The following is a 52,485-nucleotide window of genomic DNA, read 5'->3' on the forward strand; positions in this document are numbered from 1 at the left end:
CCCCAGGTCGGGGATGACGTTCGCGTCCGCACGGGCCGCCACGACGTCGCCGTGATCGTCAACGTGCGCGGCGACGAGGTCCAGGTGCTCTACGCCGACGGCACCCGCCCGTGGGTGCCCGCCAGCGCCCTGGAGAAGGCCCACACCGCCGAACAGCCCGAGCAGATCCAGCCCGCTACCGCGACCGCCCCGGAGGCCAGCTGGGCGGTCGGGATGACCGTGGAATTCACGTATCCCCATCCCAACCCTGACTCCCGCGCCCAGGGCATCATCACGAAGATCTTCGACGACGGTAATCGCCGGTACGACAAGGACTGCCAGGTCAAATACGGCAACGCCTTCTACTACCGCAACTTCGACGACCTCACCCTCATCGAAGTTCAGGAGAGCGCCCCGGCCCCTGCGGAACCCGTCAAGGAACCCCAGCCCACGGCGCCGGCCACCGCCGCGCAGTTCGAAGTGCCGCAGTTCGAAGCGCCCACGCTGGGCCTGCAGGCCGTGCCCTGGAACCGGATCCTGAACAGCAGCCTCAACCCCCGCAAGCACTTCGACGCGGACAGCCTGCGGGAACTCGCGGTCAGCATCTACCGCAAGGGCCTCCAGCAGAACCTCGTCGCCCGCCCCCACCCCGACCGCCCCGGCCACTTCGAGATCGCCGCCGGGGAGCGCCGCTGGCGCGCCATCGGCCTGCTCACCCAGGGCTTCGAGGTGGACGGGCACGAGTGGCTGGAATGGCCGGCCAGCACCCCCGTGAACGTCCTGGTGCAGGACCTCACGGACCTGGAACTGCTGGAGGTCGCCACGGCCGAGAACGTCCAGCGGCGCCGCATGACCCCCATCGAGGAGGCCGACGCCTTCGCCGCCCTCGCGGATCACGGCAGCCCGGTCGAGGACATCGCCGCGAAGTTCGGGTACACCCGCCGGACCGTCATCCGCCGCATCCAGATCAGCCGCGCCCTGTCCCCGCTGCTGCGTGACGAGTTCAACACCGGCAACCTGACGCTCGCGCAGGTCGAAGTCCTCGTCACGGTCGCGCCGGAAGTGCAGGAGGCCGTCTGGAACGGGTACCTGCGCAGCAACCCGCGCCTGTACCCCCCGGAGCACATCCGCAAGCACCTACCGAACAACCTGTTCCTCGTCCGGCACCGGCAGTTCCCGCCCGCCTGGTACACCGGCGGGGTCGTCGAGGCGGACCTGTTCGACGACGTGGAACCGTACTTCCAGGACCCGGCGCAGGCCATGGAATGCCAGCTGCGGCACGCACGGGTCCTGGCGGATCAGGACGTGGCGGGCGGCGCGGCGTTCGCGGAAGTCGTGCTGAACGCCATGCGCCACCACTACGGCGAGAACGGCAACGGCGTTGTGTACAGCGTCAAGAACGGCGGCGAGATGGAACGCTGGGAGAACATCGGCGCCCGCCGCAGCTGGTCTCCCCTGCCCGACGGCGGGTACAGCGTCAAGAACCCCACCCCGGACAGCAGCGTCCCGTCCAGCAGCGGCACCCAGGGCGCGGCTACCCAGCCCGGTGCGGCCCAGACCAGTGCCGTTCAGGCAGACCGGCCCGCCGTGCCCAGATACCCGGCCCCGTGGTCCCTGGAGGACATCCGCATCGATGCGGCCCTGACCGGCCCTGACCGTCGCCGCCGCCTGCAGGCCGCGTACATCCTCGACAGCATGCTGGACCGCGAAGTCCCGCACATCACGCCCGAACTCACCAGCGCGGCCGATCGCCTGGAGCTGCTGTTCAGCACGCACCTGAAGCGCAACGGGGACGGCTGGACCCTGAGCGCCGAGCCCAAGGATGAGACGGCGGAACTCGCGGTCGCCACCGAGATCCTGCGCCTGCTGCTCACCCTGACCAGCGCGGACCTCGACACGCTGTTCTACGGGTACTTCCACCGCGAGTTGAGCTTCTCGAACACGGCCGCCCCGACCGCGCTGGGCAACCTGGACCCGTTCACGCTGACGGAAGGGTTCATGGGAGGCTGCGACACGCTCGCCCTTCAGGAGATCTGGGACGACGCGGGCCTGGGCGACCGGGCGAACACCACGGACGAGTACCTGCGGTCGATGCTGCTCGAAGAGGCCCCCACCCTGGCCGCGCGTGGCTTCCTGCCCCGGCCCCTGCGCCCCGAGGCCGCCGATGACTGAACCCGCCTTCACCCCGGCCGTGCACTTCGAACTGGAGTTCAAGTCCGACTACCGCCAGCTGCTGGGTCACCCTGGCCACCCGGCGCAGGTCATGTACGCCAGCGCCCTGCTGGCCGTGTTCGGGCTGCCCCTCAACACGCCCGTCCGCCTGAGCATCCGCTTCACGGACCGCAACCAGCTGATCGCCGTCAACGGCCCCGTGGCTCACGAGGCCTCTCCGGCGGAGGTCGGCGCGGCGCTGAACGCGGCGGGCGCCATCGTGGCCACCACCTTCGTCCTGCAGACGCACGTGATCACCGACCTGAACGGGGAGGTCAGTCATGCGTGACCTGAACCGCCTTCAGTTCATGGCCGCCCCCCAGGGCAACCAGACCGCCCGCGTGGCCGTCGCCGTGGTGGGCGGGGAGGTCGTCGCGCACGCCCGCACCCTCGCGGACGCCCTGACGCTCGAAGCGGGCTGGCACGCCTACATGCGCGGACGGCCCCGCGCTCACGGTGGGAACGCCCGCGAGCGGACGCACTGGTACCGCGGCTGGGACCGCGCGCAGGCCTGGGTCAAGCAGCGCAGCCGCGCCCGGCAGGTGGCGTGATGGACGTCCTCACCGCCCACAACGCACGCGGGTACCTGCACGCCGTCACCTGCGACAGCCCCGCCGGGTTTGGGGAACTGTTCGCCCGCACCATGCGCGCTCAGGGCTGCACCGTCACGCGCCGCAGCATGGCCGACCACCTCGCCCAGATCGCCGCCGGCCGGGCGGGTCACGTCCGCGCGGACTCGCCCGCGCAGGTGGCCGCGCCCGCCCTTCCGGAAGTCGGAAGCACTCTCACGGTCCCGCACCTGGGCGCCGGCGTCGTGATCACCGTCCTGACCTGGCCGGACGGCACGCAGGCCGCACTGGTCCGCGCCCGCGATGGCGAGAGCCTCGCCCGGCCGGGCCAGTGGACGCCCCTGGATGCACCTACTCAGGCCACGCAGGACGCCCCACCACCTGAATCACCCATGCCGCCACCCGAACCACCCATCCAGCTGCCCGAACCACCCATCGACCCGCCCATGCCCGCCGCGCCCGTCCTCTCCGCCCCCACGTGCATGCCGACGCTGTTCGGCGACTGGAGCCCCGCATGACCGATCCCGCCCCCACCTACGCCATCCTCGACACCGACCTGCCCGCTGGCGGCAGCCTCAGCGACCGCATGGCCGTTCTGGAAAGCCGCGCCGACCTGATCGAAGGCCTGCGCGTCGAGATCGACGAGCACGAAGCCACCATCCGCGACGCGAAGGTCCGCCGCGACGTCGCCGCCAGCCGCCTGAGCGTCGCCCTGCACGCCGCCGACCTGCTGCGCGACATCGAGCACTCCATCGCGCCGCTGCTCGGCACGGCCCGCCGCACCCACCTCCCGAGCGGCACCACGGCCGCCAGCCCTGCCCCGGACGGCCTGGCCAGCCTGATCGACACGCTCGAACCCGTCACCATCACGCCGGAACTGGAGCCCGCACCCGCCCAGGTGACCGAGTTGTCCGAACCGGACGTCCAGCCCAGCCCTGAACCCGTGGCCGTCACGAACACCCTGGACCTGGTGTTCCCCGCCGGGTTCGAACTCACCGCGCGGGCCGTGGTGTACCTCGACGTTCTCGCTCACCCCGGCGCGACCCTCCCCGAGATCACAGACCGCACGGCCCTGCTGAGCAAGACCGTCAATGGCGTGCTCAGCCGTGGGACGGCCTGCCTGGACTTCTCCCGCGTCGGCGCGCCCAGCCAGTACACCCTCACGGACAGTGGCGTCAGTTACCTGCGCCAGCTGCACGCCTACGCCGTGAGCCAGACGACCCAGGCGGAGGAAGACAGTCCCGAAGAGCCGGAAGAGGTTGACCCGGAACCCACTGTCGAAGCACTCGAGTCACCGGAAGTCCCTGCCGAGGAAGTCGCCGCCACGCAAGAACCTGCCGTGGAAACGCCGGTCGAGGAGAACCCTGCCCCCGCCCCGGATCCGGTCCGCGAGAAGGAGTCGATCAAGGCGGTCAAAGGGGCGCCAACCAAGCGGGCCAAACCGGCACCCGCCCAGCCGACTGAACCGACGGCTGGCAGCGCCCAGGCCCGCGCGCTGGACTTCCTGCGCGAACACGGCCCCGCCACCCCGCAGGGACTCGCCGCGCACCTCGGCATGCCCCGCCTGCCCACCGGCGCCGTGATCTCCCAGCTCGTGAAGCACGGGTACGCCACCCAGACGGACACCGACCCCAGGCTCATCCTGATTCCCGGCGACACCCGCCTCCCCGCGAAACCCGCGCAGCAGGCGGCGGCCGGGCCGTCGGTCACGCTGACCGCGCCCGCTGACGCTGGCTCGCCCAGCCAGGAGGAACTCAAGGCCCGCCTCCGCGAGAACGCCGAAGCGGTCCGCGCGGTCCTCGGCAAGAAACCCATGACGGAACTGGACCTCCGAGCCAAGCTCCCCGACATGAACCTCAGCCACCTGCGCGCCGCACTCGGGTACCTCGAAGAAGGCGGCACCGTGCGCCGCGTGCCCGGCCCCACGCCCGCCAGCCGCGCCGCGTACGCCCTGGACGAACTGGACCTGCCCGCCCCGACCCTGGACCACCTGACCGCCGAGGGCCGCATGGTCGAGGTGCACCTCGCGCAGGTCACGGACCGCAGCGAACGGGACACCGCGTCGAACATGGCCCTGAAACTCGGCCTGCCCCGCGAGCAGGTCGAGGAGGCCCTCGCGGTCCTGCACGCCCAGGGCCGCCTCCGCTGGAGCCGCACCGGGATGCTCGTCCACTACTCCCTCACGACCGCCGGCGAGGTGGCCGCGTGAACGCCCTCGGCAGCCGCTACCTGATCGCCCAGGCCGTGCAGGCCTCCCTGCGCGGCAAGGACCAGCGCCTCAAGTCGTACACCGTCGGCGAGCACGACCTCACGCTGCACCTCGACCGGGTGGAACTCACCGCCAGGAGTGAGCACGCCGCGCGGCGCATCGAGAACGTCATCCGCACCATGCCCGACGCGCAGCTCGGCCGGTACGTGCGCGACGCGGAACACCTCCTGAACCGCCTCCTGGCCCAGCAGACCGGGACGGCCTCCGCGCCCCTGATCCGCCTCGCGCTCAGCTGCGTGCAGTCGGGCGTGGCGGGCCTCATGCGCGGCGGCTCAAAGGTCGCCGTGAGCGACATCAACGCGCAGATCACGCAGTTCGACGAGCAGTTGTTCACCACCCTGAACAGCGAGCTGGAGTACGTCCGCGAGACTGCCCGTCTCCGCGTCGAACAGAAGGACGCGGACATCCAGCGCCTGATCGCGCAGGCGGATCAGGAGATGAAAGCCGACTACGCCCGCTGCGTGGCGGACCTCGAAACCCGCAAGGCGGAACTGGACGCCCGTGAGGCCACGCTGCGCGAGCAGGTGGAGGCGGACCTGCAGATGGCCCTGCGTGCCGCCGATCAGGCCCAGGCGGACGCCAGTGAGGCCCGCCGGCAGCTGGACGCCGCGAGCGCCCAGATCACCCGCGAACGCGCCGCGCACGAACAGGCCCTCGCGGAATTGAAGCGCACCCTGGCCGCCGAGCGGACCGCCACCATCAACCGCGACCGGGACACCCGCAACCAGATCCACCAGCTCGAACAGGACAAGCGAACCCTGTCGTCCACGGTCGGGCACCTCAACCAGGAGTGCGAACGCCTCGAGGCGGAACTCGCGACCGCCCGGACCGCCGCCCCCGAACCCGCCCCCGTTCCCGTCCCGGCTGCCCTGGAGGTCACCGCCATGCCCACCCCCACCCTGAACCCCCGACTGGCCGCCATGAGCTGCGCCGTGTACCTCACCGCGCACGGCATCCCCACCCGCGCCGACGGCGACCACCTCACCGGCGAGCAGACCGTCCAGCGCAGCGAACTGATCGTCGCGTGGTCCACCGAGTACCCGACCGACGAAGCCCGCCGCGCCCACCTGCGCGCCAGTATCCGCCCACTCCTCGCCCAGGACGCCGCGTGACCACCCCGCCCGTCCTCCTGGCGCTGAGCGTTCAGGAACCCTGGAGTACCGCCATCCTGGATCTCGGCAAGGACGTCGAGAACCGCGACTGGCACCGCAGCCCCGGCCTGCTCGCCCAGGCCCGCCGCCTCGTCGGCCGGCGACTGATGCTGCACGCCGGGAAGACCTTCGACGACAGCGGCGTCCCGTTTATCCGCACGCTGACCGGGCAGCGCGTCCTGAAGACGGACTGCACCCTCGGCGCGGTCCTGGGTGTCGTCACCCTGAAGGCCGTCACGGTTGACGGCAGGCCCACCAGCCGCTGGGCAGCCTGTGACGCCGTGCACCTGCACCTCGCCGACCCCATTCGCCTGACCGACCCCATCCGCTGCCGGGGCGCCCTGGGCTTCTTCTGCCCGGACGACACCGTGCAGGAACGGGTGCGCCGCCAGCTGGCCGCGCAGGGCGTGACGCTGTGACCACCCCGCTCAAGCCCGCCGCGCCGGAAACGGAAGGGCGCGGCCCCATGCTCCTGCGGGTCGCGCACGCCAACGCCGGCCGGTGGATCACCGTCACGCAACTGCGCGACCTGCTCGGCATGGAAGAAACCAGGCACTACGCCAAACGGGCCGCGTACCTGCACCGCACCGGCCGTCTCGACCGCCAGCACGCCGCCGACCACCGCCCCGACCGCCCCCGCTTCGAGTACCGGTTCCGCGCGTGGCCGCAGACCCCGGCCCTGCGCGCCACGACCGAACTCGAAGCCGGCACGGACGCCAGCGAGGCCGCCCGCACCGCCCGGTACCAGCAGACCGTCACCCGCCGCCGCGCCGCCATCACGGCCGCCGCCGCGCAGATCCTGACCGTCCTGCGCGCCGCGCCCGGCCCCGTTCCGGAACAGGACCTCCTGGCCGCCGTGTCGCACCTGAGCGTCACCACGGCCCGCGAGACGCTGACGTACCTCGTGCACGAGACGCAGGACGCCCTGATGATCACGGGCACCACCCGCCGCGCCCGCGCCACCACGTACGAGGCGGTCCGCAGCGGCCTGCCCCGCGTGGCTGTGCGGCCCCTCACGCCCGACGCGGAGGCCGTCCAGGGTCTGCTGCGCGCCGCCACGGACCGCGACGCCAGCCTCTCCCGGCAGGCACTGATGGAACAGACCCGCTGGCCCTGGCCACGCATCGAGAAGGCCCTGTCCCTCCTGGAAGCGCACGGCCTGCTGGCCCTGCGGCCCGTCGGCGCGTCCGTCCTGTTCCGCCACGCCCCCACCCCCGCCCCCGCACGCCAGAAGAAGGTCGCATGAACCACGTCCCCACCGTCCACCAACTCGCCACCCGCACCCGCCAGATCAACGCCAGCAACGACTGGGGCACCGACTTCACGCCCGCGCAGATCCCGCAGTTCCTCGCGCTGATCCACAGCGAGATCACCGAGGCGCACCACGAACGCGACCGAGCCAAGCGTGCCCGCGAACTGGGCGACGTGATCGTCCGTGCCCTTGACCTGTGCGAATTGATTCGCCCCGGCCTGATCGGGAGCCGCCTGACGACACTCGAGCACCACCGACCGGGCCTGCTCATGCGTTGGGCAACCCGCCGGCATCGCAGCGTGTACGAGTCGAGCCTGCACGCCCGGACCAGCGCCGCACTGGAAACGTTCCGGAAGGCGCCGGCGGACCAGATGCCCGGCCAGGTGGTCGTCGATCTGAGCCGCCTGATCTGCGCCGCGAACTTCGTGTTGCTGTGCGAGCAGCCGCGCGGCACGACGCCCACCGACCTGATCTCCGGAATCCTCGACGCGAACAGCGCACGGGGCAAACGCCATGGCGGTCGCCGATGCTGACCAGCCCCCGCGACGTGAACGGCAACCCCATCGCCACCACCGCCAGTCTGTGCTCCCTTGCCGACTGGGCACTCAGCGACGACACCGGCGCCAGCAGCCTCTGCATTGCCCGCATCCTGGCCGGCCGACCGGACCCGGGCAGCGCCCACAACTACCCGCACGACACCGGGGACCTGGGCCGCTGCCTGCGCCTCATCCGCGCCGTCCCGCAGGCCCGCGACGCCGTCCGCGCCCTCGCCGAACGCCCCGGACACCACGTCTGGGCGGAGTTGCATGCCATCTGGGACAACCTCACCGAGCAGGCCCAGCGGGACGGCGTCACCGACCACCGCAGTACCTTCGGGAACGGCCCCAGCACCACCGGTCTCATGCTCCGCGCCGCCATCGGCCTCGGCCGCGCCCGGAGCAACCAGTGACCGGCCCGCACCCCGGCGCGAGCGTGGCCAACCGGCGCCGCCTCATGGTCCTGGCCGACACCGGCGTCCGCAGCAGCGACCCCCTCACCGCCGCCGAAGCCCTGATCGAACTGCCGAAAGTTGCCGCCGGGATCCTGGAAGGCATCTCCGGGCAGCCCGTCATGGCCTTCATGGCAATCGGAGAGGAGGACGTGCAGGCCCTGCGGGAGTTCCTCCTCGCCCGGCAGGGACTCGCAGGCCTGGAACGTCACGTCGAGGCGCAGCCATGACCGCCCTCACCCCCCGACAGGAAGCGAACCTCGCGCGCCTATGTGATCAGTGCTGGAAGCCGCAGCGCGAGTGCCAGTGCGTGACGTTCGAAGGCGTGCACGGGCACAGCTACGCGGGCGGCGGTCCTGCCGAGTCGCAGGCGACCTGGGGCGATCACGCTCCGGACCACCGCACGTGGTGGGGCTGGGCACTCAAGAACGCGATGGACGAAGCGACCCGCCTGGCCGACGCCTTGCCGGGCAGTCCCGCCGCGCAGGCCTGGCTACTGCATGCCGTCGTTCTCCGGGAGGACCTGCACGCCCTGGGGTACGACTACCCGTTCGCGCCGGCGCCGCAGCACCCGCCCGAGTACGAGCAGATCTGGCTGTGGGCTGAGCGGGGGTACTACGTGCAGGTCCTGGCGGCCGACCCGGTCACGCTCACGGGTTTCATCGTCTTCCCTAACCCTGCCCCCGAAGAGATGAGCGGCGCCTGCAACTGGGAACGCGAACTCCTCACGTACGCCTACCCCGACGCCAAAGCGTTCATCGACGCCGTCGCCCTGAGCAATTGACAAGGACACCCCATGACCCAGCCCGTGAAACCCGTCTGCGCCCTGACCGAAGCCATCAAGCCCCTGCTGCCGCCCCTGCTCGTGCAGGTCGCCGACCACCGCGTTCTGGAAGGGTTCCTGAAGTACGGGCAGACGCTCAGTGACAACCACAAGCCACTGCGCAAGAAGGTCGTGCACCACATCCAGGAGCTGATCGACGCCCTGAACTACAACGAGTGGAAACTGATGGACCTGCGCCGCCACGAGAACCACTTCGAACTGGTGTTCCAGGCCCTGGAGCGGCGCCGCAGGTACATCCAACACCTGTCTGAGCTGCTTGACCTTGTGCCCGACCTGACCTTCGAGGAACTGACGTACAAGGAGGGTCACAGCGAGGCCGATCAGCTGCGCGCAGATCTCGCGGCGGCCCGGGCGGAGCGGGACGCGCTGCTGGGGGCACTGGGGAGCGTGCTCGACGAGGCGTACGACGGGCAGCACTCGTACCGTGTGGACCTCAGCACCCTCCAGGCAGCGCACGAAACCTTCACCGCCCTGGAGGGCGCGTGACCGGCGTGCCCCGGCCCCTGTGGGTGGCGTTCGACATCGACGGGACCCTCGCCTGCGCCCTGCCGGCCCTGCGCGTGGCCCTGGCCGCCCGCCTGGGCCTGCCCGTGGACGCCATCCGGGATGGCGGACCGTACGAGCAGTTCGGCTTCACGACCGGCTGCGGCCGCACCGACATCGCCCTGAGCGGCATGGCGCAGCGGGAATGGGAGCAGGTGGCCAGTCAGGCGCAGCCCCTGCCCGGCGCATTGGACGCCGTGACCCGCGTGGCGCAGGCCGGGCGACTCCTGGGGTACGTCACGCGGCGCCCGCTGCATATGTGGGACGTCACGTACACCTGGCTGTCCGCGCATGGCTTCCCGGTCGCCAATTACCTGCTGCGGCACATGCCGGACGAGCACGCCTGCAAGAGCGTCCAGGCGGTGGGCCTCGCCGTCAGCTGGGGCCACAGGGATGGCGGACCGAATCACCTCAGCAGCATCACCCTCGTCGAGGACAGCGGCCGCGAGGCCCTCAGCGCCGCCCGCAACGGCCTGCGCGTCCACCTGATCGACCAGCCGCACAACCAGGCCGCCCAGCACGAACGCATCACCCGCATTCCCGACCTCACGCACCTGAAGGCGGAACTCCATGACTGAACCGACCCCGCTCGCCCCCCAGCCCCAACCCGCGCCCCTGCCTGAGCGGGTGCAGGCCGCGCTGGCCGTGAAGGCCTGCCCGCCTGTGTACGTTGACATCGTGAACCCGAGCGGGCGCGTGTCCTACCGCCGCTGGTCGGACCACCCAGACGTACAAGAGGCGCTAGGTACGCAGGGCTACAGCGTGCGCCGCTCGGATTCCCAGTACGAGCTGGAGGGCGAACCTCACCCGCTCCGCGCTCTCCTCGCCGAGACGGCCGCTGCCCTGGCCTCCGCTGAGGCTGAGCGGGATGCGCTGCGGGAGGCTCTGGGGACGATCGGCGCAGGTGTCGAAATTGCCCGGCAGCAGGGCAACGGCAACGCTCACATGGACGCCATCTACAGGATCGCGTGTGAGGCGATGGGGGTCCAGTCGTGACCCGCTCCACTGCTGATCTCCTGCGCGACGTGGCGACCGCGCTCACCTGCTACGCCAGCACCAAGCACGCCCAGGCCAGCGTCCAGAAGATCCCCAGCGTCAAGACGGCCATGCTGGAGGAGGTGGCGCACATCGAGGCGCTGGAACGCGAGGTCCGCGAGGCCATGCGCGCCCAGGCCGAGGCCGGGAACTGGGATCTGGAGTACTCGTTCAACCCTTCCGAGTACGACATCCACCAGGACGTGCTGTACCAGCAGTACCGCGACCACGTGAACGGCCGGAAGGGCACGGGCGCCATCCGGAAGTACGAGGTTCACCGCCGGTTCGGGGAGCTGCTGGCGCGCGCGGACGCCCTGGGCGATCCCGTAGTTTCCGAGGGGTTGATCTGGCTGGCGTGGCACACGGTCAAGGACCGCGAGATGGCGCAGGGGACGAACGAGGTCCTGCGGTTCAGGCTGATCCGCCAGTCGGAGATCGAGAAGGTCAGTGTGGCCGTGCCGCGCGAGACCGTTGAGGGCCTGCTCGCCGGGTGGAATGAGGGACTGTGGGGGCCGTACACCCAGGATGCGGGCGTGCCGGACACGGTTCTCGCGCTGGTGGACGGTCTACGCGCCGCGCTCGTCCAGCGTGACGCCGGAGGCCAGTCGTGACCCGCCCGCCGACCGCGCTGGAGATCCTGGAGCTCCTGTCCACCCGGGCACGCTACCGGGAGTGGCTGACCGGCGGGCACCTGGAGGCGGACCACGGGATGATCACCGACAACCTCGCCCGCGTGACCGCGCAGATCGAGGCGCTCACGCACCGGCAGGTGGCGGAGGCCCTGGAACAGCTGCGCGCCCAGGCTGCGCCATGGACAGCCGCCGAACTGGAGGACCTGCGCCTTCTCGCCTGGGCACTCGGTCCGGAGAACGACGGGCAGCTCACCATCACGAGTGGCCGGGCACTGGCTGACACCCTGAGCATCGCCAAGATGGTGGACCCAGCTCCCGGCAGGGGCCGCCTGCTCCCCGAACTGGAAGCCCTGATGTCCGTCTCGGTGCGCGAATGGCTGCTGATCCACCGCGCCCTGAACGCCCTGCTCGGGCAGGCCCCGCAGGCATTGCCAGAACCGGAGGCGCCCGCCGCGGCCCCCACCGCAGGTGAGGAGCCGGAGACCCTGCTGGAACGCATCCTCGACACGCTGCCCAACTGCCGCGACTTCAAGCTGACCGCACCTGACCGGGACGGCGAGTGGACGGCGAGCTTCATGTACGACCACTGCGCCTTCGAAGGGCAGGGCAGCTCCCCCGAGGCAGCACTCATCGAGGCGTCAGTGGAGCGCACGATCGCCGATCACTACTACTACGCCGACGGGGCGCGGCTGAGCGAGGCGCAGATGACGGACCTGCTGAACACGGCCTACATGACCCACCTGGGGCACCTGCCCGGGCACGGGTACCGGGGCAGCTACCTGAAGGAGGATGTGGAGTGAGTACCCTCACGGAGGAATACGCCGCTCAGCAGGAGCAGCGTCGTCAGGAGATCGCCGCCCTCAGCCCAGGCCTGCGCCAGGATCTGGAGCTGCTGGCCGTGCTGGCCAGCGAGCCGGACGCCTGGCGCGGCGTCACGGAAAGCCGGGCGCGTGAGATCCTCGCCTGCACCGTTCCGGAATACAGGCAGCTGATCCGCCGCGTGGACACCGAATTCACGTGGCAGGCGGACCAGCCGTGACCTCGCTTCCGGAAGACCGCGAGGTTGCGGCCCTGCCGACCCTGCACGACCTTGTGACAGGTGACGCGCCTGCGTCGGGGGAGGCCTACAGTCAGGCCAGCGCGGCCTGGAAGGCGCGGCGGGTACTGGCCTTCCAGGCGCTGTCCCGAACCCTCAGCGCCGATCAGCAGGCGCTGCTGAAAACACTCGTCGAAGTTCACGCGCACGAGTCCGCCCTGCGGGGCGCGGCCGTGGGTGCCCAGGCGGCCCGCCGTGAGGCCCGGATCCGGAACGGCGAGCAGTCCCGCCAGCATGCCGAGGCGGCCGCGCAGGCCCGCCTGGAGAACCGGCAGATCAACGACCTCCTGAAGCGCGCCGCTGACGACAACGCCACCCTGCGGCGCCGCGCCGACACCGCCGAGAAGGAACTGGCCGCCCTGCGCGCCACGCTGCCCGGCATCGAGCGGGTCATCCGGCAGGACATCATCGCCGCCGCGCCCGCCGACCACCGGCCCCTCCCGCGCCTCGCCCCCCGCTCAGCCGTCACGTACCGGTACCTGTCGCACGGGTTCCACGTCCGGCGGATCGCGCGGCGCATCGAGGAGTTCCTGGCCGGCCCGGACTGTCGCGGGTACGCCAGACCCGAGAAGCTCGCGGAGTTCCTGCTGCCGGAGACGCCACGCCCGACGTTCCAGCAGGCCCTGACGCACCTGCTGCTGTCCCGCCGCGTGATCCAGTCACCCTCCGGTGCGTACCGGCTGCGCAACCCCAGCGGGGCGCCCAGGTGACGCCGCCTGCCCTGCTGACGGCCCTGCGGGAACTGGCGGTCCTGCTGCCCGGCGGACGGCTCCGGCTGCTGCGTCAGGCGGTCCCTGGCGCCGGGCAGACCGAAACGCTGGAATGTATCTACGACGGCCGCGCCCACCGGGTGTGCACGATCAGCCACGAACCCCTCGGGCGATTCGGCCTGCTGCACGTCCGCGCCAGCGTCGAGGAGGAGATCCAGGCGCGCGGGTGGGTCCTGAGCCAGGACTTCCGGCCGCACGCGCGGTTCGCATCGGCCCGCGCGACCATCTACACCCCGAACTTCCACTCCAAAGACGCTACTGCGCCCGACCATCCCGACATGGACGACCACCAGCTGCGCCTGCACGCCCTGCTCAGCTGCGCTGCGAAGGCCATCCGCAACCCGCACTACCTGGAGGACCGACCATCATGAAGCACCCCACGTTCGCCGAGCGCCTCCGCGCAGCCCTGCAGGCCTTCCGCGATCCGGAAGCAGTCTCCCCTCCCCTGCCGGAACTGGAGGTGGGCCTCCCGCCACAATTATGGGCCGCGCCGACTCTGAAAATATGACTCAACTACTGGAATTCTACCGCAAAAGCTGATTGGCCTTATAAAGGAAATACATTTGATTTTGCTCTGCCTTGGTGCGCTCTTGAAAGTACTCACCGGCAGCCACAGTGCCTAATCCTAAAATGCCCCCAACAATATTTGAGATATTTTTATCTATTTCGCTAGGCATCAAAAGATTAGACACCGCCAGAGTGAGTGTACCGGCAGTAGCCGTATTAATTACCGATTTTTGATAGATGTTTTGCACAACTCTATTTATACTGACAGCCTCTTCGATTTCCATAACGGCCGGTGCTATTTTTAGATTATACAGCTCGTCAGCCTCTATCGCGAAATCCCTTTCCCAAGTTGCGCTTTGGATAGTTTTGGAGTATTCAACCATTGCTGCCCGAAATTTTGACAGCGGTCGTACGAGCAGCTTACGTATATCCAATATCTCGTCAACGCCAGCCTGCTCAAAATGGGGAAGTCTTTGAATAAAATGAGCTGAAAGGCCAGTCTGAGCCGCTCTCTCCTTCCTCATGTTTGACAATTCCGGACGCTTCTCTTTAATGTATAAGTCTATTAGATTGGACATTTCCCTATCTAAAAGCGGAAAGCTATTTTGACTAGCAATAGTCTTGAAGACCCCTTCAGTGAACTTCTCAGCAAAACTGCCAGAGGCCATTTCGTGCTCATATTTCTCAAGATTGAGCAATCCTCGCCTAACCAGCTTATCGATGTCAAGGATACCTAGTGGGCCAAATATGCCATTCATTCCCACTCTCATCGAGGCAAATGCCTGCTCTCTTAGAGCCAAAAATTTCTTTTCTTGAACTCTTCTCTGGCTTCTTGGGAGACCTCTAAGACTCGTGATAGCATCGTCCAGCTGCTCTATCATATCGGCTACTTGGTAGAATTCCGCTCTTTGCTCCTGTCCAACAATTCCAGCCAACCTTTGAATATTGTGTTTAGTGGGTTGGTTGACCAATGCTTCCACTGCAATCAAAAGCATTTCTGATTTTGGACTATGAAGGCTTATGGTATCTCCGTAAAGTAAGCCGATCTTAATAAGTCTTAATTCGCTATGTATTGCCAGATTGCCGCCGCTGCCTATGCCGTGTCCTATTGAAATATTAAATTTACTGTTATCCACGCCTTACCCCCTGGCTTACTACACAATCAAAACCCATCTAACCGAAAAACAGCTGCCCAAGTACTCGAATTTATGCCATGCGCGTATTACAATACAGAAATTAGCATATATTTTAATTTGCGACAGCACGCTCGAATTAAGCCTTGCGCCCCGCAGACAAGAGAGAGGTCGATCGGGGTATGCTCCCCCTCGTGATCACAGCAACGGTGTTCAACCATGCCGGCGGCGCAGGCAAGACCAGCATCACCCGGGACGTCGGGTACGAGCTGTCCCGCGCGGGCCTGCGCGTCCTCCTGATCGACCTCGACCCGCAGGCGAACCTGACGTCCTGGCTGGGCGTCCGTGGCGTCACCCTGTCCGCCACGGTGTACGAGGTGGCCACCGAGGGCGAAGGGCTCCCCGAGCCGATCAAGGTGCACGGCATGCACCTGATTCCCAGTCAGGTGGACCTGGCGCTCGCCGAGACGGGCATGCTGGGCGCGCCCGGCTCGCAGCTGTTCCTCCGGCAGGCGCTGGAGCACGTGCGCGAGCAGTACGACGTGGTCCTGATCGACAGCCCACCCAGCGTCGGGCAACTGGCCATCCTGGGCGCCGCGGCCGCCGACCGGCTGATCGTGCCCATCCCCACCCGGCAGAAAGGCCTGGACGCCCTGCCAGGCCTCCAGAAGGCCACGAAGCTCTACCGGCGACTCCAGCCGGAACTGCGGGTGGCGCTGTACGTGCCGACCATGTACAACGACCGGCGCAGTCACGACCGCGAGGTGCTGGCCATGCTCCGCGACGGCCTCACGCCCCTCGGGGAGCCGGTACCGGAGCGTGCGGCCGTGTGGCTGGATTCCACGACGGATGGCAGCCCCGTGGGCGTCTACGCGCCCGGCAGCCCGGTGCATCAGGACGTGCTGCGCCTCACGGCGGACGTGGCACGCGCCCTGAACCTGAACGTGGCGGTAACGGCATGACCCGCAAGCGCCCCGCGCCCCGCACGGGCATCGAAGGCCTGCTGAACGGAGCCTCGGCACTGGCGGAAGCGCCCAGCGCCACCCTGCCTGTCACGGACCTGCGACCCTCAGCCTTCCAACCCCGGCGGCACTTTGACGAGACCAGCCTGACCGAACTGACCGACTCCATCCGCAAGAACGGCGTCCTGCAACCACTCCTGGCACGCCCGTCAGACAACGGGTACGAGATTGTCGCTGGGGAACGCCGCTGGCGCGCCGCGCAGCAGGCCGGCCTGACCGAGGTGCCCGTTCACATCCGCGACCTCACGGACGAACAGGCCGTCCGCGCGGCCCTGCTGGAGAACCTGCACCGCGAGGACCTCAACCAGTACGAGGAAGCGGCCGCCACCCTGCGCCTCGTCGCCCTGACCCTCGGCGTGGACGAGGACGTCGCGCGCGCCCGGATGTACGCCGCGGCGCGCGGCACGAACACCGAGGACCGCGAAGTACTCGAGGACCTGTTCGCCGCCGCGAGTCTCGGCAGCTGGCAGTCGTTCACGACGAACAAGCTCCGCATCCTCAGGTACCCGGACGCCATCGTCACGGCCATGCAGGGCGGACTGCACTACAGCATTGCCGCCGTCATCGCCGCCGCCCCCGACATCCATCAGGCGGAGCTGCTGGCCATGGCGCAGGGTGGCGCCGGGTACCGGGAAGTCAAGGCCCGCCGCGCCGCCCTGGAGGCCCGCGCAACCCCGCTGAAAGTGGACCCGGCACGCGTGACGGAAGTCGGTAAGCGCATCAGCAGCGTGAAGTGGCTCGGCACGCTCGACAACAAGGCGCAGAAGGAGCTGCAGGCCTGGCTGAACCGCATGCCCGACAGCGTCCGGAAGGCTATGAACCTGCCGGACTGACGTCAGTGCGGCAGGCGCACGCACCCCTCGGCAGCCGCATGCGCCCCAGCCTTCAAACCCTGATCCACCAGACCAGCGTGGACCTGCGCGTCCAGCTGGGCCGGCGCGTACTCCTGGAACGAGTACTCGAGGCGATCATGTAGGAGTATCGCGACGACCCGGACCTGCGGGCATGCGTGGCCCGGCGAGTTGGGGAAGAGTAGGCCACGTTCATCGCGTCCCCCGAACATGTCGCAATTCACGACGCATTCGGGGGACGTGTCGTCGATTCCGGGTTTACGGCGACACGTTGGGCTCTGCGGCGGGGGGCGCGTCCGGCGTGGGGAAAAGCCGGAGGAAGCTCTCGTGGAGGTTCCTGAGCAGCGGCAGGACGCTACCCATGCTCAGTGCCTTTTCTTGATTGGGGTGCTGTAGGAGGTTGCGGATATCCTTCCACGCGGTCCACAGATCGCGCTGCGGGTCAGTGAAGTGCCCGGCAGCATGAAGGGCGTCCACGAGCTTGGCCATGCTCTGGTGTCCCTTGCCGGCGGTGACGCCGTGCTGGGCGGCATAGGCGCGTACGGCGGCTTCGGCGGCCAGGGCCAGGCGGGAGGCGCCGACGGTCATCATGGAGTACCGGAAACCCGCGTACGCGATGCAGTCGCAGCCCTCGGCGAGGTAGTGGCGGACGTCTTCCGGGAAGTGGTCGGGAATGGGTCCGAGGACGGCCGCGGCGAGGTCGGCAGGACGCATGGGGCCGAGGCGGCCCTGGCCGTCCGAGGCGACCATGCCTGCGAGCGCCGGATCCGTGAAGGTCAGGTTGTCTGGGGTGAGCGGTCCGGTGCGGGTCAGGCCCTGCAGGGTGACTTCGGCGCCGAGGATGTCGAGGATGGTGTCGACGTGTTCGGGTGGGATGCGGTTGCCGCCGGCGATGAAGGCGGCGACGCTGGCGGTGCTGATGCCGAGGCGGCGGGCGAGTTCGGCCTGTGCGCCGCGTTTGGCGCGGATGGCGGCGCGCAGGTGGTCGTGAAGTTCGGTCTGGTTCATGGGTTCATCCTCCGTCAATACTAGACGCCAGACTAGCATTGACAGTCATTCTAGTGTATTATTTAGCCATGAACGGAAACGCAGTGAAGATTTACGCTCACAGCCTCCCCGAGATCGACAGCGACTTCGACACCATCGGCCTGCTGATCGCCCGCCCCCTCACGCACGAAGAGGCCCTGCGCGCCGCCGGAGCCCTCGGCTACGCCCTGGCCCGCATGAACGGCGAGAGCCTCGGGGACCCCGTGAGCCTGATCTTCACCCCGGCCAGCACGTACCTGACCTTCCACTTCGACAGCACCAAGTGCCGCCGCAGCAGCTACAGCTTCGAGGAGGCCTTCCGGGACGCCGCCGCGTACATCGAGACCGGCACGCCCGTCCGCAAGAGCGACCGCGCCGGGCGCGGCACGAAGGGCACCCGCCTGATCGACGGTATCGGCGCCGTCAGCCTGACCATCCTGCTGGACGTGGACGTGGACGCCGGCCCACAGCCCACCCCGCCCGCCCCGGCCGTCAGCGCCGCCCAGCGCGCCCTGGATGAAGCCCGCGACCGCCTGAACGCCGCGCAGCACGCCTACGCCCAGGCGGCCATCGCGTACGCCGGAGCGGGCCTGTGAGCACCCCCGTGGGCGATCAGATCCACCTGTGGCCCAGCCGGGACGAGGACGGCCGCTGGGAGGTGGACGCCACGTACCAGGGCCGCGTGGTCGGCATCGGCATCGCCTGGTTCCGTGAGGACGCCGAGGCGGACGCCCTGGCGCAGGCGCACCGCACCCTGAACCCCGCCCCGGACGTGGCCGCATGACCCGCATCCTCGTCATCCGCCCGGACGGGCAGACGCTCGCCATGGACATGGACTCCGCGGGCGGCGCGGCCGGGCATTTCTGCGGCGGGATGGTCATCCGCCTGCCCGAGGCCTTCCACGCCCTGCACCACTACGAGGTGTGGCACCTCGACGACTGGGCTGGGCAGCCTGTGAACCGCGCCGCCGGCAACATCATCGGCCTGCCCTTCGCATACGAGCCCCTGCGCGGCACCGTGGTCCTCACGCGCCTCCCGGACGGCCAGGACACCCGCGCCGAACGGGAGCACCAGCGCCAGTACTTCGGAATGCTCGACGCGGTGGACGCTGGATTCTGCACCGCCGACGAGGCCGGCATCGACTACCTGATCCGCGTGAATTCAGACGAGGGAGATCATGCTGCCTAGCGCCCCACAGGCAATCTAAACCGCTAACAACGGTTTGAGGGCACCCGTAAATACAATCAAAATTTCTGAATGGCTCACAGAAATTTTCACTTCAAGCAACCGGCGCAATCCATCAGGATACGCGCCGGTTCAGCTTTTTGGAAGGCAAATTTGGTCTGGAACTTTCCGTGAATGAACCGCATAGTGATGACATGACAAGACCCGCACCGGCTACCATCGACTACAGCACCATCATCACTGACGCGGCCCTGGAAGGCCGGAAACAAGCATCCGAAGCATTGCAGCCCGTCATCGAAATGTTTACGCGGTCGCTGATGGACGCCGGCTTCGTCACGCTGATGGGGGTGGCGCTGATCGTGGCGGTCATGCTGATCGTCGGGGCGTTGCGGTCGGGCCGCATTCACGTTGCGCTGCTGTGCCTGGGCATCCTGGGCGTGCTGGGAGTGGTCGCCGATCACCTGCTTTCCACCGTCACGTTCACCTGGGCCAGCGCCGGCCTGGGCTTCATGCTGATCGTGGCGGCTGTAGCCAGAGGCTGGCGGGGTCTGCTGAGCCTCGCGCGGATCCTCACGCCCTGAATCGAACCGGCCACTTCCGTCCAATTCCAGACTGACAGCAGCGGCGGGCAGCCCTGGCATTTGCCAGAATCGCCCGCCGCTGCACCTTGCGTTTGATGCCGAAATTTCTGCCGACCTGCATTCTGGTTGACAAATTCGGCCGAAATCTGCACTTCCAGCGCTTCTCACGAAGTGCAGAAAACCCAGCCTGAGATCACGCAATGCGTCGTATTGAATCTGCGTCAGCAGGTCGGGAGCTTCACTCCCACGCCTCGCTGTACGTCTCGCCCACGCCGTCGAGCAGGCCGCCGCGCTGGCGGTAGCGGAGCAGCTCGTCCGAGTCCATGCCCAGCGCCCGACCCACGTCGTCGAGCGCCACGCCCTGGGCCAGCAGCGCCTCCACGAGGTCCTGCGTGCCCTGCACCGAGTGCGACCCGCGCGCCTCGTTGTGCAGCACGGTCGCCTCGATACGGCTCGCCACGTCCTGCCGGTCCCCGCGCGCCGTCGTGACCGGCAGGTACCCGTGCGTGCTCGCGCGAACCTTCGGGCGTTCCAGGACCACGCGGGTCCGGTGGAACCCGTCGATGATCTCGCGGCGCTGCCCCTCCTCGCCCGGCCAGGTGGCGACCGGCATGGTGTACCCGCTGCGTTCGATGCTGCGGGTCAGGGCGCGCATCTCGGGCGGCGCGACGGTGTTGGGGTTGTAGGCGTTCGCCTGCACGTCGGTGGCCGGCACCCACTCCACGAGGTCCACAGGATGGTGGCGCAGGGGGCTGACGGCGTGCAGGGCGCGGCGGGCGGTGTTCAGGGCCTGCACCTGGGCGTCGGTGCTGGGCAGCGCGGCGATGGCCTCGGCCAGCTGCGCGGCGAGGGCGGCGATGTCGGGCGCGGCCGGGTCGATCAGGCGGGGCTGGGTCATGGCGTCATGGCCTCCGGGTCGGCGTGGATGCGTTCGAGGGCGCGGACGTGCAGGGGAGCGACCTGGAACTGGTAGTCGGGGGCGTACAGGGCGTCGTGGATCAGGTAGAGCCGGGTGGGTTCCGGGTCCGGGTCCGTTTCGGCGCGCGTGAAGTGCCCGCCGCGCCAGGCGTAGACGGGACCGCGTTCGCTGCGGCGGTCGCCGGTCACGGAGACGCTGAACCGGGCCGCGTGGGTCAGGGCGTGCCAGGAGTGGCGGTGCAGGTCCCGCACGAGCTGCAGGTCGGCCAGGGCGCGCGCCTCGGTCATGGTGGGGGGAAGCGGTCCGATGGTGTCGAGGGCGTGCTGCATGCGCAGGGCGTGCCGGATCATGGCGGGCAGTCCGCGCGGGCTGCCGGCGATCATGGTGATGACATCCTCGGTCAGCATGGCCTGGACGCGCTGCGTGCGCCCTTCCGGTCCGACGGGGCGGCCGGGCCCGGTCACAGGGCCTTCTCCAGGGCGATGAACCCGCCGCGCAGGGCGCCGCTTTCGAAGCCCAGGTCGCGGTAGAAGTCGGCGTTCTCCAGCTTGGCCAGGATCTTCACGCGGCTCAGGCGCTGGCCCTTGGCATCGTCGAGCGCCGCCTGCACGGCGAGGCGCTTGGCGTCCACGTTGCCGCCCTGGGCGTACACGGCGACGAACTCTGCCCCGCCGTTCTTCTGGGGCTTGATGCCCGCGAACGCGACGGTCTGCCCGGCGTCCTGCACGGCTGTCCAGCGGTAGGTGGGCTCGCTGGTCATGGCGCTGCCGGTCGCCTGCCGGACCTCGGCAGACACGAAGAACGGCCCGAAGGTGGGGTAGAAGCCGGGGTCGGTCTGGCTGAGCGTCTCGGTTCGCATGCCTCCATTTAATTACATACAAAATTAAATAGCAAGCGGGGGACGGGTCGCCCGCCCCCACCCATCCCATCCGCTAGGAACTCAACCGCAGGACCTCCAGCACGAACGGCAGCACCCGGTCCACCAGCGCCAGGAACGTCATCGACCCCAGCGCCCCCTGCGCCAGAGCCAGGACCGCGTCCCCCTGCGCCGGCGACCCGCGCCCCGACCAGAAGAAGACCAGCACGAACATCAGAACACCCGCTGTTTCCATTGAAACCTCCACTCAGGGCAGCGTGCCCTGGTGGAGAAATGATCGTGCAGGCCGGGATTTTCGTTTTACCAGATCTGGTACGGCCCCCAGAGGCCCAGATCCGCCCGTCGCCATACCCCGAGGGCCACTTCCCATGGCATTCCGCGCCGATCTCATGCCGTCCGGGCACGCGCCCATGCCCGGACCACCACCCTTCAATGCACGCTGCGCTCCGGCAGGTCGTCCAGATCCAGCCGACCGGCCAGCACCACGCCGTCCGCCTCCATGACCGTGTACCCGCCCCGTTGCCCCGTCCCGACGAACCCCAGGCGCACCAGGCGCGGGAAGCTGTGTGCGTTCGCCATCACCCGCACCCGCCGCGCCTGCGCCAGCACCGCCAACCCCAGCCGCGCGTCCACCAGCGCCCCATGCACGCCCTGCCCCCGGAAGGCCGGCAGCACGAACGCATGGTCGAGCAGTGCCACACTCCCCTCCACCCGGACGCTCGCGACGCCCTGCACCTGCCCGCCATCCACCGCGACCGCCCAGCTGGTCCGGTCATCGTCCGTGAACGGCCCGCCCAGCTCCCGCTGCGCGGCGCGGGACGCGAAGACCGGCCCCGCCCACTCCCAGAACTCGGCGGGCCGGTGCCCGGGCAGGAACGTCAGGACTTCGAGGGTGTCAGAGATCGGCATACTTTTCCTTTCGCGCGGCCGTCCTGGCCGCGTCTTTCTTCGTGACGCCGAAACTCAGTCTCTGGCACCAGTAGTCGTTCTTCAGGAGCGTGATGCACACGTTCCGCCAGCTGCCCGCCGTGCCCGCCCGCTCGTACCGCTCCTCGGACACGTCGTTCAGGTCCTCCCAGCCCCGGTTGACCTTGAACCAGTCCAGGAACACGCCGATCTTCCCCTCGTAGTGCGCGCGCAGCTCGGGCGGCAGGCTGGCCAGGATCGCCTGCGCGTACGCCCGCCACGTCGGGTACGTCGGCGGCAGCACGAACTGCCCCCGTGCGGCCAGCAGCTCGCTGTCCCCACGCCGCGCCCCGAAGTTCGCGCCCTGCACGCGCGCCACCAGCCGCGCCCACGTCTGCGGCTCCAGCCGGCGGATCAGCGCCAGGTTCTTCCTGGCTTCCGGCCCGAACGGCTCGTCGATCCGCATCTCCGCGAGACTCAGGCCCGCGAGGTGCATCATCTCGTACACTCGGTTCACCGGAATGCCCGCGTCCCGGTGGTACCGCCAGACGTCCTCGACCTCCCAGTCGTAGATGGGGTAGAAGTTCCACAGCTCGTGCGCCGGGTCGCGCTTGAGGGGCTTGACCACGCGGGTACTCCAGGCGCGGCCGCCGTAGCTTTCGCGGTCCCGGCTGCTCTTCCGGACCGTGGCGTACCGGTGCAGGCTCTCAGCGGCCCGCAGGCCCACCAGGAACGCCGCGCGGCCCCCTGCGACCTCCAGGCCGTACCAGCGGCTGAACGCCGGCAGGAACGACTCGAACGTCATGTCGGTCCGGTACCAGTCCCAGTGCGCCGGGTCCGACACGACCCCCGCCCCGGTCGGCAGGTCCCGCACCCACACGTCCCGCCGCGCCGGATCCCACGCCGTCCACAGCGGCTCGTACACACTGCTCGCGTTGTCGGTCGTCAGGGGCAGCGCCACCCAGATCGGGTTCACGCCCGGCCGGCCCAGCATGGCCTGCACGTGCGCGATGGTCCCGGCGTACTGCGCCTCCCAGTCGATGAACAGCACGTCCACGGTCCGGCCCCGGCTCACGGCTTCCAGGCGCGCGAGTTCCAGCAGCACCGTGCTGTCCTTCCCGCCGCTGAAACTCACGCACACCCGGTCGAACTCGTCGAACAGCCCCCGCACCCGCGCCCGCGCCGCGTCCAGCACGCTCAGGCCCAGCGGCGTCTTCTTCGCGGCCTTCACGCGACCCGCCGGACGAACAGATCCCCGAGGCGCGACCGGACGGCCTGCAGGTCATTCACGCGGCCCACCTCCCGCCGGAACTGCGCGCTCACGCTGCTCTTGCGGTCGTACGCCGCCGCGATGCGGTCCTCGATGCCGCAGACCGCCCGGACGTCCAGGTACGTCACGGCGCTCCGCTGCCCGATCCGGTGGTTGCGCAGCTCCGCCTGGTAGTTCTCGGTGTACGAGAACCCCCGCTGGTAGAACGCCGCGTACCGCGCCTCGTTCAGCGTCAACGCCCGCCCACCGGTCCCAGGAGTGCCCAGCAGGAACCGCGGCCCCGCCGGATCCCGCCACGCCGCCAGCGCCGCGTCCCGCGCCCGGACGGTCATCTGCCCGTGATGCAGCGCGGCGCCACCCAGTTCGTCGAGGAGTCCCTGCACCTCGCGGAGGCTGTGGTGGAACTTCACCCAGACGATCACCTTCTCCCCGGCCGGCACGCGGCCCAGCGCGTACCGCAGCGCCTCCAGGCGGCGGTGCCGGAACGTCAGGTGCTCCACCGCGCCCGTCTTCGAGTCGCGGCGGTTGTAGAACCCGCTCGCGATCTCCTGCAGCGCCGTGAACAGCCGGTAGATGTGCGCGCTGGTCAGCTCCTCGTCCGGCACGCCGTCCAGCAGGTCCCAGCGGGCCTGCCCGTACGCCTCGTCCTGCTCGCCCGTGAGGTCCAGGAACACCGGGTCCCACAGTTGCGCCGGCAGGTCCAGGCACTCCTCCCGCGTCACCTGGTACGTGTACGGCCCGATCCGGCTGGCCAGGACGTCCTGATCCCGGATCCGCTCGATCTGCCCCTTGAACTTCTCGCTCCAGTCCACGTGGTCGAGGCTGAACGCCGTCCAGCTCCGGTACCCGAGGATGCGGGAGTCGAGGAAGCGCATCTGCGCGAACAGGTTGTGCACCCCTTCCGGGACGGGCGTGCCGGTCAGGATCAGGCGGCCCCAGGCGGGCGCGGCGAGCATCGTGGCGCGCAGCGTGCGCCGGGCGTGCGGGGTGCGGAGCATGTCGCTCTCGTCCGCCACGACCAGCGTCGCGTCGTCGATCAGACCCGAGAGGGCCAGGGTCACGCGGTCGCTGCTGCTCAGGCTCTCCATGCCGACCACGTACCAGTACGCCTCCGGCACCCGCCCCGGACGGGTCCGGTCGCTGAACACGTGAATGTCCGCCGCCCCGAACGTCGTGTGCTTCAGGATCTCCTGCCGGATCGTCTCTTTCGCTGCGACCGGGCACAGCCAGACCACGCGCCGCACCCGGTGCTGCCGCCGGGCGGCCAGCTCGATCGCCGTGCGGGTCTTCCCGGTGCCGGGATCCTGGAACAGCGCCCCGACCCGCAGGCCCTGGAGTTTGTCCGCAGCGGCCCGCTGGTGCGCCATCATCTTCCGATCTTCTAGTCTGCCAGGAGGTCATCGGGGACGCTCACCTCCCTGGGTTTCTTCGCGCGGGGCTTGCGCTTGGGCTGGAGGGGTTCCGGCACGTCCAGCACCAGCAGCTGGCGGCGCTCCGCCTCGGCGGCGGCCAGCAGCAGCGCGTCCGCCTCGGGCGTCGCCGCGAACGCGAACCGCTCCGCGAAATCCCGGACGTCCGCGTACCGGGCAGCGCTGATCACGGTGCCCTGCAGGGCCGTGTCCCAGTGGGCGCCGCGCAGGTGTTTGGTGGCCTCCCACACCTCGTCCCCGCCCTTCTCCCAGCGCAGCAGTACGTCCCCGGACTTCAGCGGCAGGATCCAGCGTTTCGTGGCGGGAATCCAGCGGCCCGTCACGATCAGGTCCGCGATGGTCGCGCTGCTGACCGACACGATGAACCCGGCGCGCAGCAGGTCCGCGCCGAGTTCCGCCACGCGGTGCTGCGCGGGGCCTTCCAGGACGTTCAGGGTGCGGGTCCAGCAGAACTCCCGCTCGTTCCACTCGAACCCGGCGGCGCGGACCACGGCGCGGAACGCTTCGTTCTTCTCGCGCAGGCGGGCGCGCAGGCCCCGGCCGTCCTGGGTGGGCCACACGCTGGCCACCTCGACGGTGACGGGGGAGGCGGGCCGCAGCACCGTGGCGCCCTCCGACACGGCCGCGTCATCGGACGTGACCGGCAGCAGCGCGTACCGGGGGCGGGCCCAGCCGATCAGGCGACCCAGTTCGTCCGGGCCGATCGCATCGATGAATGCCGCGAGGTCGGCGCTGACGATCATCTGCACGCGCTTCCTGACCCCTTCTTTTCTCGGTCGCCCTCTCTTCTTCATCATTTGTGCCACTATATTACGCCACTTGAGCATTTTATGCCACCAAAATAAGAGGAAAACAGGCGGACCCCGCCCGGAGGTCCGCCCACACGCATTTATTCCCGGTTCAGTTCTTCCAGCAGCTCGGCGGCCTTCGCGCCGGCCTGTTCGAGTGCCTGCACCATCACGCTGTTCACGCCTGCCCGGCCACCCGTGGCCCGTCCGAGCACCAGGCCCCGGTACGTTACCGTGACGCTCACCTGTCCGCGTGACACGCTGCCCCGACCGTCCTGCCGGACGATCCGCAGCGGGCTCGCGTCGCCGGTCGGCATCTCGCCGTCGTACGCCTCATCCGCGAGTTCACTGGCCGCGCCCACGACGTCCTCCAGTTGTAGCGCCGCTTCCACCAGCTGCTCGCCGGGTGTGCCGCCGCTGGCCAGGGTGGCCACGCGCCCACCCAGGGCCAGCTCAATCCGGCCATCCAGGATGCGGATCACCCGTCCACCGCCGGTCCAGGCAGCTCGATCTGCCAGCGCACCTGGCCCGCCCCGCTGATCTCCACGCCGCCGATCAGCCAGCAGGGCGCCCCGTTGCCCTGATCGCCGAGCGGCCGCACGCGGTAGTCGGCGGGCGCGTCACTCAGGTCGGCGTCCAGGTGCGCGGGCAGCCGGGCGTACAGCGGGCCGGCGTGCTGAAACCGGGCGCCCTCGCTGGGGCCGTTCCCGGTCTGGAGGAGGCCCTGCAGGGAGGTCAGGAGCGTGACGGCCTCCTCCAGATCCCCGAGCGGCCGGGCGGGGCGCTGGGCGGGCCGGGCGTAGGCGACGAGTGTCAGGCCGCGCGGCGTGGGGCGCAGGATCTCCACGGTGTCCCGCTGCCGGCGGGGGTCGTGCGGGTCGAACGCGGCGACCTGCTCGGGCGTCAGGACGGCGAGGGCCTGAACGTTCACGGGGCTGAACGGCTCGGTGCCGCTGAGTTCGGGCAGGTGGACGTACAGGTGGCCGGTCCCGGCGAGGGGCAGGGCGCGCAGCTGGAGGTTCGTGCCGAGGGGCGTGACGGTGGGCTGGTTCATGGGGTCACCTCGCCCGCAGTGTCCGGAATCGACGCGTCTTTGAGTGACGCCTGTCCGGGGCGCAGGCTGGCGCACACGGCGCGGCCCAGGCCCAGTTCCTCGAACGCCACGCTGGTCAGGGTGATCGTGTCCGGGCTCCACGCGGTCGCTTCCATGCGGCGCATCACGTCGGCCGGGGTGACACCGTCCGGGACGCCGGTCACGTCGAGCACCTGCGGGACGTTCCGGGCGCGGTTCATGGGGCGGGGCTGCCAGTTGCCGATCACGCACGGACGCCACTGGAAGGTCATCGGGCCGCGCTGCATGCGGACCGTGCTCACGCGCGGCTCCCGGCGCGGCGGGTGAGATCGCGGGCGGCAGCCGTCAGGCCGTCGAGGTCGGGGGTGCGCACGTAGGCGCCAGTCTCCCGCCCGCGGTTGGGGTACCACCCGACGTACTCTGCGGGGCGGTCCAGGACGTCCTGCTCGGCCAGCAGGGACTCGCCACGCATCAGGCGCAGGCGGTAGCCGATGGGGGTGTCGTAGCGGTCCAGCAGGGCGGCGAACCGCAGCACTGGCTCGGTCAGGCCGGGCCGGGAGTTGCCGTGAATGACGGCAACGGCAGCGCCGGCCGTCAGGGCGCGGTAGGCGAGGGTGGGGGCGAGACGGACGAACTGACCGGTGGGCTGCTGGGCGGGGCGGGTGGTCTGGGGCATGGCGGGTCTCCTGTGGGGGCGGGTGGGGGCCGGGCGGCCCCCTGGGCGGGGTTCAGGAAGCGCGGGCGGTGGGGGCGTCGAGGCGGGCGCGGTGGAAGGCTTCGGCGCGGTCGAGTTCGGCGAGGAGCTTCTGGTAGTCGGCGTGAGCCTGGGCGCGGGCGGCGGCGATGGCGGTCAGGGCGGCGTGGGACTCGGCGGGCGTGGGGTTCAGGGGGGAGTTCATGTCGGACCTCGTGGGGGGTGGGTGGGGGCCGGTGTGGCCCCCGGTCGTGGTTACTGGTGGGTGAGTTTCAGCAGGGCCCATTCCTGGACGGTGAGGCCGTGGTCGGCGGCTTCCTGCTGGAGGCGGGTCCAGGCGTCGTGGGGGACGTGCAGGCTGAGCTGGTGGGGTTCCTGGCCGTGGGTGTGGACGCGGTTGCCGTTCTTGGCGCTGAGGCGGGCGCTGGTGAGGGCCTTCTGGGCGGCTTTGATCGGGTCGGCGTGCAGTCCGGCGGGGCGGTGGCGGTGGGTGTCGAGGATGCTGGTGCGGCCGTGGGCGTCTTGGGTGGCCTCGTACCGGTTGGGGAAGAGGGCGTTGGCCTGGTCGAGCAGGTCCTGTGCTTCCGGGGGGAGCGTTGCCTTCATGCCACTAGGATATATATCCTAGTGGAGCAAGTCAAGAGGGGGCACACGGCCCCCCAACCGATCAGAGCGTGTCGCCCTCGTCCTCGTCTGCCTGCGCGCTGTCCCAGCCGGTGTAGAACTCCGACAGGAAGGCGCGGCGCTCCGGCGTGACCGGCAGGCGCACACCGATCGCCCCGGCGCCGCCCGTGGCCACGTTGTTCGCACCCCAGAAGTCGCCGTCCATGCCGTTGTTCCGCAGGTGCCACACGACCTGGGCGCCCGGCTCGACGTGCAGCTCCTCGCCGCCACCGTAGATGGTGAAGCCCGCACCGATCTTCAGGCGACGGCCCTCGATCAGGCGGTGGTGCCCGCCCGGAATCTCGCCGTCCGCCTGGGCTGCCTGGAACAGCTGGCGCAGGCCCTCGTCGTGGCGCCGCCGGCGCTCCAGGGCATGGAGGCTGGCTTCACGGCGGGCGATGAGGGGTGCGGCCTCCTCGGGCGTGGCGCGGCGGGCCAGGGCCGAGTACAGGTAGCCGTTGTCGTCACCCACGCCGAAGCTCAGGCCGTCCTGGCGGATGTAGCGGCGGCTGGCGCGGGTGATGACCAGCGCGTGGCCGGGATCGCGGGTCTGGGTTTCGGCGTTCCAGGGTTCGTGCCAGACGACCTCACCGATCCTCCAGCCGTCGCAGTCGTACCCGCTGCCGCCGGAGAGGCGGATGTCGCCGCCGGGGTTGGGGACGTCGGCGCGGTAGTAGCCGAATTCGTCGCGGGCGATGCGGGTGCCGGCAGGGTAGGGCTGGCCGGTGCGGGTGCAGACGCCCTTGTACTGGGCCGTGATGACTTCACCGGGAACGGGCTGGGATCGGGTCATGGGGTGGGCCTCCTAACCAGTAGGATATATATCATTATGGAGATATTCAAGCGGTTCTTCCCGCCTGCCGCTCATGCCTTCGGTTTCTCCGGGAACTGCCGGCGGTCCACCATGCCCAGGTCCTCGTCGTACCCCAGCAGGCGCACTGGCACGTCCGGCCCGAATCCTGGATCGACGTACCACGCCTCCCCGTCCCGCTCCTCGAGGTGGGCTTCGCCCCGCCCGATCGCCTCGGCCACCACCTCGCGGATGCGCTCGTCAGCGATCAGGTCATGCAGCCCCAGGGTGTCCGCGATATCCGCCTGCGCTTCCCGCATGGACTCCGTGACGGGCACCGTGATGCCGGCCTGCTCGGTGATCCATGCGCGGCGCACCAGGGCCTGCGCCGTGAACCGCTGCTGGTACGCGGCGACGTCCGCGTCGTACGTGGCGCGGCGGAACGGCCGGGCTGCCTGACCTTCCAGGAGTTCGTGCAGCTGCGCCGTGAACTGCGGCGTGACGGTCGCGCTCCGAATGCCGCGCAGGATGCCGGTTTTCGCGTCCACCAGCAGCCACTGGATCAGGGTGTGCCCGATCACGGGCAGGCCCCGTTCGTCGGCCGGCATCAGCCGCGCGTCGTACGGTGCGTCACTCCAGTCCATCACGCCCGGCATCCTGGCCAGCAGGATCACGACGCTGCCGTGACTGGCCAGCCCCACCTCGAAGGGACGGGTGGTATCCCGGAACGCGGCAGCTTCCGCGTCCGTGACGCCGCCCAGCGCGACCATGACTTCCATCCGCTGGGCGCTCAGGCCGAACACGTGCAGGCCTTCAGGCCAGACCGAGACGTTCGGGTGGTAGCGCTGCCCGACTTCCAGCAGCGGCATCAGCGGGCCGCCAGGGCGCGGCGCAGGGCAGCGTTGAAGTGCGCGGTGCGCGTACCGGGCAGCGCGCCCAGCGCCGTCCACTGGGCGTCTTCGATGTACACGCCGACCTGGGTGGGCGGGGCCGTCTCGCCGGTCCGGTACCGGCCGCTCCCATCACGCGGGCGGGCGAGGTCGGGTTCCGGGTCGAGGAGGTACGCGGCGAGCGCGTCGCGGACGAACGGGCTCTTCGGGCTGGGTACCTCGTTCCAGAGGTCCGGGTCGGCGTAGGGGTTGCGGCTGCGGCCGTTCTTCAGGATGTTGGGTCGCCCGCCGACTTTCGGGGCGGGGGCCGGGCTGGGGGTGGTGTCGCCGTCCGTCATGCGCCGAGCATAACAAAATATATATCCTAGTGGCGTGAGGGCTCAGGCCGTGAACAGCTCCGCCGGCAGTGGCCCCCACGCCTGCAGCTCGCCCTACTCAGCAACCCGCGCAGGGATCGACCAGCGCCACCGGCGCGCAGCCGTAACAGGGCGGACCGGCTGTCACCGTGCCCCACGCCAGCGCGGCCAGCAGGAGCAGCGCCATGCCCCAATACCGGACTGCCAAGGGCCAAACCTGCAACTGTTCCACGCTGTGAGTCATACCCGCAGGCTACTCGCGTTTCTCGTCCGGCGCTGCTGGAAGTCGCTCCAGGGTCAGCCGGAAGCGCAGGGCGACCTCTGACGCGCAGAGGCCGCGCCCCATGTCCACCTCGTGTCAGCAGGCCCATCTGTTCAGGACTGAGCCAGCCACTTCTGCAGGTCACTCCACCCGCCGGTCCCGTACGCTTCCACGGTCTCCCCGTGCAGCTGCCGCCACTGCCACGTCCCGCCCTCACGGGTCATGGTGGCCAGGGCGCCGGTCGAACGGAGCGCGTGGTACAGCGTGCGCTCCTGAGTGGTCTGCGGGTCGGCAGGAAGCGGACGGCCGGGCTGGAAGGTCATGGTCATGCCGGCCAGGATAGGCCCAGGCGCATCCGGCCTGTCTGGCCTTCCTGCCGACAGCACGCGGATGCCCGTCGCTGTCGCCCAGGCAGGTTCATGCGCCATCCGCGCGATTGATAGACCAGGCCGCGCACGATCACTTTGAAATTCCGGACCGATCTGCCCGACCAACATCCCGCATCCCGCCCAGACGGAAGAGGGCATCCAGGCAGCATCAGAGCCTGCGACAGCGCAAGTGAACGGTCCCTGCCGAATCATGCAGACCAGCAGAGACCGCCAGAACCGCAAAGTTAGTCCGTTCGGGAATCGTTGCCAGGAACGGGCGGCACGACCTGCGACCCCTGCGCCTGAACGCGCGGCCCGCCCTGCTGCTCGGCGCGCTTCCGCAGGTACACGGCGATCCACTCAACTTCCCCGGCCACCTTCGACAGGTTGGCTTCCAGTCGGTCCAGGCGTTGCGTGATGTCCCGAACGCTCTTGGACGGAACCGGATCGGTGTACTGGCCAAGGGCGCGACTGATCGCTTCCCGCCAATTTTTCGCCGAGTGGTTTTCCATGAACCGCGCCGCTTTTCTCAGATGCTCAACCGTCTCGGCGCTGAGCACACGCTCGTCTGGCTTGCCTGACGCGGCGAAGTACTCTCTGCATTTTTTAGACATTACGCTGGCGTCGAGTCCCAATTCTCGCGCAAGTTCCGACTTCAACATGCCTGACGATAGTCGAACAGACGTCATTCTGCTGTGAACTTTCACGCGTATGTCTAACGAGTGGGTTGGTGTCTGATTCCAGGCTGGACGTAGCTTGACAGACCGTCCAACTTGCAAAGCGATGAGTTTTTCGCCATACAAAAAACTCATCACACCCATTCCGAGCCGCGCCGCCCCCAACCGGATTGCCCTCGCCCTGCACGAGCGGCGCGGGTTCTTCACAGCATTTTCGGATGCCGGAGGCCATGATGCGGCATGGACAGCGCCCAGCAGTTCCACCCAGCAGCGCAGCGGGCCCAGACGCGGACGCTCTTTCGGCATCACCGGGTGGTGACGACCGTGCAGCTGGAGCGGCTGGAGTTGATGCGCGCGGCGGACACGCTGCGGCTGCCGCGCGTCGACCTGGATGTCCGGACGCAATCGGATCAGGCCAGCAGCCTGACCGGCGTCACGTTCGTCGCGGCTGACGAGCGCTGGTTGAGGCAACCGCCCCGCGAGTTGCTACATCACTCACTGCTGGCCGAAACGCACGTCCGGCTGATTGGAGAGAGTGCGCTCCCAGTCCCCCATCCGAGTTTCGAGTACCTGGACCTGCGGGGGCGCTCGGGCGTCTGGCCGGACGCGCAGTTCCGGTTACCGGCAGGGGGCGGCCACGACTGGTCGGTGGAGGTTGACACCGGGTACTCACCCAAGCGCAGGGACCAGAAACTAATCGCTGCGGCTCAGGACGGGTACGGCACGCTGGTCTGGGCGACCAGCGTGCACGGCCGCGTGGAGAAAGTCGCGCGGCGCATCCGTGAACTGCACCGCGCACGAGAACTCCGGCAGGTGCAGCAGGCGATCGTGCTGTACGTGAATGTGCACACCGCCGACCGGGATCCGTACGCGCCGCGCCGCCGCCTCAACAAGTCGAGCCTAATCCACATTGACCTGGCCGGGTCGGCGGACGAGTGACGGCAGGGGCAACGTGAACACCGTGATCACTGGGTGGAAGGGGGCGTCGGGGCAGTTCCCGCGCTGGCGCCGATCCCGAGCATCCTCGTTGACCCGTCGCACGTAGGCGCGCAGGGCAGCGGTCTCCTCAGGCACGACAAGCAGGAGCGGGGAGTGCCAGTAGCCGGCGATGTGCGTGCCGTGCAACTTGAGCAACCCGCGCGCCTCGGTCACCTTGATGCCGCCGCCTGAGCAACGGGCGTACAGGCGCGGCTCCCCCAGCATTTCCAAACGGGTTCCGTCCTCCCGAGTACGCCGGTTGCCGGTGTACCGGTTCTGCAGGGGCCAGTACTCCTCCTCGGGCACACGCATGTAGGCGCTGGTGATGTGACCGGTCAGGCCCTGGTCGCGATATGCCTTGTAGTTCCACTCGACCCACTCGTACCCGAGTTTCTGTAGAAGCTGCACGGCGTCCATCATGTACGCCCGGTCCGCCAGGGAGGCCGGTCCGCGCAGCCGGTACTGGATCCCTGCACGCTGGAGTTCGGAGTCCGTCAGGGTCAGGACCGGGCCGTACGTGGTCCGCACCTCACGGATCGCACCACGTGTGAGCAGGCCTCCCCAGTTGACTCGGGGGCCGTAGGTCGCCGTGATGCGGCGGCTCGTCAGGGCCACGCAGTCCCGCAGAGCGCCGAGTACTGCCTGCTCGTTCTGCTCTTTCCGGGTGCCCTCCTCCGACATGCCGCACAGTAGAGCGGCCGTCAACTCGGCGGCTGCGAAAAACCCCTCCTCCAAACCCGTGAGGCCCGGCCTGCCGGCCGGGTGGAGAGCGGCGGAGGAAATCCGCTGTGAAAAAGAAGGACAAGAAGAACCGCAATCTGAAGAACAAGGACAAGCCCACCTCACCGCCCGCCGAGTTCGTGGCGCCCGCCCCGCACGTGTGGGTGGAAGTGGACATCGAATGGGACTCCCTGGACAAGGCGGCCCGCCGGCGCCTGGTCCTGCAGGCCCTGGAGGACGGGGACATCGACGTGCTGTGGAGTGCGACGCATCACAACCTGCTGCTGTACGGACGCGGTGGCAGTCACACCAGCCAGCACACCGTGCGCGGGTACCGGACCGGCGTGGCTGCCTTCCTGGCGTTCGCGTTGCCGCTCGGATGGCAGAGGATGACGGACCACGACACGGACCTGACGATCGGGTACCTGCGGGCGCTGGAGCGCACCGGCCTGACCCCCGGCACCATCAACGCCCGCCGGTCAGCCGCCCGCGCCCTGTACCGGGCACTCCGCTGGGCGGGCGTGCTGTTGGCGGATCCGTTTGCGGACACGCCGCGCGTGGCGGACCGCGAGGACCGCTGGGCGAAACGCGAGGCCTACTCACGGGAGGACATCGCGGCGCTGCTGGCGGTGGCCACGCCGGAGGAGCAGCGCATGATCCTGCTGGGCAGCCACGCGGCGCTGCGGATGTCGGAGATGACCAGCCTCACGTGGGACGCCGTGGACCTCGCGAAGAAGGTCATGGTCGTGACCGGCAAGGGAAGGAAAACGGCGCGGGTGCACCTCAGCGGCCCCCTTCACGCGGCGCTGTCCGCCGTGCCGGCAGGGGAGCGGGAGGGGCACGTGCTGCCGTGGCAGGACCCGAAGACGATCCGGGTGTTGTTGCGGGCCCTGTGCAGTCTGGCCGGCGTGCAGTACGCCCGGAGGCAGGTGCACGGGCTGCGGCATGCGGCGGCGACCATGCTGCTGGCTCAGACGGGTGACATCTACGTGGTGTCCCGTCACCTGCGGCACTCGTCGATCAGCAGTACTGAGATCTATGCCAAACTCAGCAGCACCAAGCTCAGCGATGCCCTGGACGCCTGGGACGCCCCCGAGCCTCCGGAAGACGACGCGCCCGCGACGCCGGACGAAGACGACGAGGCGGCCGACTGAGGAGGCCTGAAACGACGAAAGGCCCCACCCGCCCCGGCCGAAGCTGGGAGCGGGTGGGGCCTCGATTGTTGGATGTCGGATGTTGGAAGCACAAACCCCACGCGTGCTGGAGCGGGCGCAGCCACGCGGGATTGATGCGGGATTGATGACGACGGAAGGCGAACGCCACAAAGGCGCAATACGGTCAGGTGCCCGGCCAGTCCGGAAGCGGCACGGTCTGACCGGCCAGGGCGTGCGTGCAGTCGGACAGGAACACGATGTGCCCCGCCGGCGCGCCACCCATCCCAACGAACGAATGGCAGACCCGCCGCCCATCCGGGTACTCGGCCTGCACCAGGACCGAGGGGCTGAACACCGGCGCATCCAGGTCCCCGTTGAAGGTCCAGGCACCCGGCCCGCGCGTCGTGACCGCATGCGGCCCCTGGCAGCCCGGGCACCAGAACGTCAGGCCCTCACGCTCCCCGGCCCGATCCCCCCAGCGGCGCAGTTTCACGCTGCCCCTGCCGCGACCTGGGCGGGCACGTCGAACAGCGGGCGGTCCACATCACACCCGGCCGCCTGGGCGATCAGCAGCAGCGCCGTGAGCAACTGGCGGAGGCTCACGCGCCGCGCTCGATGGTCACGGTCGGCGCGGCGTCCGTGGGAGCATCAGCGCCGGACTTCCGGGTGGCTTTGACCTGCACGTTCACGTCCCGCTCGTAATCACCCGTCGCCTTCAGGTACGCCAGCGCAGCAGCCACGACCGCGTTCCCGACGCCGCGCAGATCCAGGGTGTACGCGCCGGTCGCGAAGCCCAGCGCGACGACCACCAGGACGGTCAGGATCTTGGCGACCATGCGCGTACTGGGGCCGGTCGTCTTCAGCCAGCGTTTAGCGACGGCGGTCAGCGGGCCGACCAGGCGCGGCGCGAGGTACGCGATCACGGCCGTCACGAGTTCCGGCGGAATGCCCGCCTGCGTCAGTTGTGCGTTCAAATCCTGATCCATACGTCACCGTCCTCTTCGGTCGCGTTGATGACGACCGTCTTCGCGTTCTTGATTTCCACGCGGGCGCCACTGATGTCCTCCCATGGCTGCCCACCCTGGCTCAGCAGCACGCGCCGCTGCCCAGGCGCGGGATCCGGGGCAGGGGCAGGGGCAGGGGCTGCCGGGGCGGGCGTGTCCGGCAGGGCCGCCAGGGCCCGGCGGTAGTAGACGCGGACCTCCTTGATGCCCAACATGGCCGGGCCGTTCACCATGCGCCGCGTCTCGTTGATGTCCCCTGCGTCCGCCGGGCCGTTGCATCCACGTTTCACCCAGTAGTTCGCCGCAGTTCGGGCGCTCACCAGGGCGTCGTTGATGCGCTCCGGCTGGCGCGAGAGATCCACTCCGGCCGGACTGTACGACTCGAACAGCGCCCGGCCCGTCAGTTGGATGTACCCGGCGCCCCTGAATGCCCAGCCGTCGCCGCTGGCCTCGTTGCCGTTGCCCAGGCGGTTCGCGTACACGCGGTTCGCGCAGGCCACCTCGTTCCGGACGTACGGCCGCGCAGCTGCCGCGCTGCCCCGGAAGGCCGTGCGAAAAATCGCGGCCAGTCGGGCCGGATCTGTGTAATACACGCTCTCCCGGACGTTCCGGAAGCCGCACTCGTGCGCGATATTGGCCAGCCACGCTGCGAGGCGCAGGCGGGTCGTGATGCCGTACTCCTGCGCCGCGGCGCTCAGGACGCGGGCGGCCAGTTCCGCATCAGCGGGCGCTGTCCCGGGCCGGATGGTTTGGAGCTGTCTTGCAGTGATCATTTCAACCTCCCGGCGGGCACCCAGGCCCGCCCGTTCCAGTACTCGACGGACCAGCTGCGGCCCACCCATTCGTTGCGGACGCCGCCGCTCGGGATCTCCCACGCGCCTCGCAGCGGGTAGATCGGCTGGTACGGCCCCTCGGCGTTCAGGACGCTGCGTTTGCGCGCGCGGACCACGCCCCGGGCCGGGCAGTCCACGGCGGGGCGGATGGCGAGCCGTTCGACGATGCCGAGGGTCGCGGTGCGCTCGACGGTCGCCGCGCAGTACGTCGCTGGCGTCGGGAGCCGCTGGGCGATCAGGCCGCCGCTGACGGCGAGGGCCACTCCGGCCAGGACGGTCCGGCCGATCACGCGGTCCGCTGCTGCACCCTGGACTGCACGCGGATCACCTCCTGCAGGAGGCTGCAACCCCGGCCGATGCCGAGGCACAGGGCCGCCAGTCCGGCGTAGATGACCAGCAGGTACAGCGTCAGGTGCCCCAGGGGACTCCCGGCCACCTGCCCCGCCAGGATCTGCCCGCCGAGACAGATGATCAGCAGCGCGACCCCCGCCACGGCGCTGATCACGGCTGGCCGCCAACGTTCCAGGCCGCCGTACTCCAGCAGCGCCAGGATGGTGAGGGGCGGGTGCGTGCGCCGGGCTTCCAGGACGACCGCCACGATCCGCTGGGCGAGCATGGCCAGCAGCGCGATGATCAGCACCCGGTAGATGCTCACCGCCAGGTACGACCACTCCGGATCGGCGATCAACGGCGTGTTCATGAGGGCGTCCAGGGCTCGGGTGGTGTCGACGAGTGCGGCGTGCCAGGGGCTGTCAGTCATGAGGGTCTCCTTTGCGCCAGCGGATGGCGAGGGCCAGCAGCAGCCACGTGACGGCGACCGCGCCGACCACCCGACCGAACGCGCTCGGATCGGCGGTCCGGGCGGGCAGTTGCAGTAACAGGGCGGCCGCGAGCGCCAGTGAGCCCCAGCGGATGCCGGGGGCGGGGTGGTGGCGCAGGCGGCGGGCCGTGATGACGCTCACGCCGGTCATGACGACCGTGACGCTCGCGAGAATGACGGGCGGCCCGATGATCCAGCGGTTCAGGTCCACTGCGGCGATGTACAGCGCGATCAGCAGGTCAAGCACGACCGTCACCTCCGGGCGGCGCGGACGGGTCCGGCGGGTCCAGCGGGGCCGGCGGGGGCGCGTCGGGGATGTACTTCTGCACGCCGTACCGCGCGGCGAGCAGGAGCCCGGTCGGGCCGTACGCGAAGCCGACGATGCACGCGCCGATGGCCTTGCTCATCACGTCCAGCGCGCCCTGCGACACCCAGTCCAGGCCCCGCTCGACGCCGGCGCCGACGACGAACGTGGCGACCATCTCCGCGAAGAGCTTGCCGGGCGGGACGCGGCGGGCGCGGGTAACAACCCCGGCCCAGTGAAGAAACGCGGCGCTGAGGCCGCAGCCGATGGTGGTGGCGGCCTGCAAACCGATCAGTTCAGCGGCCATCCAACACCTCCTACGTGCTGTCTACACAACATCTGGTCTCTCCTGGCAGCTTTTTTGCCGCGTGGAGCGCATGATTCGAGGCAGGACAGGGGGCGCGATCCCCTGTCCGCTGCTGTTGGTGCCCTGTCCGCTGCTCCTGACGGCCGTGAACCTCGCGCCGGTCAGGGGCAGCGCGAGGAATGAAGAACCCCCGCGCAGCGGCGGGGGTACCGGACTACTCAGGCGGTTCGTGTGTTCAGAGGCTGAAGGGGATGTCGTTCGGGTGGGGCGGGGCAGCGCATCTCGAAGGAGTCGGGTCTTTCCAGCCCAGGGCGCGCAGGCTCTCCCCGCAGGCCCGCAGGTACGCCTGGGCGTACCCTTCAGGCCAGCGTTCGAGCAACTGGTGCGTGTAAGCGTCATCACTTCGAGGATCCGCGAACACCCGGAGGTACCGGGCCTGCAGGCAGTGCCCGGCCTCGTGCGCTGCCATCCGCGCCAGTTCCGACCGGACCGCAGTTGGATCGATGTCCACCACGCAGCTCGTGCCGCCCGGCAGCGCATGCGCGTGCCCACTGGGAGCTCGGTAGCGTCCGTCTGCGTCATACACCGGCCCGCCAAGGGCGCCCGGTTCCGTCCAGCGCCAGGTGATGGCGACCCCGTGCACTTCGGTGGTCCACTGGGCGTTGTCGCGGGGCGGGGCGGTCACGCTGCAACCAGCGAGGCCCAGGGCGAGTGCGGCGGCGGACAGGATGCGCTTGATCATGGGTGGACCTCCAGAGGAAAGGCCCGCCGCAGGGCCTGCGGGCGGGACGGGAAGGCGACCCCAGCGTGAACTGTGGGCCGGACGGCTTGTCTTGATTCCACCATTTCGGTTGAATCTTTGTCAAGGCGTGCACGGGAGACACCCGGACGTCCAGGCTCCCGCGCCGCCATGACGTCCACCACTTCGGGAGAACACCAACTGGAGGGCTACCTTGAGAGGAATGACCGACGAGATTCGAGCCGAGATCAAGCGCCTGATGAAGGAGAAAGGCCTCTCCCAGCGCGCCCTTGCCGAGAAACTCGGCGTGAACGAGAAGAGCCTCAGCCGCACCCTGCTCGACCGGGGGAAGCCCGCCGGCATCTGGCCGGACATCCTCGACGAGCTGGGTGTCGAACTGACCCTGAAACGCAAGGGCAGTTGACGACCAGAGGGAGCCGCACGGCTCCCCCTTTCCTTCGTGTTCTGGGCCTGATACCGGGCCTGATTCTGTGTGGCGTCAGTAGTTCAGCCGTTTCAGGGCTCCCACCACAGTCTGTGCGGCCAGGAGCTGCCCGGCATCGTTCAGGTGGATGCCGTCGAACCGCAGTGCCTCCGGCACCGTATCGTCCGCTGCGGTTCCCACCAGCGCGGCGCGGACATCCACGAACCGCTCCCCGAATGCTGAGGCCAGAGCGACGTTCGTCCGCTGGATCGCCGCGTGCGCATTCGTACCACGCACCTCGCCGCGTCCGTTCAGCACGCTCAGCACGATGTACCTCGGCGTTTTCAGCGTGGCGACGATGGCCCGCACATCCTGCACGACCGTGTCCGTCTGCGCGTAATTGTTCCGGCCCGCCCAGATGATCGTCGTGTGCGTAGGACGCTCCCCCAGCGGTACGGCCAGCGGGTACACGCCTGGGTTGATTGCCGCGCCGGCGGCGGCCCGCTGGAACACGTACGGCTGCGCAGCGTTCAGGCTGCCGTCCGGGTTGTGGTTGCTGTGCACGAGCGTCCCAGTCACCCCGCCCACCGTGACCGTCAGGCGGCGGTCGTTGCCCGCCCCGTCGAGCAGGCGGACGGACGGGATAACCTCCACGCTGCCGCTCTGCGGGAGGCCGCCAGGGGCCGCGACCGTGACGGGCAGCGCGCCCACGCGGGCCGCAATGGCGGTGCTGGTCGTGCCGCCCTGAGCGTCCACCACGACCGTCCGTCCGGTGAGCGTCCGCACGTGCGTGTAGATCCGGGTGGCCTCGCTGGTTGCGCCCGCGCCGATGGTCAGGCTGTCCCCGATCATCCAGATCGGGCTGGGCGCGACGACGGGCACAGGGGCAGGAGTGGGTACGGGGGCGGAAACAGGTGCAGGCGCAGGGGTGACGCTGCCCGCGCAGGAGGCGAGCAGCAGGGTCAGGACGGGGAGAAGGCGGGCCATACAGGCACCGTAGGAGGGTTCTGGCGGCCGCGTTGCCTCACATGACGCAGCTGGACCTTCATTAACTACAGCCCGAACGCGGCGCGGTTGTTCGCCCAGTCGCTCGCCACAACAGTGGCAGGGGTGCGACCGCTCAGGATCAGGTCCTCCTGGAGGCTGCGGTAGTACCGGAGGTTCGTGGCGAACCCCGTGCCGTTCGCACCACCCGTGAACGCCCCAATGGCGTTGTTCCGGGTGCTGTTGAATAGCGCCGTCGTGCCCGTGATGGTCTGGGTCTTGATGCTCACGCCGTTGCGGTACAGGGTGACCACGGTGTCCGCTCCGCTGACCGCCGTGCTCATGGCGAGTTGCACGGGCATCCCCAGCACGAACGCAGTCGGGTCCACGACCTCCGTGATAGCCGTATCCGCACTGTTCCAGAGTTTCCAGCTGAACACCTGCGTCGTCTTGTTCGCCACGGCCAGCAGGAACTGACTGTTGCTGCCCGTGTTGCTGCTGCCCGCCCGCGCCCAGATGGCCGCGCCGCTGTTCGTCGGGAGACTCACCACGGTCAGCCAGATGATCTTCAGGTTCGGCCCTGTGAGCGCCGCCGGTTGCCCCTGATCGATGTACCCGACCGGGTTCGCCACCGTCTGTCCAGGCAGCACCAGGCCGCGCACGGGTGTGGTCGTTTCGGTCATGGTGGTCGGCGTGATGATCGTCGCCGTGGGCGCAGCGGTCTGACTGGCCCGCACGAGGTTATTCAGGGTGTTTTTGCTGGCACTCGGTGCGCCGGGCGTCCAGCACGCGGCGTTGCGGACGTCGTAGAGACTGACGACGCCCGGCACGATCAGGGCGTCACGTTCAGCGAACGGCAGGCTGGGATTGTTGATGGTCAGACCGTCAATCGTGATGACACTGCTCTGGGGCATGGGCTATACACCGTCCTGTGTGAATCGGGTTTTGATGACCTGCGCCTCGGCCTGCCGTCCAGCGGCGTTCGGGTGCAGCTGGTCACCGCGCAGACTGGCGGGGATCAGGTCGTCCGTGGTGTTGGCGGCCAGGGCGCTGCGCCAGTCGATCAGGCGGTAGCGGCTGCCCAGGTAGTCGTTCAGGGCGAGGATGTTGACGTACATGGTGTTCGGGGCGTCGGTCTTGTGCTCCTGGGCGTAATCGCCGTTCGGAATACTCAGGAGGTAGACCCGGCCCGCCACGCCCCGGAGTTGCAGCGTCACGGCGTCCACGTCGGCCCGGACCGTCGTCGGGTCGGTGTAGTTGTTCCGGCCCATGCTGATGAGCACGAGTTTGTCCCGGTAGGGGGTCAGGTCCGGCACCCACAGGTCACCATTGCTGTTCATGGTCGTGGCGCCGCCTGCCGCTACGCTGCGCGTGAACGTGTAGGCGACGGTGTAGATGCCCGCGCTGGGACTCGTGGTGGTGGCGCTCAGCGTGCCGTACACCCCGCCCAGCCACCCGGCGCGGCTGACCGGCGTGCCCAGGCCCGCGCGGGAGATCAACAGCGACGGCCCGCGCAGCAGGGTGATGGGCGCAGCGGTGACCGTGGCGGGCAGTGAGCCTCCATTCACGGTGAACCAGACGTTCGCCGCGCCCAGCCGCGCTGCGATCTCTGTACTGGTCTGCCCGCCGATGCCGTACCCGGCGCAGGTGCGGCCTGTGGCGGTGGCGATCTCTGCGGCCAGCGAGGACGTGCCGAGGCTGTCGCCGTCTACCACCACGTCCGCCAGGGGTACGTTCCGGACGCCGTTCACTCGCGCCCGCCCATCGCTGTCGAGCGTGTACCCACCGGGCAACAGCGTGTTCCCGACGTTTGGCGCAACCACTCCCCCTGGGGCGATCAGTGCGCCGTCCGTGCTGAGGGCCAGCAGCACCCGGCCTGTCTGATCCTGCACGAGAGGCGCGGCAATCTGAGCGCCATTCAGGTACAGCACATCCGGAGTGGCTGGGACGCGCAGGCCCGTCGTGCTGAGCGTGGTGATCGTCGCAGCGGCGAGGCTCAGCGCCTGCGAAAGCGTGAGGGTGATCCCGGCGAGATCATTGGCGTGCATCCCACCGGCCGCATCCCACCACACGAGAGGCCGCCCGGCGCTGTCGAGCCACGCCGCGATGACCTCAACGCCGCCGATGAACACGCCGGACGGGTACGTCACCCCACGAAACGGAGCGAGCCGCGCTTCCGTGGCAGCCGCCGTCGTGTCGTTCACATCCTGCCGGGCGTCATTCGCCTCCTGCTGCTGCGCGGTATCAGCGATGATATCGGCCACCGCCTGGCGCTCCGCCGACAGATCCAGAATGGCGTCGTTCACCCGTCCAGCGGCGGTGTTCGCCGCGGCCGCTGCCTGCTCTGCGTCGGCGGTCAGGGCCTGCAGACTGGCGGTCGTGGTGTACGCCTCCGGATCCTGATCGCGGGTCAGATCGAGCGTCCCATCTTCGCCAGCAGCGGGCCGGAAGCGCAGCTGCTCGCTCTGGCGGCGCCCTGCCTCGTCCGTCCAGGTCAGGTCGATGTACAGCCAGCCCTGCGGCTTCGCGGCGGCGAGCACGTCGCCGCGCGCCAGGGGCAGTTCCAGCGGTCCGTCTGTGTTCGAGTTCTTCCAGCCGCTGCTGGCGGTGTCCCACTCGAAGGGGATGCTGCCGATGCCCGCGCCGACGGGGCCGCCCAGGTAGGGGCCGTCGAAGGTCGCCTGTCCGCGCAGCGTGGCGAGGTTCGTGATCGTGGCCGGGACGCCCACCACGGGAGTGAGCGTCGGGGTGCTGGGTTGGGTCATGGATCTCCTCAGATGGGGTACAGGTCAGTGCTGTCGTCGTCGTCAACGAGGTGCCAGTAGGGGTCGCGCAGGGCGAGGGTGACGGTCAGGAGGCGCGTGGTGCCGCCCCGGTAGTCCTGCACGCGCGGCTCCCCGATCAGGCCCTGCGTGATCAGGTACCGCTCCGGGTGGCGCCGCCGGTCCCGGAAGCCCGTGGCGGCCCGCAGCAGACTCAGGACGCGTCCGCTCTCGCGGTCGCAGGCGCGGACCGTGACGGCGCTGATGTACACGCGCAACGTCAACCGGGTTTCCTTCGGGCTGCCCAGGCCGTCCACCCAGCTCAGCCCGTACGGCGTGCGGTCCTGCGTCAGGTCGCTCGACCAGGTCGGCTGGTCGTAATCCACCACCGCCGGCAGCCGCTCCCCCCACCCGGCGTTGTCGGTGCGGACTTCGAACGTCACATCGGACCTCGCGTGTTCACGGCCTGCGAGACCGCCTGCTGGTCCTGGCGGTCCACCACGACCTTCAGCACCTGAGCGTCATACGATTCGTCCGGCTGGCCGATCATGTACTCCGTTCGCATCGGCTCGCGGATCAGGTACCGGACCCCCACGACCTTCTCCGTGATGTCCGCGCGGCCGGGGCGCTGGACGGTCAGCGTGCCGGGTTGATCCTGGATGCCCGACACGCTGGCGATCCCCACGTGCTGGCTGGGCACCCTGTAGAGCTGTTCTGCGCTGGCGTCAAGCAACTCCCGGTCCAGGCGCTTGGCAATCAGCTCCGTCGCAGTCCCGGCAGTGTCGCCCGAGATGTTCCACAGGTCGAAACGCCGGTATCCGGCACTGACGACCAGTTCCTGCCAGTAGTTGGTGCGGATCACGGTGTCGCCGCCGCCCAGGAAGTCGTTCCCCAGGTAGGTGTCATCCAGGTCGTAGAAGTCCATCTGCAGCGTGCCGGGCGCGGAGATGACTCCCGCCCATTCCAGCCAGTCCGCGTCCATGGCGGTCGTGTACGTCAGGTGGCTGCCGTTCAGCGGTACGCCGCCAGTGGTGGCCGAGTCGCGCAGTTTAGTAATTTCGCTCTCGCTCAGCGGGGTGGCCGTCCCGCCTGGAGGCGTGAGCGTGTATGTCCCGCCGAGCACCTGCACGACACTGGGAGCGCTCCGTTGATCGATGTACCGCGTGACGCTGCTGCGGCCCAGTTCCGCGATGCGCGGGTGCTGGCTCTCGTACACGATCTCGCGGGGCGCGATGCGGGACGGGTCGCGGGGGTCGCCTGGCAGTCGCCAGATCCACCGGACGGCGGTCAGCAGCCCCTCGCTGACGACCTCCTTCAACTGGATGCGCACGCCGGTCATGGCGGCGTTCACCGTAACGACGTTTGATGGCGGTGGCCCGATCCACACGCGGTCGTCCGCGCGGACGGTCCAGCCCCATCCGCTTTTCAGGGCCAGGAGGCCGTCGAGTGCGGCCGCGACACTCTCCCCGTTGTGCTGCCGCTGCCCCAGCACCCCCGAGTCCGGCAGGCTGGTTGCGGTGTAGGTGAGGTGTGGCAGGTCGGCGCGCGCGTCGTCGATCACTCCGCGCATCTGCTCGCTGATCTCAGTGCCGAAGTTGATGTAGTTCACGCGCGTGACCGGGATCTCTTTGAGTCGGAGGTACTTGTCGCCCACCGCTTCCCACTGCCCGTTGAGTTCGTCGGGGCGCCGGGTCAGGGTGCCGCTGAACACGGTGCGCCAGTCTCCTGGGGTCGCCGTGTCGGCCACGTCGACCCAGACGCGAGCGCGGTCGCGGTCCGGGCCGGTGAGGCCCTGCCAGGTGACGTCCTTGCATCCTCCCCACTCGTCGAGCGTGATGGTGAGTCCCGCGCTGGCCACCTGCGCCTGCGTGGCGGTGATGGTGTCGAGGGGGGCGCTGGTGGCCGGGTGGCCGAATCGGAATCTCCACATGGTGACGGCCTCCTGGGTAGGTGTGACCTGCCAGTCGTGACCGGCGGGCGGGGTGGGGTGCGGCGCGCAGGCCGCCAGGATGACGGCCAGCAGCGCCAGCAGGAATCGTTGGATCATCGGAAGGCTCCTCGGTAGTTGCCGCTGCTGTCGATCAGGGGGATGCCGTCGCGCATCAGGCGTTCGAGCGCGTCGATGTGTCGGGTCAGGACCTCGCCGTGCCTGGTCAGGATCACCTCGTGCCGCATGTACATGGCGTCGATGCGGGTGACGGTGGCGTCGAACAGGTCGATCTTGCTGCTGTTCGCCACGATGAACGTCGCGCCGGTGACGGGGCTGCTGGCGGCATTGGCGGCGGTGCCGCCGTCCTCCGCTCCGGCGCCGTACCCCTCGAGTCCGCTGAGGGCGTCCTGGGCGGTTCCGGTCACGGCCTTGATTTCGGCGCGCAGGTCCGCCATCTCGCTGTCGCCGGATTCCCCTCGAGCCCGCGCTTCCGCGTAGGCCTTGCTGAGGGCCGCGACCTTGCTCTGCGCCAGGATGCCCTGGATCACGAGGCGGGCCGCGAACTGGTTCAGGCCCCGCTCGATCTTCTCGCTGACCTTGCTGAAGTCCCCCATGTCGAACCCTTCCAGGAGGCTGGATTCGAAGGTGTTCCCCAGCTCGCTGCCAAGCTGATCGAAGATCGTGGCGGCCTTGATCTTGAATTTCGCGGTCGCTTCGTCCAGCATCTTCGGCCCGCCGCCCGTGATCCCCCACCACGCCCGCTGGTACCACTTGCTGTTCGCCATCTGGTCCCGCGCGTTCGCGTCCGCCTGCAGGTCCTTGTAGTACGGGTTCTCCAGCCACCCGTTGTACTTGGCCTGCCCGGCCGCCTCGCGTTGCAGCTTGGCGACTTCGGCGAGGTCCTTCTTCCAGGCCTTCATGTCGGGGCTGAGATTCTCGAACGCGTCCCCGATGTTCATCAGCCATTCGACTGTGGTCATGGCCATCCCGACGAAGTCGCCGGCGAGGAACTGCCCGAACGCCTCGACGCCCAGCTGCGCGTTCTTCACGAGGTACCCGATGACGTTGCCGTCGTCCCCCTCGGTGAACTTCCCAAGGATGGCGCCGGCCTTGTTGATGTAGCCGTTCAGGGACTGGAGTTCCTGCTGCTGCAACTGCTCGCGACTGGCGACCCCGTCGGCGGCGGCCTGGGTGCGGGCGTTCTCCAGGCGTTGCTGCGCGGCCCTGTACGCGGGAGTGCCTTCGACGAGACCTTCGATCTCACGTTCGAAGGTCCGCTGCGCCCCTTCCACCGTGAGGCGTTCGCGTTCGTTGATGTACTGGCGTTCGCTGATCAGGCGCTGGGCGCGCCGCTGCTCCAGCCCCTGGGCCGCACCGTCGGCCACGGCGTCCTCCAGGTCACGGGTGCCCTTCACGGTGTCATCCACGAGGGAGAGCAGTCGTTTGGCCGTCTCGTCTCCCGCGTCGGCCAGCACCTGCAGCTCGGCGCGGACTGCTGCCAGACCAGCGCGGAACCCGTCCATGCCCATCTCTCCGGCCGCGAACCCGTCCATCAGGGCGGTGAGGGTCTCCACGGCCGGCGTGCGCGCTTCGTCCATCGCGGCGATTTCCTGCCCCGCCTGATGGAATTCACGCCACCCGGCCGTGATGGCCTGGATCTGGTCCGGTTCGAGTCCGCTGGCGGTCAGCAGGGCGTTCAGTTCGTCCCACGGGAGGGTCAGGACGTTCTGAATGGCGTTCTCCAGGTCGAAGTAACTTTCGGCGGCGTCCTCGGCGGGCACGCCGATGCCGCGGACTTCCGCGTCGGTGGGGAACGCCTCGGTGGTGGTGGCGTTCCCGTCGGCGTCGATGCCCTGGCGTTGGCTCATCGCGCCGCTGGCCAGCAGCCCGTCCGTGATGGCGTTCGCCTGGTCGTTCAGGTACTCGCGCATCAACTTCACTAGCGGCGTCTCGCCGGTTCCGCTGGGGTCAAGTTCGTCGAGGATGGCCTGCACTTCCGCGAGGTTCAGGGCGTCCATGCGGTCCCGCAGGGACTGCGCCTCGGCGTCCGTGAGGTTCCCGGTGGCCGGGTCGTCCGGATCCAGGGACGCCACGTCCGGCACGCCCCGCCCCTGCAGGTTGTCCGGCAGTTGCGGGCCGGTGTCGATGCTGTCGTAGATGGCGTCCCACGCCGCCTGGAGGCGTTCGGCCTCGTCGGCCGCTAGGCCGGACTGCTGGATCAGGTCGGCGAGTTCGGAGCGGCTGAACTGCCCGACCACGTCGATCGCGGCGCCCAGGTCGTAGTAGCTGTCGGCGGCGTCCTCTGCGGCGACGCCGATGCCGCGCACCTCCTCCTCGGTCTTGTACAGCAGCTCCCCGGTGTTGGGGTCGACGATCGCGCCCCCGTTGGTGAGCATCCCCATCCGGAACGTCGCCTCTTCGGCCGCGCCGACCAGCCCCCAGACGCTCTTACGGGCGCCCGTGATGTACTGGTCGGTGTCCAGCCCGGCGACTTTCGCGGCGCGGCCCAGCGCGTTGAATTCCTTCACGGCCTTCTGGCGAGCCTCGGCGTCGAACGTGCCCGCCTCGGCCTGCTGACGGATGCTGTCCGCCAGCTGCGAGTACTGGCCGCGCAGGTCCCGCACGGCCTGCGCCTCCTTCTCGCGGGCCTGGGTGGTGGTCTGGGTGCGGGCGCCGCCCGCTTCGAGGACAGCCTGATCGTAGGCGCGGTTCGCGGCGGCTTCCCGTCCGGGCCGCAGCTGGGCTTCCCCGTTGCGGGCGTCGGCCAGGGCCTTGTCGCGCGTGGCGGCCGCCACCCGGATCCGGGCGGCTTCCTCGTCGCGCGCCTGCCGCTCGATCAGGGCCAGGCGCTGGGCGCTCGTGCCCTTGAACACCGCGAGTTCCTGCTGGTTCAGTTCGCGGGTGCGGGCGAGCGCGTCGGCGGCCTGCTGAATGCTCATCTGCCGGAGTTCGTTGGCGATCCGGGCGCGCAGCGCGGCCTGTTCCTCCGCTCGGCGCTTGGCCTCCGCCGCAGCTCGCTCGGCGTCGCGATCAGCCTGTTCGGCGTCACGTTCGGCCTCTTGGGCTGCCTGCTTGCGGCTCTGGTACGCGGCGCCTTCCACCTGCAGCACGCCCGCCTTGGCCTTGCTCTCGCCCTGCCAGGCCTTCACGGCGTTGTCGGCCGCCAGGATGCGGGCCGCGTTGCCGCTGGCCTGCGCGGCCTCCTGGTCCTTGAGGAGTCGCAGGGCCTGCGCGCCGTGCCGGTTCAGGTCGGCCTGCGTGACGATGTAGTCCTCGGAGGTTTTTTTTAGGGTGCTCTGCGCGGCGTTGACGGCCGTGAGGGCACGGGCGTTGGTGTCGGACTTCTCGCCCCAGTCCTTGGCTTTCTCCTTCGCGCTGTCGAGGGCCTTGATCAGGGCGACGTTCTTGGGGTCGGCGTTGAGGGCCTTCTGGGCCTTGTCGATGGCGGCATTCAGGGCCTGGGCCTGGGCGATCTGAGCGGCAGTCAGGCCAGCGTACGCGGCAGCGGGCGGCGGGACCCCGGCCGGGGCTTTCTCGGTACCCAGCACCTGCGGGACGCTGACGAACCCGGCGACGGTGCCGAGGCTGCTCATCTTCTCGGTGCTGACGACGCCGCGACCGTTCTGCACGCCCCACTGGTTGTTGCCGCGCACCATGTCCACGCCGTTCTGTTTCCCGACGTAGATCCCGATGTGGTTGTCGTCGTAGATGACGACGTCGCCGGGTTTGAGTTTGCTCATGTCGCGGTTCAGGACGCCTGACGCGATGGCCTTGTTCTTGACGACGTCGGCGGACGCGCCGCCGAACAGCTTCTCGATTTCCTTGCTGGCGGCCGGGTCGGCCTTCTGCAAGGTGAGCTTCACCCAGCGGGCGCACCAGCCGGCCACGGTGTCCGCGACGTTGTTGCCGGTCTTACCGAGGAGGGCCTGTCCGACAATGTCGCTCCGCAAGCCCTCCAGGGTGCCGGTGGCGATGGGCGTTCCTGTCGCAGGCGCGAGGGGTCCGGTAGGATTCTTGATGCCAGCCTGGAAGCGTGCGTCGTTCTCAAGAGCGAGCTTGAGCCACTCCGCGTAGTTCCGCTCGATGTCCTTTCGCTGGGCGAGGGCGCCGCCGGGCGTGTTCGGCGTTTCGATCAGCCCGCCGCGCTGAAGGGACTGCTGCAGCGCGGACACGTTCATCTGCTGGCCTATAGCCATGCCGCCCGCGATGGGCATGCCGAGCAGGCTCAGGATGTTCCCGGTGGCGTTGTCTCCGGGGGTGAACAGGACACTGAGTTTCACGGTCCCGGTCTCTTTCATCTGCTGGAGCTTCTCGAACAGGGTTCCGAGATCCTTGAGCAGCGGGGTCATGGTGTTCGTCAGGAAGCTGGCCAGGGGGTCCGCGAAGGTCTTCACGAACTCGCCGCCGGCTTCTGCGAACGCGTTCTTCACGCGATTCATGGCGGGCGCGACGCCCTGCTGCATGGTTTCGCTGTACTCGATCAGGTACCCGTTGCTGTCCTGGACCTGCGCGCCGTACTTCTTCCAGTCGCCGGTCAGGTTGATCACGGCGGCCGCGGCGCGGTTGTCCATCAGACTGCTGACGGTGCGCAGGGCCTCGCCGTTTCCGGAGAGGGTGCCGGTGGTCTTGTCGACCACGATGCCCATGCCGCGCATCTTCACGCCGAGGTCGATCATGATGTCACCGGCCGGGCGGGCCTTCCCAGCGGCGTCATCAATGTCAATTCCGAGGCCTTTCAGAACACCCTGGCCCTTGAGTGTGATGTCGGCCAGGGCGGAGAGCGCGGCGCGCAGGCCGTTGGCGCCCACGTCGGCGGCGGACATGCCCTTGTTGTCGAGTTCGACCAGCATGCCGAGCAGGTCGTACATCTCGATTTTCGCCTGGTAACCGGTGCCGCCGACGATGCCCAGGCCGATGCTGAGGTCGTTGGCCGTGCCGGCGGCGAGGTTGCCGGACTTCGCGAGCATATCGCCCACGCGGGCGGCCTCGCCGATGTCCTTGCTGTACTGGCGGATGTTCTTCAACAGCAGGCCGCTGGCGTCGTTCAGGCCGATCTGTTCTGCGGCGGCAAGGCGGCTGCTGCTGGCCATCAGTGTCAGCGCGGAGTCCGCGTCGACGCCCGCTTTGATGGTGTCAGCGAGGCTGTTGACCAGGTCCCCGCGACTGAACGATTCTCCGACGAGGCCGAGCTTCTCCTGGAGGCTCTTGACGCTGTCCTCAATGGCTCCAAGGTCCTTGACGCCGTTGGCCTGGAGGATGTTGAGGCCCTGCTGGAGTTTCTTGATCTCGCCCATGCCGGTGGCGCCCAGGGCGACGAGCGCACCGCCCGCCATGAGACCGGCCGCGCCGACCCCGGCCATGGCGAGCGCAGCGGGTCCGGCGGTCGCCTGGATGGACCGGAACATGGCGACCATGGCGGCGCCCTGGGCGACGATCATCCCGAACTGCCCGCCCAGCGCACTGAAGCTGTTCACGACGCCGCCGCTGAGGCCAGCGTGGTTGATGTTGCCGTTGATGGTGTTCGCCTCGCGCGCCAGGCGCTGGAGTTCGCGGTTGACCTGCCCGAGCTGCTGCACGGTGAGCTCGCTACTGGAGCGGATGGCCTGGAGGCGCGCGATGATCGTGGCGGACGCGGCGCTGTACGTGGCCTGCGCGGCGTTGAACGCGGCGCTGTTGCGGTCGACGCCAGCGGTGGCCTGGTCGAACGCGGCGCGCATGGCTCCGGCGTCGGTCCGGATTCGCTGCAGGGTGTCGGTGTTGATGCTGCGCAGGCTGCGGGTGATGCGGGTGATCCCGGCGTCCGCCTGCGCGAACTCGCGCGTGCCGACGCCAGCGGCGGCCGCTGCGGCCTGAAGGCGGGTCTGCACGGCGGTCAGCTCACGGGCGTAGTCGGCCGCGTTGATCTGGCCTCGCGTCCAGAGGTTGTTCAGGCGCTCCAGTTCCGCGAGGTCGGCGCGGGTGGCCGGGTTGAGCCCTCCGCTGCCGCCCGCTCCGCCACCGCCGGGCGGAGTAGGACCAGGACCGGGGCGTGGGCCGGCGCCGAGCGCGCGCAGCTGGCTGATCAGGGATTGCAGGGCGAGGATGTTGGTGTGGATGTCGCTGTTCAGGGCGCTGAGGGCCGTGGTGTTCACGGTGACCACGTACTGGGTGTTCGTGCCGATGCTGCCCAGCAGGGCCCGCAGGGTGTTGACGTCGTTCTGCACCTGCGCCTGGTCCGCGACCTTGACCTTCAGGTTCACGGTGCGGCTGCTCAGGCGCCGGAGCTCCTGGTCAAGCGCGGCCGTGTCGAATCTCAGGCGGACGGTGGCGGTCTTGTCACGCAGGTTGCCCAGCACGTCGCCGTTCCGTTTGATCTGGTCCTGCACGCGCAGGAGGTCGGTCAGGCTCCGCTGGAATCGCTCCAGGCCGGCCACGCCGGTGCTGCGGGCGGCGAGGGTGTACGTGACGGTGCGGGTCGCTGCGGTCAAGTGGAGGCCACCTCCTCGGTGGTGCATGGAAAAGCCGCCCGTGGGGGGCGGCGTCCGTGTTAGAAGGGGGCGTGGAAACGACGTTCTATGAGGGTCCGGGGGTGACGGTCACGCAAACGCGGTTCGTGTCGGGCCGGGAGACGTACGCGATTGCGGGGATCACGTCCGTGTCGGTGGCGCGTGAGCCGACGCTATGGACGGGTCCGGCGCTGCTGATCATCGCGGGGCTGGCCGCGTGGGCGTCGAGTTCGTGGATGATCGGCGTGCCGGCCGTGATGGTCGGGGTGCTGTGGGGCCTGTTGCAGCCGCGTGACTGGGTGGTCAGCATCCGGACTGCGTCGGGTGAGGTGAAGGCCCTGACGGATCGGAGTGAGAAGCGCGTGCAGGCCGTGGTGGACGCTATCAGCCGGGCGATTGTCGCGCGGGGGTAGCGTCAGCTTTTGGGTTTGTTGCTGAGGTCCCAGGCTTCGCGGTAGGCGCTGCGGCCCTGCGCGAACGTCCACACGGCTGCCTGCCACGCGAGTTCATCGACGTAGCAGTGCGCGACCTGCAGGGCGGGGCTGCCGTACCCGCCGCCCATGCCGCCGCTGCTCATGGCGTGGAGGGTCATGGCGGCACGGAGTTCCCGCTGGGTGAGTCCGGCGATTCAGGTACCTCCCGGCCCCACGTGACCAGTTCGCGGGCCAGGGCGGTCCGGTACGGTCCGAGGATGGTCCCGGCGTCCTCGAAGGTGGGGCTGAGCATGCCGAGGTCGAGGAGGGCTTCCTCGACGGCGATTTCCAGGGCGACGGTGTGGGCGCGCCATTCGCCGTCGTCGGGCAGGGTGTCGTCGAAGGGCGCGGGGTCGCCGGGTTTGTGACTGGCCGCTTCGGCGGCAGCCAGGGCTTTCTGCGCCTCGGCGTTGAACCAGTTCGCGTACGCGTAGTACCCGTCGCGGCCCAGCGCGGCGTACAGCAGGTTCGCGCGAATGTCGCGGGCCGGCACGCGGGCCAGGAGGAACGCGAGGGCGCCGGGCGTGCCGGGCGGGACGCTGCGGGCGGTGTCGCCGTCGGCGAGCAGGTGGACGGTGCGGGTGTTCTGTGCCCGGAGGGCGGCGAGGGTTTCGTTCATGGGCCTGCCTGTGTGTGGTCGGTGACGGCCCGCGATGGCGTCACCGGTGAGCAGGACGCGCGCCCCATGGTCGGCGGGCAGCGCGCGCCCTGTCGCGGGCGGAAGGTCAGGGTCTTATGGCTCCGCTGGGCAGTCCAGCCGCGCCCTCCTCGAGGAGGTTCATGCAGGAAGGCCTCGTTCCGGAGGGCGCATGAGGTCGGCCAGGACTCGCCGGAGGCCCGCTTCCGGGTGCGGGTCGCCCAGCTGGTGCAGGGCGTCCAGCAGCAGGTCGGCCGAGATGCAGGCAGCGTGGGCGTCGGCGGCGCGGCGCTCCAGTTCGGCAGCGATGACATGGGGTGAAATC

The 52,485-nt window shown here is 69.0% G+C and carries 71 protein-coding genes (1 of these 71 only partly in view); 31 read left to right on the forward strand and 40 right to left on the reverse strand.

The features are described 5' to 3' along the window. From CBQ26_RS00240 to CBQ26_RS00335, 20 genes are all read left to right on the forward strand, one after another. A partial coding sequence (locus CBQ26_RS00240; RefSeq protein WP_143341872.1) for a ParB/RepB/Spo0J family partition protein occupies positions 1-2,151 on the forward strand: 2,151 nt, incomplete at its 5' end. Then, positions 2,144-2,479, forward strand: coding sequence for a hypothetical protein (locus tag CBQ26_RS00245; protein WP_088246614.1), 336 nt, complete (start codon positions 2,144-2,146; stop codon positions 2,477-2,479). The genes CBQ26_RS00240 and CBQ26_RS00245, both read left to right, overlap by 8 nt. Further along, positions 2,472-2,741 carry a hypothetical protein gene (locus CBQ26_RS00250; protein ID WP_088246615.1) on the forward strand — a complete coding sequence of 90 codons (270 nt, stop codon included), beginning with the start codon at positions 2,472-2,474 and terminating at the stop codon, positions 2,739-2,741. The genes CBQ26_RS00245 and CBQ26_RS00250 overlap by 8 nt, the downstream gene beginning before the upstream one ends. Further along, the gene (locus CBQ26_RS00255) at positions 2,741-3,277 is read left to right on the forward strand and encodes a hypothetical protein (RefSeq protein WP_088246616.1); all 537 of its coding nucleotides are present in this window, start codon (positions 2,741-2,743) and stop codon (positions 3,275-3,277) included. The genes CBQ26_RS00250 and CBQ26_RS00255 overlap by 1 nt, the downstream gene beginning before the upstream one ends. Beyond that, the gene (locus CBQ26_RS00260; RefSeq protein ID WP_088246617.1) at positions 3,274-4,968 is read left to right on the forward strand and encodes a helix-turn-helix domain-containing protein; all 1,695 of its coding nucleotides are present in this window, start codon (positions 3,274-3,276) and stop codon (positions 4,966-4,968) included. The genes CBQ26_RS00255 and CBQ26_RS00260 overlap by 4 nt, the downstream gene beginning before the upstream one ends. Beyond that, positions 4,965-6,140 carry a hypothetical protein gene (locus CBQ26_RS00265; RefSeq protein ID WP_088246618.1) on the forward strand — a complete coding sequence of 392 codons (1,176 nt, stop codon included), beginning with the start codon at positions 4,965-4,967 and terminating at the stop codon, positions 6,138-6,140. Before CBQ26_RS00260 ends, CBQ26_RS00265 begins: the two co-directional genes overlap by 4 nt. Then, entirely contained in the window at positions 6,137-6,598 is a 462-nt protein-coding gene (locus tag CBQ26_RS00270) for an ASCH domain-containing protein (protein ID WP_088246619.1), read from the forward strand. Before CBQ26_RS00265 ends, CBQ26_RS00270 begins: the two co-directional genes overlap by 4 nt. Further along, positions 6,595-7,425 (forward strand): hypothetical protein, encoded by an 831-nt coding sequence (locus CBQ26_RS00275; protein WP_088246620.1) that lies wholly within the window; start codon positions 6,595-6,597, stop codon positions 7,423-7,425. Before CBQ26_RS00270 ends, CBQ26_RS00275 begins: the two co-directional genes overlap by 4 nt. Next, entirely contained in the window at positions 7,422-7,964 is a 543-nt protein-coding gene (locus CBQ26_RS00280) for a nucleoside triphosphate pyrophosphohydrolase family protein (protein WP_088246621.1), read from the forward strand. Before CBQ26_RS00275 ends, CBQ26_RS00280 begins: the two co-directional genes overlap by 4 nt. Then, entirely contained in the window at positions 7,958-8,380 is a 423-nt protein-coding gene (locus tag CBQ26_RS00285; protein WP_088246622.1) for a hypothetical protein, read from the forward strand. The genes CBQ26_RS00280 and CBQ26_RS00285 overlap by 7 nt, the downstream gene beginning before the upstream one ends. Continuing rightward, positions 8,377-8,649 carry a hypothetical protein gene (locus CBQ26_RS00290; RefSeq protein ID WP_088246623.1) on the forward strand — a complete coding sequence of 91 codons (273 nt, stop codon included), beginning with the start codon at positions 8,377-8,379 and terminating at the stop codon, positions 8,647-8,649. The genes CBQ26_RS00285 and CBQ26_RS00290 overlap by 4 nt, the downstream gene beginning before the upstream one ends. Beyond that, entirely contained in the window at positions 8,646-9,203 is a 558-nt protein-coding gene (locus CBQ26_RS00295; protein WP_143341873.1) for a hypothetical protein, read from the forward strand. The genes CBQ26_RS00290 and CBQ26_RS00295 overlap by 4 nt, the downstream gene beginning before the upstream one ends. A 12-nt stretch (positions 9,204-9,215) precedes the next feature. Further along, the gene (locus CBQ26_RS00300) at positions 9,216-9,749 is read left to right on the forward strand and encodes a hypothetical protein (protein WP_088246625.1); all 534 of its coding nucleotides are present in this window, start codon (positions 9,216-9,218) and stop codon (positions 9,747-9,749) included. Beyond that, the gene (locus tag CBQ26_RS00305; protein WP_088246626.1) at positions 9,746-10,384 is read left to right on the forward strand and encodes an HAD family hydrolase; all 639 of its coding nucleotides are present in this window, start codon (positions 9,746-9,748) and stop codon (positions 10,382-10,384) included. Before CBQ26_RS00300 ends, CBQ26_RS00305 begins: the two co-directional genes overlap by 4 nt. Further along, on the forward strand, positions 10,377-10,802 hold the full coding sequence (locus CBQ26_RS00310) for a hypothetical protein (RefSeq protein WP_143341874.1): 426 nt from the start codon (positions 10,377-10,379) through the stop codon (positions 10,800-10,802). The genes CBQ26_RS00305 and CBQ26_RS00310 overlap by 8 nt, the downstream gene beginning before the upstream one ends. After that, entirely contained in the window at positions 10,799-11,452 is a 654-nt protein-coding gene (locus tag CBQ26_RS00315) for a hypothetical protein (RefSeq protein WP_143341875.1), read from the forward strand. Before CBQ26_RS00310 ends, CBQ26_RS00315 begins: the two co-directional genes overlap by 4 nt. Next, positions 11,449-12,273 (forward strand): hypothetical protein, encoded by an 825-nt coding sequence (locus CBQ26_RS00320; protein WP_088246629.1) that lies wholly within the window; start codon positions 11,449-11,451, stop codon positions 12,271-12,273. The genes CBQ26_RS00315 and CBQ26_RS00320 overlap by 4 nt, the downstream gene beginning before the upstream one ends. Further along, entirely contained in the window at positions 12,270-12,512 is a 243-nt protein-coding gene (locus tag CBQ26_RS00325) for a hypothetical protein (RefSeq protein ID WP_088246630.1), read from the forward strand. The genes CBQ26_RS00320 and CBQ26_RS00325 overlap by 4 nt, the downstream gene beginning before the upstream one ends. Then, the gene (locus CBQ26_RS00330) at positions 12,509-13,279 is read left to right on the forward strand and encodes a hypothetical protein (protein ID WP_088246631.1); all 771 of its coding nucleotides are present in this window, start codon (positions 12,509-12,511) and stop codon (positions 13,277-13,279) included. The genes CBQ26_RS00325 and CBQ26_RS00330 overlap by 4 nt, the downstream gene beginning before the upstream one ends. Continuing rightward, complete coding sequence (locus CBQ26_RS00335) at positions 13,276-13,710, forward strand: hypothetical protein (RefSeq protein WP_088246632.1); 435 nt, start codon at positions 13,276-13,278, stop codon at positions 13,708-13,710. Before CBQ26_RS00330 ends, CBQ26_RS00335 begins: the two co-directional genes overlap by 4 nt. 153 nt (positions 13,711-13,863) lie before the next feature. On the opposite strand, the gene CBQ26_RS21125 is transcribed toward CBQ26_RS00335, so the two are convergent. Beyond that, positions 13,864-14,982: a hypothetical protein gene (locus CBQ26_RS21125; RefSeq protein WP_143341876.1), complete on the reverse strand. Its 1,119-nt coding sequence runs from the start codon at positions 14,980-14,982 to the stop codon at positions 13,864-13,866. Between the two features lie 191 nt (positions 14,983-15,173). On the opposite strand from CBQ26_RS21125, the gene CBQ26_RS00340 reads away from it, so the two are divergent. The 3 genes from CBQ26_RS00340 to CBQ26_RS21645 are packed head-to-tail and all read left to right on the forward strand — an operon-like array spanning position 15,174 to position 16,977. After that, complete coding sequence (locus CBQ26_RS00340) at positions 15,174-15,941, forward strand: ParA family protein (RefSeq protein WP_244897966.1); 768 nt, start codon at positions 15,174-15,176, stop codon at positions 15,939-15,941. Beyond that, complete coding sequence (locus CBQ26_RS00345; protein ID WP_088246634.1) at positions 15,938-16,834, forward strand: ParB/RepB/Spo0J family partition protein; 897 nt, start codon at positions 15,938-15,940, stop codon at positions 16,832-16,834. The genes CBQ26_RS00340 and CBQ26_RS00345 overlap by 4 nt, the downstream gene beginning before the upstream one ends. A 5-nt stretch (positions 16,835-16,839) precedes the next feature. Beyond that, positions 16,840-16,977, forward strand: coding sequence for a hypothetical protein (locus CBQ26_RS21645; protein WP_172417849.1), 138 nt, complete (start codon positions 16,840-16,842; stop codon positions 16,975-16,977). A gap of 133 nt (positions 16,978-17,110) precedes the next feature. Here CBQ26_RS21645 and CBQ26_RS00355 read toward each other — a convergent pair whose 3' ends face one another. Then, positions 17,111-17,860 (reverse strand): helix-turn-helix domain-containing protein, encoded by a 750-nt coding sequence (locus CBQ26_RS00355; protein ID WP_143341877.1) that lies wholly within the window; start codon positions 17,858-17,860, stop codon positions 17,111-17,113. 68 nt (positions 17,861-17,928) lie between these two features. Here CBQ26_RS00355 and CBQ26_RS00360 point away from each other — a divergent pair, with 68 nt between their 5' ends. From CBQ26_RS00360 to CBQ26_RS00375, 4 genes are all read left to right on the forward strand, one after another. Beyond that, entirely contained in the window at positions 17,929-18,474 is a 546-nt protein-coding gene (locus tag CBQ26_RS00360) for a hypothetical protein (protein ID WP_088246637.1), read from the forward strand. Continuing rightward, the gene (locus tag CBQ26_RS00365) at positions 18,471-18,662 is read left to right on the forward strand and encodes a hypothetical protein (protein ID WP_088246638.1); all 192 of its coding nucleotides are present in this window, start codon (positions 18,471-18,473) and stop codon (positions 18,660-18,662) included. The genes CBQ26_RS00360 and CBQ26_RS00365 overlap by 4 nt, the downstream gene beginning before the upstream one ends. Then, complete coding sequence (locus CBQ26_RS00370; RefSeq protein WP_088246639.1) at positions 18,659-19,066, forward strand: hypothetical protein; 408 nt, start codon at positions 18,659-18,661, stop codon at positions 19,064-19,066. Before CBQ26_RS00365 ends, CBQ26_RS00370 begins: the two co-directional genes overlap by 4 nt. Positions 19,067-19,257: 191 nt before the next feature. Next, positions 19,258-19,644: a hypothetical protein gene (locus tag CBQ26_RS00375; RefSeq protein ID WP_088246640.1), complete on the forward strand. Its 387-nt coding sequence runs from the start codon at positions 19,258-19,260 to the stop codon at positions 19,642-19,644. Between the two features lie 238 nt (positions 19,645-19,882). Here the strand turns inward: CBQ26_RS00375 and CBQ26_RS00380 are convergent, their stop codons facing one another. From CBQ26_RS00380 to CBQ26_RS21135, 20 genes are all read right to left on the reverse strand, one after another. Further along, positions 19,883-20,542, reverse strand: a complete 660-nt coding sequence (locus CBQ26_RS00380; RefSeq protein ID WP_088246641.1) for a ParB N-terminal domain-containing protein — start codon at positions 20,540-20,542, stop codon at positions 19,883-19,885. Then, positions 20,539-21,027, reverse strand: a complete 489-nt coding sequence (locus CBQ26_RS00385; protein ID WP_088246642.1) for a hypothetical protein — start codon at positions 21,025-21,027, stop codon at positions 20,539-20,541. The genes CBQ26_RS00380 and CBQ26_RS00385 overlap by 4 nt, the downstream gene beginning before the upstream one ends. Beyond that, positions 21,024-21,422 (reverse strand): GNAT family N-acetyltransferase, encoded by a 399-nt coding sequence (locus CBQ26_RS00390; protein WP_088246643.1) that lies wholly within the window; start codon positions 21,420-21,422, stop codon positions 21,024-21,026. The genes CBQ26_RS00385 and CBQ26_RS00390 overlap by 4 nt, the downstream gene beginning before the upstream one ends. Positions 21,423-21,495: 73 nt before the next feature. Continuing rightward, complete coding sequence (locus tag CBQ26_RS21130) at positions 21,496-21,675, reverse strand: hypothetical protein (protein ID WP_143341878.1); 180 nt, start codon at positions 21,673-21,675, stop codon at positions 21,496-21,498. A gap of 194 nt (positions 21,676-21,869) precedes the next feature. Then, positions 21,870-22,349: a GNAT family N-acetyltransferase gene (locus CBQ26_RS00395; RefSeq protein ID WP_088246644.1), complete on the reverse strand. Its 480-nt coding sequence runs from the start codon at positions 22,347-22,349 to the stop codon at positions 21,870-21,872. Further along, positions 22,336-23,577, reverse strand: coding sequence for a DUF3440 domain-containing protein (locus CBQ26_RS00400; protein WP_088246645.1), 1,242 nt, complete (start codon positions 23,575-23,577; stop codon positions 22,336-22,338). The genes CBQ26_RS00395 and CBQ26_RS00400 overlap by 14 nt, the downstream gene beginning before the upstream one ends. Beyond that, the gene (locus CBQ26_RS00405) at positions 23,574-24,986 is read right to left on the reverse strand and encodes an SNF2-related protein (protein WP_088246646.1); all 1,413 of its coding nucleotides are present in this window, start codon (positions 24,984-24,986) and stop codon (positions 23,574-23,576) included. The genes CBQ26_RS00400 and CBQ26_RS00405 overlap by 4 nt, the downstream gene beginning before the upstream one ends. An 11-nt stretch (positions 24,987-24,997) precedes the next feature. Beyond that, positions 24,998-25,843, reverse strand: a complete 846-nt coding sequence (locus tag CBQ26_RS00410; RefSeq protein WP_143341879.1) for a hypothetical protein — start codon at positions 25,841-25,843, stop codon at positions 24,998-25,000. Between the two features lie 92 nt (positions 25,844-25,935). After that, positions 25,936-26,316: a hypothetical protein gene (locus tag CBQ26_RS00415; RefSeq protein ID WP_088246648.1), complete on the reverse strand. Its 381-nt coding sequence runs from the start codon at positions 26,314-26,316 to the stop codon at positions 25,936-25,938. Further along, on the reverse strand, positions 26,313-26,888 hold the full coding sequence (locus tag CBQ26_RS00420) for a hypothetical protein (protein ID WP_088246649.1): 576 nt from the start codon (positions 26,886-26,888) through the stop codon (positions 26,313-26,315). Before CBQ26_RS00420 ends, CBQ26_RS00415 begins: the two co-directional genes overlap by 4 nt. Next, positions 26,885-27,208: a hypothetical protein gene (locus CBQ26_RS00425; protein WP_088246650.1), complete on the reverse strand. Its 324-nt coding sequence runs from the start codon at positions 27,206-27,208 to the stop codon at positions 26,885-26,887. Before CBQ26_RS00425 ends, CBQ26_RS00420 begins: the two co-directional genes overlap by 4 nt. Further along, a complete protein-coding gene (locus CBQ26_RS00430) occupies positions 27,205-27,582 on the reverse strand; it encodes a hypothetical protein (protein ID WP_088246651.1) in 378 nt (125 codons plus the stop codon). Before CBQ26_RS00430 ends, CBQ26_RS00425 begins: the two co-directional genes overlap by 4 nt. A 52-nt stretch (positions 27,583-27,634) precedes the next feature. Further along, positions 27,635-27,805 carry a hypothetical protein gene (locus tag CBQ26_RS21650; protein ID WP_172417851.1) on the reverse strand — a complete coding sequence of 57 codons (171 nt, stop codon included), beginning with the start codon at positions 27,803-27,805 and terminating at the stop codon, positions 27,635-27,637. A gap of 50 nt (positions 27,806-27,855) precedes the next feature. After that, positions 27,856-28,206 carry a hypothetical protein gene (locus tag CBQ26_RS00435; RefSeq protein WP_088246652.1) on the reverse strand — a complete coding sequence of 117 codons (351 nt, stop codon included), beginning with the start codon at positions 28,204-28,206 and terminating at the stop codon, positions 27,856-27,858. Between the two features lie 61 nt (positions 28,207-28,267). Then, entirely contained in the window at positions 28,268-29,056 is a 789-nt protein-coding gene (locus CBQ26_RS00440) for a hypothetical protein (RefSeq protein ID WP_088246653.1), read from the reverse strand. A 71-nt stretch (positions 29,057-29,127) separates the two neighbouring features. Continuing rightward, positions 29,128-29,922, reverse strand: coding sequence for a hypothetical protein (locus CBQ26_RS00445; RefSeq protein ID WP_088246654.1), 795 nt, complete (start codon positions 29,920-29,922; stop codon positions 29,128-29,130). After that, a complete protein-coding gene (locus CBQ26_RS00450) occupies positions 29,922-30,281 on the reverse strand; it encodes a hypothetical protein (RefSeq protein ID WP_088246655.1) in 360 nt (119 codons plus the stop codon). Before CBQ26_RS00450 ends, CBQ26_RS00445 begins: the two co-directional genes overlap by 1 nt. Before the next feature lie 97 nt (positions 30,282-30,378). Next, positions 30,379-30,543 carry a hypothetical protein gene (locus tag CBQ26_RS21655; protein ID WP_172417852.1) on the reverse strand — a complete coding sequence of 55 codons (165 nt, stop codon included), beginning with the start codon at positions 30,541-30,543 and terminating at the stop codon, positions 30,379-30,381. A 131-nt stretch (positions 30,544-30,674) separates the two neighbouring features. Then, positions 30,675-30,890, reverse strand: coding sequence for a hypothetical protein (locus CBQ26_RS00455; protein ID WP_088246656.1), 216 nt, complete (start codon positions 30,888-30,890; stop codon positions 30,675-30,677). Positions 30,891-31,174: 284 nt separating this feature from the next. Beyond that, positions 31,175-31,591, reverse strand: a complete 417-nt coding sequence (locus CBQ26_RS21135) for a hypothetical protein (RefSeq protein ID WP_143341880.1) — start codon at positions 31,589-31,591, stop codon at positions 31,175-31,177. 330 nt (positions 31,592-31,921) lie between these two features. Here CBQ26_RS21135 and CBQ26_RS00465 point away from each other — a divergent pair, with 330 nt between their 5' ends. Next, entirely contained in the window at positions 31,922-32,545 is a 624-nt protein-coding gene (locus CBQ26_RS00465; RefSeq protein ID WP_143341881.1) for a hypothetical protein, read from the forward strand. Here CBQ26_RS00465 and CBQ26_RS00470 read toward each other — a convergent pair. Further along, entirely contained in the window at positions 32,507-33,265 is a 759-nt protein-coding gene (locus tag CBQ26_RS00470) for a hypothetical protein (protein ID WP_088246659.1), read from the reverse strand. The genes CBQ26_RS00465 and CBQ26_RS00470 overlap by 39 nt on opposite strands. Positions 33,266-33,372: 107 nt before the next feature. Here CBQ26_RS00470 and CBQ26_RS00475 point away from each other — a divergent pair, with 107 nt between their 5' ends. Beyond that, positions 33,373-34,458: a tyrosine-type recombinase/integrase gene (locus CBQ26_RS00475; RefSeq protein WP_088246660.1), complete on the forward strand. Its 1,086-nt coding sequence runs from the start codon at positions 33,373-33,375 to the stop codon at positions 34,456-34,458. A gap of 184 nt (positions 34,459-34,642) precedes the next feature. Here CBQ26_RS00475 and CBQ26_RS00480 read toward each other — a convergent pair whose 3' ends face one another. From CBQ26_RS00480 to CBQ26_RS21660, 8 genes are all read right to left on the reverse strand, one after another. Then, a complete protein-coding gene (locus tag CBQ26_RS00480) occupies positions 34,643-34,951 on the reverse strand; it encodes a ubiquitination-like system serine protease family protein (RefSeq protein WP_088246661.1) in 309 nt (102 codons plus the stop codon). Positions 34,952-35,057: 106 nt separating this feature from the next. Continuing rightward, positions 35,058-35,432 carry a hypothetical protein gene (locus CBQ26_RS00485; RefSeq protein WP_088246662.1) on the reverse strand — a complete coding sequence of 125 codons (375 nt, stop codon included), beginning with the start codon at positions 35,430-35,432 and terminating at the stop codon, positions 35,058-35,060. Beyond that, entirely contained in the window at positions 35,429-36,235 is an 807-nt protein-coding gene (locus CBQ26_RS00490; protein ID WP_088246663.1) for a glycoside hydrolase family 19 protein, read from the reverse strand. Before CBQ26_RS00490 ends, CBQ26_RS00485 begins: the two co-directional genes overlap by 4 nt. Then, positions 36,232-36,585, reverse strand: a complete 354-nt coding sequence (locus CBQ26_RS00495; RefSeq protein WP_088246664.1) for a hypothetical protein — start codon at positions 36,583-36,585, stop codon at positions 36,232-36,234. The genes CBQ26_RS00490 and CBQ26_RS00495 overlap by 4 nt, the downstream gene beginning before the upstream one ends. Then, positions 36,582-37,055: a hypothetical protein gene (locus tag CBQ26_RS00500; protein WP_088246665.1), complete on the reverse strand. Its 474-nt coding sequence runs from the start codon at positions 37,053-37,055 to the stop codon at positions 36,582-36,584. The genes CBQ26_RS00495 and CBQ26_RS00500 overlap by 4 nt, the downstream gene beginning before the upstream one ends. Next, positions 37,048-37,362: a hypothetical protein gene (locus tag CBQ26_RS00505; RefSeq protein WP_143341883.1), complete on the reverse strand. Its 315-nt coding sequence runs from the start codon at positions 37,360-37,362 to the stop codon at positions 37,048-37,050. The genes CBQ26_RS00500 and CBQ26_RS00505 overlap by 8 nt, the downstream gene beginning before the upstream one ends. Then, positions 37,355-37,726 (reverse strand): hypothetical protein, encoded by a 372-nt coding sequence (locus CBQ26_RS00510; RefSeq protein ID WP_088246667.1) that lies wholly within the window; start codon positions 37,724-37,726, stop codon positions 37,355-37,357. Before CBQ26_RS00510 ends, CBQ26_RS00505 begins: the two co-directional genes overlap by 8 nt. 235 nt (positions 37,727-37,961) lie before the next feature. Then, positions 37,962-38,468 carry a hypothetical protein gene (locus CBQ26_RS21660; protein ID WP_172417853.1) on the reverse strand — a complete coding sequence of 169 codons (507 nt, stop codon included), beginning with the start codon at positions 38,466-38,468 and terminating at the stop codon, positions 37,962-37,964. A 220-nt stretch (positions 38,469-38,688) separates the two neighbouring features. Here CBQ26_RS21660 and CBQ26_RS00520 point away from each other — a divergent pair, with 220 nt between their 5' ends. Beyond that, the gene (locus CBQ26_RS00520; protein WP_088246668.1) at positions 38,689-38,889 is read left to right on the forward strand and encodes a helix-turn-helix domain-containing protein; all 201 of its coding nucleotides are present in this window, start codon (positions 38,689-38,691) and stop codon (positions 38,887-38,889) included. A gap of 75 nt (positions 38,890-38,964) precedes the next feature. Here CBQ26_RS00520 and CBQ26_RS00525 read toward each other — a convergent pair whose 3' ends face one another. From CBQ26_RS00525 to CBQ26_RS00550, 6 genes are all read right to left on the reverse strand, one after another. Next, entirely contained in the window at positions 38,965-39,876 is a 912-nt protein-coding gene (locus tag CBQ26_RS00525; protein ID WP_143341884.1) for an SGNH/GDSL hydrolase family protein, read from the reverse strand. A gap of 65 nt (positions 39,877-39,941) precedes the next feature. Beyond that, positions 39,942-40,787 (reverse strand): hypothetical protein, encoded by an 846-nt coding sequence (locus tag CBQ26_RS00530; RefSeq protein ID WP_088246670.1) that lies wholly within the window; start codon positions 40,785-40,787, stop codon positions 39,942-39,944. 3 nt (positions 40,788-40,790) lie between these two features. Continuing rightward, positions 40,791-42,638: an SGNH/GDSL hydrolase family protein gene (locus tag CBQ26_RS00535; RefSeq protein ID WP_143341885.1), complete on the reverse strand. Its 1,848-nt coding sequence runs from the start codon at positions 42,636-42,638 to the stop codon at positions 40,791-40,793. Between the two features lie 8 nt (positions 42,639-42,646). Then, on the reverse strand, positions 42,647-43,078 hold the full coding sequence (locus CBQ26_RS00540; protein WP_088246672.1) for a hypothetical protein: 432 nt from the start codon (positions 43,076-43,078) through the stop codon (positions 42,647-42,649). Then, positions 43,075-44,682, reverse strand: coding sequence for a hypothetical protein (locus tag CBQ26_RS00545; RefSeq protein WP_088246673.1), 1,608 nt, complete (start codon positions 44,680-44,682; stop codon positions 43,075-43,077). Before CBQ26_RS00545 ends, CBQ26_RS00540 begins: the two co-directional genes overlap by 4 nt. Then, complete coding sequence (locus CBQ26_RS00550) at positions 44,679-51,032, reverse strand: phage tail tape measure protein (protein ID WP_088246674.1); 6,354 nt, start codon at positions 51,030-51,032, stop codon at positions 44,679-44,681. The genes CBQ26_RS00545 and CBQ26_RS00550 overlap by 4 nt, the downstream gene beginning before the upstream one ends. Positions 51,033-51,133: 101 nt before the next feature. Between CBQ26_RS00550 and CBQ26_RS00555 the strand changes: the two genes are divergently transcribed. Beyond that, positions 51,134-51,463, forward strand: a complete 330-nt coding sequence (locus tag CBQ26_RS00555; RefSeq protein WP_143341886.1) for a DUF6232 family protein — start codon at positions 51,134-51,136, stop codon at positions 51,461-51,463. A 2-nt stretch (positions 51,464-51,465) separates the two neighbouring features. Here CBQ26_RS00555 and CBQ26_RS21665 read toward each other — a convergent pair whose 3' ends face one another. From CBQ26_RS21665 to CBQ26_RS21140, 3 genes are all read right to left on the reverse strand, one after another. Continuing rightward, positions 51,466-51,642 (reverse strand): hypothetical protein, encoded by a 177-nt coding sequence (locus CBQ26_RS21665; protein WP_172417854.1) that lies wholly within the window; start codon positions 51,640-51,642, stop codon positions 51,466-51,468. After that, positions 51,639-52,142 carry a hypothetical protein gene (locus CBQ26_RS00560; protein WP_088246676.1) on the reverse strand — a complete coding sequence of 168 codons (504 nt, stop codon included), beginning with the start codon at positions 52,140-52,142 and terminating at the stop codon, positions 51,639-51,641. Before CBQ26_RS00560 ends, CBQ26_RS21665 begins: the two co-directional genes overlap by 4 nt. 159 nt (positions 52,143-52,301) lie before the next feature. Then, positions 52,302-52,485: the 3' portion of a hypothetical protein gene (locus tag CBQ26_RS21140; protein ID WP_143341887.1), read on the reverse strand. 2 nt of this gene lie beyond the right edge of the window; the window shows 184 of its 186 coding nt (coding positions 3-186); only part of the start codon is in view: it crosses the right edge, with 1 base visible at position 52,485; it ends in the stop codon at positions 52,302-52,304.

It is taken from the genome of Deinococcus indicus, from assembly GCF_002198095.1.
Classification (GTDB): Bacteria; Deinococcota; Deinococci; order Deinococcales; family Deinococcaceae; genus Deinococcus; species Deinococcus caeni.

Excerpts from the sequence above, each read along its gene's own strand:
- CBQ26_RS00245 (WP_088246614.1), top strand. The coding sequence starts at position 2,144 with ATGACTGAACCCGCCTTCACCCCGGCCGTGCACTTCGAACTGGAGTTC.
- CBQ26_RS00250 (WP_088246615.1), top strand. The coding sequence starts at position 2,472 with ATGCGTGACCTGAACCGCCTTCAGTTCATGGCCGCCCCCCAGGGCAAC.
- CBQ26_RS00255 (WP_088246616.1), top strand. The coding sequence starts at position 2,741 with ATGGACGTCCTCACCGCCCACAACGCACGCGGGTACCTGCACGCCGTC.
- CBQ26_RS00260 (WP_088246617.1), top strand. The coding sequence starts at position 3,274 with ATGACCGATCCCGCCCCCACCTACGCCATCCTCGACACCGACCTGCCC.
- CBQ26_RS00280 (WP_088246621.1), top strand. The coding sequence starts at position 7,422 with ATGAACCACGTCCCCACCGTCCACCAACTCGCCACCCGCACCCGCCAG.
- CBQ26_RS00285 (WP_088246622.1), top strand. The coding sequence starts at position 7,958 with ATGCTGACCAGCCCCCGCGACGTGAACGGCAACCCCATCGCCACCACC.
- CBQ26_RS00295 (WP_143341873.1), top strand. The coding sequence starts at position 8,646 with ATGACCGCCCTCACCCCCCGACAGGAAGCGAACCTCGCGCGCCTATGT.
- CBQ26_RS00300 (WP_088246625.1), top strand. The coding sequence starts at position 9,216 with ATGACCCAGCCCGTGAAACCCGTCTGCGCCCTGACCGAAGCCATCAAG.
- CBQ26_RS00310 (WP_143341874.1), top strand. The coding sequence starts at position 10,377 with ATGACTGAACCGACCCCGCTCGCCCCCCAGCCCCAACCCGCGCCCCTG.
- CBQ26_RS00345 (WP_088246634.1), top strand. The coding sequence starts at position 15,938 with ATGACCCGCAAGCGCCCCGCGCCCCGCACGGGCATCGAAGGCCTGCTG.
- CBQ26_RS00355 (WP_143341877.1), bottom strand. The coding sequence starts at position 17,860 with ATGAACCAGACCGAACTTCACGACCACCTGCGCGCCGCCATCCGCGCC.
- CBQ26_RS00360 (WP_088246637.1), top strand. The coding sequence starts at position 17,929 with ATGAACGGAAACGCAGTGAAGATTTACGCTCACAGCCTCCCCGAGATC.
- CBQ26_RS00370 (WP_088246639.1), top strand. The coding sequence starts at position 18,659 with ATGACCCGCATCCTCGTCATCCGCCCGGACGGGCAGACGCTCGCCATG.
- CBQ26_RS00375 (WP_088246640.1), top strand. The coding sequence starts at position 19,258 with ATGACAAGACCCGCACCGGCTACCATCGACTACAGCACCATCATCACT.
- CBQ26_RS00380 (WP_088246641.1), bottom strand. The coding sequence starts at position 20,542 with ATGACCCAGCCCCGCCTGATCGACCCGGCCGCGCCCGACATCGCCGCC.
- CBQ26_RS00390 (WP_088246643.1), bottom strand. The coding sequence starts at position 21,422 with ATGCGAACCGAGACGCTCAGCCAGACCGACCCCGGCTTCTACCCCACC.
- CBQ26_RS21130 (WP_143341878.1), bottom strand. The coding sequence starts at position 21,675 with ATGGAAACAGCGGGTGTTCTGATGTTCGTGCTGGTCTTCTTCTGGTCG.
- CBQ26_RS00395 (WP_088246644.1), bottom strand. The coding sequence starts at position 22,349 with ATGCCGATCTCTGACACCCTCGAAGTCCTGACGTTCCTGCCCGGGCAC.
- CBQ26_RS00405 (WP_088246646.1), bottom strand. The coding sequence starts at position 24,986 with ATGATGGCGCACCAGCGGGCCGCTGCGGACAAACTCCAGGGCCTGCGG.
- CBQ26_RS00410 (WP_143341879.1), bottom strand. The coding sequence starts at position 25,843 with ATGATGAAGAAGAGAGGGCGACCGAGAAAAGAAGGGGTCAGGAAGCGC.
- CBQ26_RS00420 (WP_088246649.1), bottom strand. The coding sequence starts at position 26,888 with ATGAACCAGCCCACCGTCACGCCCCTCGGCACGAACCTCCAGCTGCGC.
- CBQ26_RS00430 (WP_088246651.1), bottom strand. The coding sequence starts at position 27,582 with ATGCCCCAGACCACCCGCCCCGCCCAGCAGCCCACCGGTCAGTTCGTC.
- CBQ26_RS21650 (WP_172417851.1), bottom strand. The coding sequence starts at position 27,805 with ATGAACTCCCCCCTGAACCCCACGCCCGCCGAGTCCCACGCCGCCCTG.
- CBQ26_RS00435 (WP_088246652.1), bottom strand. The coding sequence starts at position 28,206 with ATGAAGGCAACGCTCCCCCCGGAAGCACAGGACCTGCTCGACCAGGCC.
- CBQ26_RS00440 (WP_088246653.1), bottom strand. The coding sequence starts at position 29,056 with ATGACCCGATCCCAGCCCGTTCCCGGTGAAGTCATCACGGCCCAGTAC.
- CBQ26_RS00445 (WP_088246654.1), bottom strand. The coding sequence starts at position 29,922 with ATGCCGCTGCTGGAAGTCGGGCAGCGCTACCACCCGAACGTCTCGGTC.
- CBQ26_RS00450 (WP_088246655.1), bottom strand. The coding sequence starts at position 30,281 with ATGACGGACGGCGACACCACCCCCAGCCCGGCCCCCGCCCCGAAAGTC.
- CBQ26_RS21655 (WP_172417852.1), bottom strand. The coding sequence starts at position 30,543 with ATGACTCACAGCGTGGAACAGTTGCAGGTTTGGCCCTTGGCAGTCCGG.
- CBQ26_RS00455 (WP_088246656.1), bottom strand. The coding sequence starts at position 30,890 with ATGACCATGACCTTCCAGCCCGGCCGTCCGCTTCCTGCCGACCCGCAG.
- CBQ26_RS21135 (WP_143341880.1), bottom strand. The coding sequence starts at position 31,591 with ATGTTGAAGTCGGAACTTGCGCGAGAATTGGGACTCGACGCCAGCGTA.
- CBQ26_RS00470 (WP_088246659.1), bottom strand. The coding sequence starts at position 33,265 with ATGTCGGAGGAGGGCACCCGGAAAGAGCAGAACGAGCAGGCAGTACTC.
- CBQ26_RS00490 (WP_088246663.1), bottom strand. The coding sequence starts at position 36,235 with ATGATCACTGCAAGACAGCTCCAAACCATCCGGCCCGGGACAGCGCCC.
- CBQ26_RS00500 (WP_088246665.1), bottom strand. The coding sequence starts at position 37,055 with ATGACTGACAGCCCCTGGCACGCCGCACTCGTCGACACCACCCGAGCC.
- CBQ26_RS00510 (WP_088246667.1), bottom strand. The coding sequence starts at position 37,726 with ATGGCCGCTGAACTGATCGGTTTGCAGGCCGCCACCACCATCGGCTGC.
- CBQ26_RS21660 (WP_172417853.1), bottom strand. The coding sequence starts at position 38,468 with ATGATCAAGCGCATCCTGTCCGCCGCCGCACTCGCCCTGGGCCTCGCT.
- CBQ26_RS00520 (WP_088246668.1), top strand. The coding sequence starts at position 38,689 with ATGACCGACGAGATTCGAGCCGAGATCAAGCGCCTGATGAAGGAGAAA.
- CBQ26_RS00525 (WP_143341884.1), bottom strand. The coding sequence starts at position 39,876 with ATGGCCCGCCTTCTCCCCGTCCTGACCCTGCTGCTCGCCTCCTGCGCG.
- CBQ26_RS00530 (WP_088246670.1), bottom strand. The coding sequence starts at position 40,787 with ATGCCCCAGAGCAGTGTCATCACGATTGACGGTCTGACCATCAACAAT.
- CBQ26_RS00535 (WP_143341885.1), bottom strand. The coding sequence starts at position 42,638 with ATGACCCAACCCAGCACCCCGACGCTCACTCCCGTGGTGGGCGTCCCG.
- CBQ26_RS00545 (WP_088246673.1), bottom strand. The coding sequence starts at position 44,682 with ATGATCCAACGATTCCTGCTGGCGCTGCTGGCCGTCATCCTGGCGGCC.
- CBQ26_RS21665 (WP_172417854.1), bottom strand. The coding sequence starts at position 51,642 with ATGACCCTCCACGCCATGAGCAGCGGCGGCATGGGCGGCGGGTACGGC.
- CBQ26_RS00560 (WP_088246676.1), bottom strand. The coding sequence starts at position 52,142 with ATGAACGAAACCCTCGCCGCCCTCCGGGCACAGAACACCCGCACCGTC.